Source organism: Planomonospora corallina (assembly GCF_042650625.1).
In the GTDB taxonomy this organism is placed as follows: domain Bacteria; phylum Actinomycetota; class Actinomycetes; order Streptosporangiales; family Streptosporangiaceae; genus Planomonospora_B; species Planomonospora_B corallina.
Genome location: NZ_JBHSBM010000047.1, coordinates 102,643 through 146,387, shown reverse-complemented (window position 1 = coordinate 146,387; position 43,745 = coordinate 102,643). Strand labels below are relative to the sequence as shown.

The following is a 43,745-nucleotide window of genomic DNA, read 5'->3' as shown; positions in this document are numbered from 1 at the left end:
ATCCCGGTCCGACCGGAACCGCTCCGTCTCCGGAGCAACCCTTCAAACTTACTCCAACATCCCGTTCGTGTCCAATCGTGTGGACCCGCCCGATTTGCCGGGAGTTCGCGAGAGGGGTTCGCAGGGGCTCGCCCTGCGAGAGACAACATTAGCAGTCCCGGAGACCGCCCTGACCACGTTCCGAGTAACAACTGGGTCTTCCCGGAACCAGGAACCCCCAAACACGAGGACGCGGGGTCAACCACTCCCCGCGTCCTCACCGTGCCACGGTCAGCGTCAGCCCGCCGGCAGCGCGTCCAGCTGGGCGGTCAGCCGGGCGATGTCCTGCTCGGCCTGGTCGGCACGTGCCCTGACCTTGCGCACCACGTCCTGGGGGGCCTTCGCCATGAACTGCTCGTTCCCGAGCTTGGCCGCGACCTGCGCCGCCTCCTTGCGCGCCACCGCGAGGTCCTTCTCCAGGCGCTTGCGCTCTGCGGCCACGTCGATGGTCCCCGCCGTGTCGATCTCCACGACGATCCCGCCCACATCCAGGCGGGCGGTCGCCGAGAACGACTCCGACGGCGCATCCAGCCGGAGCAGCGCCCGGATCGCGCTCTCGTGCGGAGCCAGGGCCGTGCCCTCCAGCGAGAGACGCGCGGCGACCCGCTGGCCGGGCTTGAGACCCTGGTCCGAGCGGAATCTGCGGACCTCGGTGACCAGTCCCTGGAGCGCGAGGATCTCCTCCTCGGCCGAGGGGTCGCGCAGAGGGTCCTGGACCGTGGGCCACGGTGCGACCACGATGCTCTCCCCACCCGTGACCGCCCGCCACAACTCCTCGGTGACGAACGGGACCAGCGGGTGGAGCAGGCGCAGCAACGAGTCGAAGACGTGCCCGAGGACCAGCCGGGTGTGCTCCTGACCGGCCGCGAGCTGGATCTTGGCGAGCTCCACGTACCAGTCGCAGACCTCGTCCCACGCGAAGTGGTAGAGCAGGTCCGAGACCTTGGCGAACTCGAACTCCTCGAACGCCTCGTCCACCGCCGCCGTGATCGTCTGTAGACGGGAGAGGATCCACCGGTCCGCCGCGGTGAGCTCCTCCACGGGGAGCTCGCCGACCGCGGCTCCGTTCATGAGGGCGAAGCGGGTCGCGTTCCAGATCTTGTTGCAGAAGTTCCGGGAGCCGCCCGCCCACTCGTCGCTGATCGCCACGTCGGACCCCGGGTTGGAGCCGCGCAGCAGCGTGAAGCGGGTGGCGTCGGCGCCGAAGCGCTCCACCCAGTCCATCGGGTCCACGACGTTCCCGAAGGACTTGGACATCTTCTTGCCGAACTGGTCGCGGACCATGCCGTGCAGCGCGACGGTCCGGAACGGCGGCCGGCCGTCCATGGCGTACAGGCCGAACATCATCATCCGGGCGACCCAGAAGAACAGGATGTCGTAGCCCGTCACCAGGACCGAGGTCGGGTAGAACTTCTCCAGCTCGGGCGTGCGCTCCGGCCAGCCCAGGGTCGAGAAGGGCCACAGCCCCGAGGAGAACCACGTGTCGAGGACGTCGGGGTCCTGGACGTAGCCCTCGGGCGCCTCCTCGTCCGGGCCCACGCAGACGACCTCGCCGTCCGGGCCGTACCAGACGGGGATGCGGTGTCCCCACCACAGCTGCCGCGAGATGCACCAGTCGTGCATGTCGTCGACCCAGTCGAAGTAGCGCTTGGCCAGCTCCGGCGGGTGGATCTTCGTCCGGCCGTCCCGGACCGCGTCACCGGCGGCCTTGGCCAGCGGCGAGACGTTCACGAACCACTGGAGCGAGAGGCGGGGCTCGACCACGGTCTTGCAGCGCGAGCAGTGGCCGACCGAGTGGAGGTAGGGGCGCTTCTCCGCGACGATCCGGCCCTGCTCCCGCAGGGCGGCGACCACCGCGGGGCGGGCCTCGAACCGGTCGAGCCCCTCGAACGGGCCGTGCGCGGTGATCACTCCGCGCTCGTCCATGATCGTCATGGAGGGCAGCGAGTGCCGCCGGCCGATCTCGAAGTCGTTCGGGTCGTGGGCGGGGGTGACCTTGACCGCGCCGGTGCCGAAAGCGGGGTCGACGTGCTCGTCCGCCACGACCGGGATGCGCCGGCCGGTCAGCGGGAGCTCCACCTCGCGCCCGACCAGGTGGGCGTAGCGCTCGTCGGACGGGTGCACCGCCACGGCGGTGTCGCCGAGCAGCGTCTCCGCCCGCGTGGTGGCGACCACGATGGAGTCCTCGCCGTCGCCGTACCGGATCGAGACGAGCTCGCCCTCGTCCTCGCTGTGCTCGACCTCGATGTCCGACAGAGCGGTCAGGCAGCGCGGGCACCAGTTGATGATGCGTTCGGCCCGGTAGATGAGCCCGTCGTCGAAGAGCCGCTTGAAGATCGTCTGAACGGCGCGGGAGAGTCCGGGGTCCATGGTGAAGCGCTCGCGCGACCAGTCGACGCCGTCGCCGAGCTTCCTCATCTGGCCGAGGATCCGGCCGCCGGACTCCTCCTTCCACTGCCAGACCCGCTCGACGAACGCCTCGCGTCCCAGGTCGTGGCGGGAGAGCCCGTCCTTGGCGATCTCGCGCTCGACGACGTTCTGGGTGGCGATGCCGGCGTGGTCCATGCCTGGCAGCCAGAGCGTCTCGTGGCCGCGCATGCGGGCGCGGCGGGTCAGCGCGTCCTGGATCGAGTGGTCGAGCGCGTGCCCCATGTGCAGGACACCGGTCACGTTCGGCGGCGGCAGGACGATGGTGTACGGCTCGCGCTCGCTGCTCGGGTCCGCGGCGAAGTATCCCCCCGATACCCAGCGCTCGTAGCTCCGGGTCTCCACATCGGCGGGCGTGTACTGGGTAGGCAGCTCTGGCGTCGTCACGGTGCCCAATTCTAGGGACGTCCGGACGGGCGCCGTCCCATCGCCCGGTCCGTTGCGCGTCGCCGGTCGATCCGCCGGGGTGGCCCGCGCCGGTTCCGGGCGGGTCCCCCGCTGCCGGAAGGGGCCGCCTCTCGCGGGCGCACCGGACACGGCGGCGCCCCCGCGGAGTGTCCGGGGGGGCGCCGGCCGTACGGGGTCGGGCCGGGTCTAGGCCGACTTCTCGCGCGGGGTCCGCTGCTTGTTGAGCTGGTCGCGCGGGACGAGCGTCGGATTGACGTGCTCGAGCACCGACTCGCGGGTGATGACGACGCGGGCCACGTCCTCGCGGGAGGGCACCTCGTACATCACCGAGAGCAGGACCTCCTCGAGGATGGCCCGCAGACCGCGGGCGCCGGTGCCGCGCAGGATCGCCTGGTCGGCGATGGCCTCCAGCGCGTCGGCCGTGAACTCCAGCTCGACGTTGTCGAGCTCGAAGAGGCGGCGGTACTGCTTGACGAGGGCGTTGCGCGGCTCGGTGAGAATCTGGATGAGCGCCGCGCGGTCGAGGTTGTGCACGCTCGTGATGACCGGCAGACGGCCGACGAACTCGGGGATCATGCCGAACTTCAGCAGGTCCTCGGGCATCACGTCGCCGAAGATGTCGGAGGTGTCGATGTCCTCCTTGGACCGGATGATGGCGTTGAAGCCGATGCCCTTCTTGCCGATCCGGGACTCGATGATCTTCTCCAGGCCCGCGAAGGCGCCACCGCAGATGAACAGCACGTTGGTGGTGTCGATCTGGATGAACTCCTGGTGCGGGTGCTTGCGCCCGCCCTGCGGCGGCACGCTCGCCGTGGTGCCCTCCAGTATCTTCAGCAGGGCCTGCTGCACGCCCTCGCCGGAGACGTCCCTGGTGATCGACGGGTTCTCGCTCTTTCGGGCGATCTTGTCGACCTCGTCGATGTAGATGATGCCGGTCTCGGCCTTCTTGACGTCGTAGTCGGCGGCCTGGATCAGCTTGAGCAGGATGTTCTCGACGTCCTCGCCCACGTAGCCCGCCTCCGTCAGCGCGGTGGCGTCGGCGATGGCGAACGGCACGTTCAGCATCTTCGCCAGCGTCTGGGCGAGCAGTGTCTTGCCGGAACCGGTCGGGCCCAGGAGCAGGATGTTCGACTTGGCCAGCTCGAGGCCGTCGTCACGCCCGCGCTCTCCGGACTGCACCCGCTTGTAGTGGTTGTAGACCGCCACGGACAGGGCCTTCTTCGCCTTGTCCTGCCCGATGACGTAGGCGTCGAGGAACTCGTAGATCTCCCTCGGCTTGGGCAGGCTGTCCCACTTGAGCTCGGAGGACTCGCTGAGCTCCTCCTCGATGATCTCGTTGCAGAGATCGATGCACTCATCGCAGATGTATACGCCGGGTCCGGCGATGAGCTTCTTGACTTGCTTCTGGCTCTTCCCGCAGAAAGAGCACTTCAGCAGGTCTCCCCCGTCGCCGATGCGTGCCACCCCTGATACTCCTTTGCGTGGGACCGCTCTGGCTGCCGCGGTCCGTCTTCTTTCGAGACCGGTCCAGCCCGGTACGAAGAGTCATCCCGCTCAGGTTTCGACGTTACCGTCTCCCGAGCCCTCAGTGAGCCCCCTGGCGGCGAGTCGCACCGGAAGGTGCCCAATTGGGCACCGTTCCGATGCAATCTACCTCCCTCAGGAGGCGACGGCCTTGGCGAGCTTCTTACGCGACGGGATGATGTCGTCGATCAGCCCGTACGCCTTGGCTTCCTCGGCGTCCAGGATCTTGTCGCGCTCGATGTCCTTGCGGACCTGCTCGGGGGAGCGCCCCGAGTGCTTGCCCACGATCGACTCCAGGAGAGCGCGCATCCGCAGGATCTCGCGCGCCTGGATCTCGATGTCGCTGCCCTGGCCGCCGCCCTCGGTGGAGGGCTGGTGGATGAGCATGCGGGCGTTCGGCAGGGCGAACCGCTTGCCCGGCGTGCCGCCGGCCAGCAGGACCGCCGCGGCCGAGGCCGCCTGGCCCAGGCAGACCGTCTGGATGTCCGGCCGGACGAACTGCATCGTGTCGTAGATCGCCGTCATGGCGGTGAACGAGCCGCCCGGCGAGTTGATGTAGATGCTGATGTCACGGTCGGGATCGAGCGACTCCAGCGTCAGCAGCTGCGCCATGACGTCGTTGGCGGAGGCGTCGTCGATCTGCACGCCGAGGAAGATGATGCGGTCCTCGAACAGCTTGTTGTACGGGTTCATCTCCTTGACGCCGTACGACGTGCGCTCGACGAAGGAGGGGAGAACGTAGCGGCCGTTGATGTCTCCCGGCCGGATCAACTCACTCACGTTGTGTCCTCCTTAGGAGACGGCGCCCTCGGAGGGCACCTGGCGGGCGCTCCGGACGACGTGGTCGATGAAGCCGTAGTCCTTGGCCTCCTCGGCCGTGAACCAGCGGTCGCGGTCGGAGTCCGCCTCGATCTGCGCCAGCTCCTGGCCGGTGTGGTAGGCGATGCGCTCGGCAAGGGTCTTCTTGACGTAGAGCATCTGCTCGGCCTGGATGGCGATGTCGGCGGCGGTGCCGCCGATGCCGCCGGACGGCTGGTGCATCATGATGCGGGCGTGCGGCAGGGCGTAGCGCTTGCCCCGCGCTCCGGCGCAGAGGAGGAACTGGCCCATGGAGGCGGCCAGACCCATCGCGACCGTGCACACGTCGTTCGGCACGTATTCCATCATGTCGTAAATCGCCATGCCGGCGGTCACCGACCCGCCAGGCGAGTTGATGTAGAGCCAGATGTCCCGGTCGGCGTCGTCCGCCGCCAGCAGGAGCAGCTCGGCACAGATTCGGTTGGCGATCTCGTCGTTGACCTGGGTGCCCAGCACGATGATGCGCTCGCGCAGCAGCCGCTGGTAGAGCTGGTCTTCGAGCCTGAACGAGGCGTTCGGCTGGCTCATGGACTCGGGCCCGGAGCCGGTCGGCTGGTAGAAGGTCGGCGGGCTGGTCACAGCGTCACCTTCCGATGCGTCGTAATCGATTGGCTTTGCTTGTGACCTTAACGCGCGGTGCCCACCGGACATGCCCCCTCCACGTGCTGTTCGCCGACAGCGCATGTCGGGCGGGCCGCTCCGCGGGCCCGCCGGGGGGGCGGTACGGCGGCGCCGTGGAAGGGCGCGCAAGGCCACAGAGGGCTCAGAAGGCCCATGAGGCCGTGGAAGGCCCCGGCCGTCGGGCGGGGCCTTCCACGGGAAAACGCACCGCCCCCCGCTGTGCGGCGCACGGCGGGGGGCGGTACGGGTGACGTCTTCCTGCGGGGCCGCGAGGGCTACTCCGCGGCCTTCTCCTCGGCCGCGGGCTCCTCGGCGGCCTCCTCACCGTTGATCTCGGTGTAGAGGGCCTTGAGGTCCACCTCGTTGCCCGCCTCGTCGACGACCTTCGCGGCGTCGCCGATGACGGTCTTGGCCTTGTCGCGGACGATCTCGACCATGGCCAGGGTGAGCTGGTCGTTGTCGGCCAGGTGCTGGGCCAGCACGTTCGGGGCGACGTTCATCTGCATGGCGCGCCGCACCACGAAGTTGGTCAGCTCCTGCTCGCTGACACCGAGCTCCTCGGCCTTGACGATCTTGTCGAGGACGAAGCCGGTCTTGAGCGCCTTGGCCGAGCTCTTCTCGATCTCGGCCTCGCGCTCCTCCTCGGTGGTCTGGTAGAGGCGGAAGAACGCCTCCTTGCTCAGGCCGCTCTCGGCGATCTGGTGCTCGAGGTTGTGCTTGCGGCTGTCGATCTCGACCTTGAGCGCGCTCTCCGGGAGCGGGATGTCGATCTTGTCCAGCAGGGCGTCGAGGGCGTTCTCGCGGGCCTGCACGACCTGGTCGATGACCTTGTTGCGGCGGATCTGGCCGCGCAGGCTCTCCTTGAGCTCGTCGAGCGTGTCGAACTCGCTCGCCAGCTGCGCGAACTCGTCGTCGAGCTCGGGGAGGACCTTCTCCTTGACGCTCTTGATGGTGATGGTCACCACGGCCTCCTCGCCGGCGTTCTCGCCGCCGACCAGGTTGGTGGTGAACTCCTTGACGTCACCGGCGGACATGCCGGCCAGGGCGTCGTCCAGGCCCTGCAGCACCGAGCCGGCGCCGACCTCGTAGGAGACGTCGTTGGCCTGCTGCTCCTCGATGTTCACGCCGTCGATCGCGGCGGCGAGGTCCATGACGACGAAGTCGCCGCTCGCCGCGGGCCGCTCGACACCGGTCAGCGTCGCGAAACGCTGGCGCAGGGCGTTCAGCTGGGTGTCGATGTCCTCGTCGGTCACCTCGGCGACCGGGACGGTGACCTCGAGGCCCTGGTAGTCGGGCACCTCGAAGTTCGGGCGGATGTCCACCTCGGCGGTGAACTCGACCTGCTCGCCGTCCTCGATCTTGGTGACTTCGATCTCCGGCTGGCTGACCGGGAAGATGTCGCTCTCGTCGACGGCCTGGCCGTACAGCTTCGGCACCGCGTCGTTGAGGGTCTCCTCCAGCACCACCGCGCGGCCGAAGCGCTGCTCGATGATACGGGCCGGAACCTTGCCGGGGCGGAAGCCGGGGACGCGCACCTGCTGCGCGACCTTCTTGTACGCCGCCTGCATGCTCTCGCCGAGCTCCTCGAACGGCACCTCGACAGTGAGCTTGACCCGGGTCGGGCTGAGCTCCTCGACAGCGGTCTTCACGGGGTGGTCTCCTTGATCAAGCTTCGAGTGATCGCGGGCGCGCCAATTCGTACGGCTACCGCGGCAAGCTCGCGCGCCGCGCCCACATGAGCGGCACCGGACCCTGCCGTCAGGGCATGCACTGTCGGGGCATGCGCGAGCGCGGCGGGTGTCCAGCGCCACAGGTCAGTCTAGGGCAGACCCGCACCGCGCAGCGAACGGCGCGGATCAGATCTCCTTGATGACACGCTTGAGGAGGTCGACCGTCTCGTCCGGCGTGGTGCTCACCGCGCAAAGGCGCTCCATGACCGCGCCGTAGCGGTCGACGTCCTCGCGCTTGTCGAGGTAGAGCGCGCTGGCGAGCTGCTCGACGTAGACGACGTCGGGGAGCTCCTCGTCGTGGAAGCGCAGGATGCTGAAGGCGCCGCCCTCCGCGCTGTGCCCGCCGTAGCTGAAGGGCATCACCTGGATCGTGATGTCGGGCCGGTGCATCAGATCCATCAGGTGCTCCAGCTGCGCCCGCATCACCTCGGCCCCGCCGATGGGGCGCCGCAGCGCCGCCTCGTCGATGACCGCCCAGAGGAACGGCCCGTCGGACCGCTCCAGCACGTGCTGGCGCTCCATGCGCAGGTCCACGCGGCGCGCGATCTCCTCGGGAGCGATCCCCGCGCTCCCGGCGGTGATCACGGCCCGGGCGTACTCCCTGGTCTGGAGCAGCCCCGGCACGAACTGCACCTCGTAGGTCCGGATCCGGGAGGCCGCCTCCTCCAGGCCCACGTAGGTCTGGAACCAGCCGGGCAGCAGGTCGTTGAAGCGGTGCCACCATCCGGGCTCGTTCGCTCTGGCAAGCAGGTCCATCACGGCCGCCCTCGCCTCCTCGTCCTCCACGCCGTAGAAGGTGAGCAGGTCGGCGACGTCGCGCTCCCTGAGGCCGACCCGGCCGAGCTCCATCCGGCTGATCTTGGATTCGGAGCCGCGGATCAGGTGACCGGCCTCCTCCCGCGTGAGGCCTCTGGCCTCGCGGAGCCGGCGCAGTTGTGAGCCCAGGAGGATGCGCAGCGCTGTGGGACCCGACCCCTGCTGGATCTGCGTCACTTCGCCTCCCTATTCACTTCGACCGGCGCACACAGTGTCACGACTTCCGGCCGCCGTGACAAGGGCTCGTCTCCGTGTCCTATCGGGCCGTCCCCGACCGTAAACGCCCATGCCGCTGCACGCTGCAACTGCACGTGCATTCAGCTCTTGCAGGGGGCGTCTCCGTGACCCATGATGGCTTGGTGCATATTGGGCTTATAGTGCACAAGCTTTGAAAGTTCGCAACCGCACGGAGAGCTCACGATGACAGCGGGAAGCACGGGCAGGATGGTGGAGGAGCCGAAGTCGGCCGCCGGTTTCCTGCAGGCGACCCGCGGGATCGGTTTCGACGAGCTTCTGGAGGCCGGCCGGTCGGACGCCACGGCCTGCCCGCTCCCCCGCCAGGCGGACTCGGTCAAGACGGCCCGGGACGTGACCCGCTCCACGCTGGACGACTGGGGCCTGTCCGAGTTCAGCGATGACGCCGCGTTAGTGGTTTCGGAACTGGTGACCAACGCGGTGCGCTACTCCCTGTGCCCGCCCAGCCAGGACGAGACCGCGCCGATCACCCTGATGCTGTTGCGGATCGCCCCGCACGTGCTCCTCGCCGTGGCCGACCCGAGCGACACCCCGCCCACTCCCAAGGAGCCCGACTTCACCTCGGAGAACGGCCGGGGGCTCTACATCGTGGAGACCTACAGCCGCTCCTGGGGCTGGGACCACCTGAACCGGGGCGGCAAGGCCGTCTGGGCCCTCTTCGGCGACTCCGACTGACCTCCCGGCGCGGAGCGCGGCTCGGCCCTGTCCATCGCGGTCCATCGCGGTCCGTCGCGGTCCATCGCGGGCGTTCACACGCCGGCACGCTCCGGTACGGCTTCATACGCGTTCATACGCGGGCGCGGCGGAGCCGGTGGGGATCCGGAGAAGCCGGGAGCACGTGCGGGCGGGAGCCGGCCCGACGGCTTCCGGTTCCGCCACGCCGGAGCCGGGCTCCGATCGTGTCGGGGTGACAGGATTTGAACCTGCGGCCCCCTGCTCCCAAAGCAGGTGCGCTACCAAGCTGCGCCACACCCCGTGACGTCGGGTACGCGCACGCTCCGGATCTCCGGTACGATTACGCCCTGACGACCGGATGAAGTCTAGACCAGACAAACACCGGATCGCGCGGACGTAGCTCAATGGTAGAGCCCCAGTCTTCCAAACTGGCTACGCGGGTTCGATTCCCGTCGTCCGCTCGCATGACGAAGGGCCAGGTCACCGGTCATCCGGTGACCTGGCCCTCCGGCTTTCAGGAGCCGGGCCCCGATCGTGCCGGGGCGGCGGGATCCGGACCCGCGGCTCACCGCCCCGGCCGTCCCCAGGTCTGCTCCGCGGCGATCACCCGGGCCGCTTCGGCGGCGGTCGCGTCGCGGACCGTCAGGAAGTCGTCCTCCTCGTCGAGGACGGTCACGACCGCGGAGACCGGTGCCCGCCCCCGGGAGACGTCCCGCCGATCGGCGATGGGATCATCGCTCCCGCCGCACGGGTCCGCCTGCCACTGCCGCACGCGACCGGTCAGCCCGGGAGCCGCCGTCCATGGAGCGGCCAGATCCCGCCTGGGGATCGAGAAGGTGGGCGCTCCGCCGGGATTGAGCTCCCCGGCGATCCGCAGCCGCACCCTGCGCTCAGCGTCCTTCCGGCGTCGGTACGGATCATCGGCCGCACCCGCGGCCGGTCCGCTCCCACCGGGCGACGCGGCGGGCCGGGGGCGCAGCGTCGGCCAGTCCGCGGAGGGGCGGTACGGTGACGGCTCGGGCGGGGGCCGCCTTCCCTCCCACGAATCCGGCCGGGCGTGGAGGACCGGGTCGAAGACGTCCCGGATCGGCCAGAAACGCAGCAGCACGTGCTCGGTGCGCGGGTCCTCCCAGAACTCGTGGTCTCTGTCGCGCGCGGACGGGACCCGGTGGGCGCGCAGGCCGTACAGGAAGTGCGACGGCCCCAGCACGAGCCGGTCGAAGGAGCGGTTCCCCTCTTGGGACAGCTCCACGATCCCCGTCCCGCTGAGGTAGGCGACCTCTCCGGCCTCGACCCACGGGGCGCCGGCGGGCGGTGGTTCGGCGTCCCAGCTCTCCATCCGGACGTCGGCGCCGCCGTAGGAGACGTCGCATCCGACGCGGACCCAGCTCGACTGGGTCTCCAGGCGGCCGTCATGCGTCCACGCACCGTCCAGGGACAGCCACGGATCTCCCAGCTCGAAGCACCCGTGCTCCACCCGGAACGTCTCCTGGAACCTCCGGAGCACCTCGGCCACGCGTCCTCCTCCTTCCGGGATCCACCACGGGACTGCAGACGGTAACCGCTCCGGCCGACAAAACCCGATCTTCCCCCGCGGCGCCCGCCCTCGTGCCCCGTCCCGGCGCGGGGCCGCCCTCCCGTGCGGCTCCGCCGCCGCTCGGCTGGATTAGCCGCTCGCAGGGCCCCTCAGCCACTCCTTGAAGCGGAGGTCCTCGACGAACGCGCTGTCCGGCACCTCCTCCGCAGCGCACATCTCGACCATCTCCTCGGGCGCCACCCGCTCCGGCAGGCGCCGCCAGTCCCTGGCCCCGCGGCCCTCGGGGTCTGCATGCTCCATCACCGTCTCCCCAGGGGACCGTCACCTTCAGGCGACGGGGGAATCGGGAGCGGGAGGGCCGCCAAGGCCCGAGCGTGCAGTGACCCGCTTGGTCTGCGCATCAGAGATCTCCGTTCGTCGAATATCAGATGGGCGACACAGCGATAATGATCGCGTGACTCGTCAGGTACGCGCTTCTCCCGGTGCGGCGTACGACCTCGGGTACTACGGGGCGTGGTGCCCGGAGTATCGCCGCCCGGTCCTCGGCGGCCGGGTGAAGGACCGCCCGGAGGAGTCGATCCGTACCAAGGCCGACGAGCACGGCTGGGAGATCGCGGCGCTTGAGGTGATGCCGGACCACGTGCACCTGCTCGTCAATCCCCACCCGAAGAACCCGCCGTCGTATGTGGCCGACCAGTTCAAGGGCTTCACCTCCCACCACCTGTGCGCAGAGTTCGGCCACCTGCGCTCCCAGTTGCCCACGCTGTGGTCGCGGTCCTCCTTCGTGGCCACGGTCGGCGCGGTGTCGGACGAGACGGTGCAGCGCTCCATCGAGACGCGGTACGAGCGGCCCGAAGGCGGTGGCCGTGCGTAGGTCGTTCACGTTCCTGCTCCGCCCCACGAGCAAGCAGGCGGCGTCGCTCGCGGCGTGCCTGGAGGACCACCGCGCGCTGTACAACGCCGCCCTGGAGCACCGCCGCACCGCCTACGCGAAGGCGGGTGTGAGCGTCCGGTACGGCGACCAGTCGGCCGAGTTGAAGCACATCCGTGCCGATGATCTGGACGGTCAGGGGCGGTGGTCGTTCTCCTCCCAGCAGGCCACCCTGCGCCGGCTGGATGCGGCGTTTCGCGCGTTCTTCGCGCGCGTCAAGGCCGGGCGCACGCCGGGCTTCCCCCGGTTCAAGGGGCGCGGCCGGTTCGACACCGTCACCTGGCCCAAGGACGGCGACGGCTGCCGGTGGGACTCCCAGCCCGGCCACCCCACCGCCGCCTACGTCCGGCTGCAGGGCGTCGGGCACGTGCGCGTGCACCGGCACCGGCCCGTGCGCGGCCGGGTCAAGACGATCGCCGTCAAGCGCGAGGGCTCCCGCTGGTACGTGATCCTGTCGTGCGACGACGTGCCCGCCGAACCCCTGCCCGCCACCGGAGCGGTCGCCGGGATCGACATGGGCGTCGCCTCCCTGATCACCACCTCCGACGGCGAGCACATCGGCAACCCGCGTCACCTGGCCGCCTCCGCCGACCGCCTCGCAAACGCGCAGCGCGACCTCGCCCGCAAGAAGCGAGGGTCCGAGCGCCGCCGCAAGGCCGTGGCCAGGGTCGCGGCCTTGCACGCCAAGGTGCGCAGGCAACGCCTGGACTACGCCCACAAGGCCGCGCTCGCCCTGGTCCGCGGCCACGACGTGATCGTGCACGAGGACCTGCGGATCGCGAACATGACGCGGTCGGCGTCCGGCACCCTCGAAGCACCCGGGCGCAACGTCGCCGCCAAGTCCGGGCTCAACCGTTCGATCCTCGATGCGGGCTGGGGGGTGTTCCTGACGGTCCTCGCGCACAAGGCTGAAAGCGCCGGTCGCGAACTGATCGCGGTGAACCCCGCCGACACCTCCCGCACGTGCGCTGAATGCGGGCACGTCGCAAAGGAGAACCGCCTCACCCGGGCCGTGTTCCGGTGCACGGCGTGCGGGCATGCCGCCCACGCCGACGTCAACGCGGCGATCAACACCTTGAGGGCAGGGCTTGCCCTTCGCGAGGCTGCGCAAGCGGCCTAGCGAGAAGCCGCTTCCTTTAGGGAGCGGAGGAGTCACGTCCTCACCGTACGCCCGGGAGGCGGGAGCCGCCAGGCACACGCCCCGGGCGGCGGAAGGAAGGGCAGGAAGGACGACAGAAGGGATGAAGGGGAAAGCCCATGGACCACGGGCGGTGAGCTGGACGACACTGTGGGCAGTCAACCCTGGAGGCGATCGATGACCGAGGCCACCCGTGTGCTGCTCGACGAGTCCCGCATCCCGCGCGCCTGGTACAACGTCCTGGCCGACCTGCCGGCTCCGCCCCCGCCGCCCCTCCACCCCGGCACCCGGCAGCCGGTCGGCCCCGACGACCTGGCGCCGCTCTTCCCCGACGAGCTGATCGGCCAGGAGGTGAGCACCGAGCGGTTCGTCCCGATCCCGGACAGCGTCCGGGACGTCTACCGGCTCTGGCGGCCGACTCCGCTCATCCGCGCCCGGCGGCTCGAGCGCGCGCTCGGCACCCCGGCCCGCATCTACTACAAGTACGAGGGCGGCTCGCCCGCCGGCTCCCACAAGCCGAACACCGCCGTCCCCCAGGCCTATTACAACGCCCGTCAGGGCGTGCGCAAGCTCACCACCGAGACCGGCGCCGGGCAGTGGGGGTCGTCGCTGGCCTTCGCCTGCGCGCAGTACGGACTGGAGTGCGAGGTGTGGATGGTCCGGGCCTCCTACGACCAGAAACCCCACCGCCGCTCGCTCATGCGGGTGTACGGCGCCACCGTGCACGCCAGCCCGTCCCCGGTGACCGTCTCGGGCAGCAAGGTCCTGGCCGAGGACCCGGACTCGCCGGGCAGCCTGGGCATCGCCATCAGCGAGGCCGTCGAGACCGCCGCGGCCGATCCCGGCACCCGCTACGCGCTCGGTAGCGTGCTCAACCACGTGCTGCTCCACCAGACGGTCATCGGGGAGGAGGCGATCGAGCAGCTGGCGGCCTTCGGCGAGGTGCCCGACCTGGTCGTCGGCTGCACCGGCGGCGGGTCCAACTTCGGCGGGCTCGTCTTCCCCTTCGTCAGGGAGAAGCTCGCCGGGCGGATGAACCCGGTGATCCGGGCGGTGGAGCCCGAGGCCTGCCCGTCGCTCACCCGGGGCGTCTACGCCTACGACTTCGGCGACTCCGCGGGGCTCACCCCCCTGATGAAGATGCACACGCTCGGCCACGGCTTCGTGCCCGGCCCCATCCACGCCGGCGGCCTGCGTTACCACGGCATGTCCCCGCTGATCTCGCACATGTACGAGCTGGGCATGTTCGAGGCGGTGGCCAAGGGCCAGACCGAGTGCTTCGAGGCGGGGCTGCGCTTCGCCCGGACCGAGGGCATCGTCCCGGCCCCCGAGCCGACCCACGCGCTGGCCGAGACCATCGCCGAGGCGCTGCGCTGCCGTGAGACCGGCGAGCCGAAGGTCATCCTGACCGCGCTCTGCGGGCACGGGCACTTCGACCTGAACGCCTACGACCGCTACCTGGCCGGGCAGATGGAGGACTTCGCGCTGCCCCAGGAGCGCATCGACACGGCCCTGGAGGGCCTGCCCCTCCCCTGACACCGGGCACGACACCGACAGAAAAGGACACGGCGCAGGGAGCCCACAAAGATCAGGACATCCGCCGAATTATCCGGTAAAGATGGGACTCCAACGTAGATCGTTCTTTACGCTTGGCGTGCAGCGATCGACCGGACTGGAGGATCACGTGACGGAGTTCGACGGCGTCGTCGTCGGCGGCGGGCACAACGGGCTCACCTGCGCCGCCTATCTCGCCAAGGCCGGCCTGTCCGTCGCGGTCGTCGAACGCAACGAGGTGGCCGGCGGCGGGTGCTCCACCCAGGAGCTCACGCTCCCGGGCTTCCGGCACAACACCCACAGCAACTACCACTTCCTGGCGGAGGGGCCCGTCCCCGCCGACCTGGAACTCCACCGGTACGGCCTGCGCTACGTCTATCCCGAGGTCCAGCACGCCACCGTCTTCCGGGACGGGCGCGCGATCACGGTCTACACCGACGCCGAGCGGACCGCCGAGTCCTTCGCCCGCTTCTCCAAGACCGACGCCGACCGCTGGCGGGAGCTGCACGCCCGCTACGCCGAGGCGGCCCGGGAGCTGATGAACGGCTTCCTCTACTCCCGCCCGCTCCCGCCCCAGGCCCTCGCCGAGCGGCTCAGGGGCGACCTCGGCCGTGACCTGCTCGGCTACGTGCCGCTCTCCCTCTACGAGGCCGTGGACCGCAACTTCGAGAGCGAGCAGGTGCGGGTGCTGTTCAAGTCCTTCCTGCACGCGATCTCCATCGAGAACGTCCCGGGCACCGGCGGGTTCTTCCCCCGACTGCTCTCGCGCATCGCCCGGCTCGGCCTGCCCGTGGGCGGCGCGGCCAACGTGGCGCACGCGCTGCGGAAGGTGGTCGAGGAGCACGGCGGCACGGTGGTCACCGGCGGGCACGTCGAGCGGATCCTGGTGGACGACGGCCGGGTCACCGGCGTCCGGCTGGCCGGCGGCGAGATCCTGACCGCGCGGCGGTTCGTGGCCAGCGCGGTGGACGCCCCGCAGACGGTACGGCTGGCGGGCCCGGAGAACTTCGGCGCGGAGATCGCGGCCAAGGTCGAGCGGTACAAGTGGGCCGGGCACAGCCTGGTCTCCCTCCACCTGGCGCTGGAGGAGGCCCCGCGCTATCGGGCGGCGGAGTTCGAGCCGGACGTCGACCGGGCCTTCCTGTTCGTGATCGGCGCCGACGACAGCGAGCAGCTCGGCCGTGTCTTCGACCGGATCCACGAGGGCCGGCTCCCCGACCGGATGGCGGGCAACGGCGCCTGCCCCACGCTGTTCGACCCGTCCTACGCGCCGGACGGCAAGCACGTGGCGTTCTGGTGGCCGTGGGCCCCCTACGACCTCGGCGGCGACGCGGCCAACTGGGACCGGCTGCAGGAGGAGGTCGGCGAGCGGCTGCTGGCCGAGTGGGCGGAGTACGCGCCCAACCTGCGCGGGCGCGCCGTACTGGGCCGGCGGGTGTTCTCCCCGCTCGACATCGAGCGGCACTGCGTCAACATGGTCCGCGGCAGCCATCACGTCGGCGCGTACGAGCCGTCCCAGCTGGGCGGCAACCGGCCGGTGCCCGAGCTGGGCCAGTACCGCACCCCGGTCACCGGCCTCTACCTCTGCGGCGCCAGCAGCCATCCCGGCGGCTCGGTCTCCGCGGCCCCCGGCTACAACGGCGCGAACGCCATCGCCGCCGACCTCGGCATCACCCCGTGGTGGACGCCCGTCCCCGAGCCCCGGTGGGACGGATGAGCGACGGCACCCCGGTGGAGGCGGCGCGCTCCCGGCTCGTGACCAGGTCCCCCGGGACGGGCGGGGCCCGGGTGGGCAGCCCGGCCTCCATGCACGAGCGGTTCTCGCTGCTCAACGCCGCGAGCAAGCGGATCGGCACCACCCTGGACATGTTCGAGACGGGCCGGGAGCTGATGGAGGTCGTGGTGCCGCGCTTCGCCGACGCGGCCGGCATCCTGGTCCAGGACCGGCTCGTCACCGAGGGCGAGTTCCCGCACCGGAGCACCGACGGCTCGGCGCTGGTGCGCCGCATCGCGGTCGGCGTGGCCGCCGACACGCCGGGCGAGTACGCCCGGGCGTTCCCGGTGGACGAGGTGACCGTCTACGAGGACTGGACGCCGTACGCCCGGGTGATGGAGACCGGCAAGCCGATCCTCTACCCCCGGCTGGGCAGCCGCACCGCGCGGGAGATCGGCCGCTCCTGGCAACGCGACTCGGTGACCAGGGTCCTGGAGAACAGCTCGTTCCTGGTCGTGCCGCTGAAGGCGCGCGGCCGGGTGCTGGGCTTCGTCGTCTTCACCCGGCGGCCGGAGAGCGCCCCCTTCGAGGAGCAGGACATCGCCCTCGGCGAGGAACTCGCCGCCAGGACCGCGATCTGCCTGGACAACGCGCGGCTCTACGGCCACGAGCGCCGTACCGCTCTGACCCTGCAGAGCAGCCTGCTCCCGGCGGAGCTCTACCAGCCGCTGGGGCTGTCGATCGCCTCCCGGTACCTGCCGGCGAGCGACCTGGTCGGCGTCGGCGGTGACTGGTACGACGTGATCCCGCTGCCGGGCTGCCGGGTCGCCCTCGTGGTCGGCGACGTGATGGGGCACGGCACGCGGGCCGCCGCCACGATGGGCCAGCTCCGGGTGGCCGCCCGCACGCTGGCCAGTCTCGACCTGAGTCCCGGCGAGGTGCTGTTCCGGCTCAACCGGATGAGCCAGGACCTGGACCCCAGCCAGATCGCCACGTGCGTCTACGCCGTCTACGACCCGGTGACCCGGCTCTGCACGATCGCCCGTGCCGGGCACGTCCCGCCGATCGTGATCCACCCGGACGGCGGCGCCGAGGTCGTCGAGGTGCCCGCCGGGCTCCCGCTCGGCATCGGCAACGACCCGGTCGAGACGGTCTCGCTCACCCTCCCGCCCGGCGGGCTGCTCGCCCTCTACACCGACGGGCTGGTGGAGAGCCGCGAGCGCGACATCGACGAGGGCATCGGCGCGCTGAGCGGGCTGCTCGCCGAGCGGGGGGCGCGGCCGGACGAGAGCCTCGACGACCTCTGCGACCTGACGATCGGCATGCAGCGCCCCGGGCACGAGCGTGACGACACCGCGCTCCTGCTGGCCCGGGTGCACGAGCTGTCCGAGAACGAGGTCGCCGTGCTGGCGCTGCCCGCGGACACCCGCTCGGCGGCCAGGGCCCGCGCCTTCGTCCGGGACACGCTCTCCGGCTGGGGGCTGGACGGCGCGGTCGACGCCACGGAGCTCATGGTCAGCGAGCTGGTCACCAACGCGGTCCGGCACGGCGAGGGCTCGGTCGGGCTGCGCCTGCTGCGCGGGCCGACGCTGGTCTGCGAGGTGGCCGACCGCTCCTTCGCGCTGCCGGTCGTGCGCGAGGCCTCGGGCACCGACGACAGCGGCCGGGGCCTCGCGCTCATCCGCTGGATGTCCCACCGGTGGGGCACCCGCCTGACGCCGCAGGGCAAGATCGTCTGGGTGGAGCAGAAGCTGCCGGGGAGCTCGGAGGACTGAGTCCTCGGCAGGCCGCCGGCGCCCCCGGCCCTCCGCCGCGTCCCCCCGGGTGTCTCCCCCGGGGAGCCCGGGCGCTCCGTCCTCGGGGTCCTCCCGGGGGTCCTGCTCCGGCGGGCCCGCCGTCCGGTCCCCGTCTCCCGCCCGGAGGCCGGGCCGCGCCGCCGCGGGCCGTCCGGTCATGTCCAACAGGCGCACTGACTACTGGCCGTCGGCGGGTTACGGTCGAATCGATGATTCGGGAGGGCAGCACATGACCATCGACATCCGGGAGGCCTACCGCCGGGCGCTGGAGGACTTCGGCGCTCTCGTCCACCGGATCGCACCCGGCCAGTGGGAGAACCCGACACCCTGCGCGGACTGGGACGTGCGCACCCTGGTCAACCACGTGGTCAACGAGAGCCTGTGCGTTCCCGGGCTGCTCGCCGGGCGCAGCGCCGCCGAGGTCGGCCCCGCCTTCGAGGGCGACCTGCTCGGCGACGATCCGCTGAAGGCGTTCGACGCCTCGGTCTCGGCCGCGACCGCCGCGGCCGGCGACGACGGGGCCCTGACCCGCGTCGTCCGCCTGCCGTTCGGCGACGTGCCCGGCGCCGAGTACATCACCGAGCTGTTCGCCGACGCCCTCATCCACACCTGGGACCTGGCGCGCGCCATCGGCGCGGACGAGCGGCTCGACCCCGAGCTGGTCGAGGCCTGCGCGGCCTGGTTCGCCGGCGCCGAGGACGGCTACCGGCAGGCGGGGGTGATCGGGGATCCGCACCCGGCGCCGGACGGCACGGACCTCCAGGCCCGGCTGCTGGCCGCCTGGGGGCGCGACGGCTGACGGCCCGCAGCTCCGGCCCGCAGCTCTGGCCCGCGCTACCGCGCGGCGGGCCGCTTGCCGTGGTTGGCCTTCCGCTTCTTCCTCGCCCGCGCCTTGCGCGCCCGTCTGGCCATGCCTAGCCCTCCTCCGTCCGTGGAACCGGGTCCGGCCTCCACCGTCCCCCGGGAGCGCGCGCCGTACAAGGCCCAAGTCGCGGCCCTCCGCACGCGGGCGCCTAGAGTCCCCGGCATGAGCTCTCAGCTGATGGACCGCTGGCGGGCCCTGGTGGGCCCCGAGGCCGACCGGCTCGGCCTGGACCTGGTCTCCCGGTACGGCGAGCCGCACCGCAGATACCACACGACCGCCCATCTGGAGGCGGTGCTGGGCCACGTCGACGCGCTGGCCGGGCACGCCGGCGACCCCGATCTGGTACGGCTCGCCGCCTGGTTCCACGACGCCGTCTACGACCCCCACCGCGGCGACAACGAGGAGCGCAGCGCCCGGATGGCCGAACGGGCCCTGCCCGAGCTGGGCCTGCCGCCCGCGGCGGTGGCGACGGTGGCGAGGCTGGTCCGGCTCACCGTCACCCACGACCCCGCCCCCGGCGACGCCGACGGGGCCGTGCTGTGCGACGCCGACCTGGCGATCCTGGCCGCGCCGCCGGAGGTCTACGCCGCCTACGCGGCGGCCGTGCGCGAGGAGTACGGCTTCGTCCCCGACGAGGCGTTCCGGGCCGGGCGGGCACGGGTGCTGCGTTCGCTGCTGGACCTCCCGGTGATCTTCAGGGTCGCCGGCGCCGGCTGGGAGGAGGCCGCCCGGGCGAACCTCGGCGCGGAACTCGACCGACTGTGAGCGACATCCCGCATGAACGAACATCCAGGTCGGGGCATTATGTGATAATTTGGTGGAACATGTTTGATTAAGGAGTGGGGCAATGCTCGCCCAGCAACGGCAGCAGACGATCCTGGAACGGGTGCGCAGCAGCGGCGGCGTCCGGGTGGCCGACCTCGTCCGCGAGTTCGGCGTCTCCGACATGACGATCCGCCGGGACCTGGAGGCCCTGGCCGAGCGCGGCCTGCTGGAGAAGGTCCACGGCGGCGCCACCGCCACCGGCCCCGGCCGGGCCGAGGAGCCCGGGTTCGCCGCCAAGTCGGCGCGCCAGCAAGCGGAGAAGGAGGCCATCGCCCGCCGCGCGGCCGAGCTCGTGCGGCCCGGCACGGCCGTCGCGCTCTCGGCGGGGACCACCACCTGGACGCTGGCCCGCTTCCTCGTCGACGTGCCCGAGCTGACCGTCATCACCAACTCCGTCCGCATCGCCGACGTCTTCCACCGCGCGGACCGGGCGGACCGCACGGTCGTGCTGACCGGCGGCGTGCGCACCCCCTCCGACGCGCTGGTCGGCCCGGTCGCCGTGGCCGCGATCCGCGGGCTCCACGTGGACACCCTCTTCCTCGGCGTGCACGGGATGAGCGCCCGCGCCGGGTTCACCACGCCCAACCTCCTCGAGGCCGAGACCGACCGCGAGCTGGTCGCCTCCGCGCACCGCCTGGTCGTGCCCGCCGACCACACCAAGTGGGGCACGGTGGGCATCAGCACCATCGCCCGCCTGGCGGACGCCCACGTCGTCATCAGCGATCCCGGCCTGCCGCGGGAGGCCAGGGAAGAGATCACAGCGGAGGCGGGCGAGCTGATCATCGCCGAGCCGGAGCAGGAGAGGCAGGCGGCGGACCGATGAAGCGCACACTCACCCATCTGGCGGACGGCCGGGAGCTGTTCTACTACGACAGCCAGGACGGCGCGGACCGCGGCGCCGTCGACGAGCGGGAGCTGCCGCCCCGCCCGACGGCCTCCGAGCTGCGCTACGACCCGCTGACCGAGGAGTGGGTGGCGATCGCCGGACACCGGCAGAGCCGCACCTTCCTGCCGCCCGCCGACGAGTGCCCGCTCTGCCCGTCGGCCCCCGGACGCCGCAGCGAGATCCCCGCCTCCTCCTACGAGGTGGTCGTCTTCGAGAACCGGTTCCCGTCGTTCTCCACCCGGATCGGCGAGCACGCCCCGGCGGGCGGGCTGAGCGAGGTGCGCCCGGGCGCCGGCCGCTGCGAGGTGGTCTGCTTCACCCCCGAGCACGACTCCTCCTTCTCCCGGCTCTCCCCCGGGCAGGTCGAGCTGGTCATGGAGGCCTGGATCGACCGGACGACGGAGCTGTCGGCCGTCCCGGGCGTGGAGCAGGTGTTCTGCTTCGAGAACCGCGGGGCGGAGATCGGCATCACGCTGGCCCACCCGCACGGCCAGATCTACGCCTACCCCTACGTGACCCCCCGCACGAAGCTGACCCTCGCCGCCGCCGGGCGCCACCGGGAGCGGACCGGGCGGAACCTGTTCGCCGACGTCCTGGCCGCCGAGCGGGAGGCCGGGGTGCGGGTGGTCGCGGCCAACGAGCACTGGACGGCGTTCGTCCCGGCCGCCGCCCGCTGGCCGTACGAGGTGCACCTCTACCCCCACCGGCGGGTCCCCGACCTGGCCGGGCTCGAGGCGGCCGAGCGCGCGGCGTTCGGGCCACTCTACACCGAGGTGCTGCGCCGGCTGGACGGGCTGTTCGGCGTGGCGATGCCGTACGTCGCGGCCTGGCACCAGGCGCCGGTCCGCACCGGGCGGGACCTCGCCTACGCCCACCTGGAGCTGTTCTCCATCCGCCGGGCGCCGAACAAGCTCAAGTATCTCGCCGGATCGGAGTCGGCCATGGGGGCGTTCGTCAACGACGTCCTGCCCGAGGAGGCGGCCCGCCGCCTGCGCGCCGTCGTCACGGACTGATCACCGCTTGGTCTCGGCTTGAATTAGCATGACCATCCCATTACCACTACTATCCTCCAGTTAGCCGCTTCAACAGCGGAGATGCCTAATCCCGGGCGCCTCGCCCGGGAGCCGGGGAACCACCGCACCTGGGGTGAACCACCGTGGTGGCGGGCCGCTCCAGCCCGAACCCGTCAGCTAACCCGGCCGGCTGGAGGAGAGGAGAACGCGTGGCGGCCCCGTCCCCCACGGCCCCCACGTTCCGCCGTCGTGTGGCTGCGTCCGTCTGCCTGCTCTCCGCGCTCGGACTCACCCTCACCGCTCCGGGCACGGGCCTCGCGGAACCCAAACCCACCGAGAAGCAGCTCCTCAAGGAGCTGGACGAGCTCAACAAGAAGGTCGACAGGCTCATCGAGACCTACGCCGCCAAACGGGAGTCCGTGCGGAAGGCGGAGAAGGCCGAGAAGGTCGCCGAGGAGAACCTCCGCAAGGCCCAGCGGACCTACGACGAGGCCTGGCGCCAGGTCGACTCGATCGCCCAGATCCGCTACCAGAGCAGCTCGAGCACCCTGCCGTCCCTGCTGTTCGCCGACAGCGGCGGCATGAACGCCGCCGCCGTGATGGAGCACCTCATCGCCCAGCAGAGCGCCTACCTGGAGGGCTTCGCCACCAGCAGGGACCGGCGCAAGCAGGCCGCGGACCGGGCCGAGGAGCTGACCGAGCAGCGGCGCAAGGAGGCCGAGGAGGTCGAGCGGCAGCGCAAGGAGGCCGAGAAGGTCATCCGCGACATCAAGCGGAAACTCGACCAGCTCGTGCCCCTGGGCTCAGGGCGCCGCGCCGGCGGCTGGGCGCCCCAGCTGCCCACCGGGGCCGACAACATCACCGACCGCACCAGGAACATGCGCGACACCATCAGGCGGCGCTTCGACCTGACCCACACGGTCGGCTGCTACCGGAGCCTGAACGACGGCGGCGAACACCCCCTCGGCCGGGCCTGCGACTTCATGATGAGCACCGGCGGCGCCATGCCCACCGCCGCCAACCTCAAGCTCGGCGACGAGATCGCCGCCTGGACGATCAAGCACCGCAACAAGCTCGGCGTCAAGTACGTGATCTGGCGCCAGCGCATCAACCACGGCTCGGGGTGGCGCTTCATGTCCGACCGCGGCGGCAACACCGCCAACCACTACGACCACGTGCACATCTCGATGTACTGAGTCGCGGGACGGGGGAAAACCGTCCAGAAAATCCCCCTTCCCGTCAAGACCGGAATCGGCAACAAGTTGTTCCCGGAAGTCAGCTTGCTGAATCCGCCATTTCTTTCCTCCGGCACGCGCCACGGGCAGAGTTGTCCGTGCGAGAACAGGGACGCGACCGAGGAAGGACCGGGAAATGACGGATGTGAGCACCTCCCCGATCAGGCCGGGCACGGCAGTCGAGGCACTGACCGCGCATACTCACGAAACGGTTTCCTGCGGCATCCGGCCGGGGGGAGGATCCCGTCCGGCGGGCTTGAACCACGCCGGCGGATCCACGCCGTACATCAAACTCGATTCCGATGCCCCGGGGGTGCGCGGGCTGTTCCGCTTCCGCCCTGAGACCGCCCTTCCGCTGAACGCCCTGGTGGAGGTGCTGCTGCGCGGGGAGAGCACGCTGACCGCGGGAGAGCGCGAGCTCATCGCGACGTACGTGTCGGCGCTCAACCAGTGCCGCTTCTGCTTCTCCACCCACGCGGCCCTCGCCGCGGTCCGCCTCCCGGAGGGGATGGAGCTGGTGGAGCAGGTCCGCACCGACCTCGACGGCGCCCCGGTCTCCGGCAAGCTCCGGGCCCTGCTGCGCATCGCGGCCGCCGTCCAGCGCAGCGGACGCGACGTCCTCCCGGAGCACGTCGAGGCGGCCCGCGCGGTGGGCGCCACGGACCTGGAGATCCACGACACCGTGCTGATCGCCGCCGCGTTCTGCATGTTCAACCGCTACGTCGACGGCCTCGGCACGATCGCCTCCGACGATCCCGAGCACTACGCCGCGCGGGCCCGGATGACCGGGGGCTATCTAGCCGTGCTGGCGGCCGAGTCCGGCGGACCGCCCCGCAGGCGGTCCCGGCGGCATGCCCGGGCCCGCCTGCGCGGCCGCTCCCGGCGGCCGGCGCGAGGACGCCCGCGCCGGAAGTGACCTCGGGCGTACGGGCCGGGCAGTCCCGCACGCCCGCTCCGACGGCCGCGCGCTCCCGCCGCCCTGCCGGGGCGTCAGGCGAAGAACTCGTCGACGCCCCGGGGGTCCTGCGGATAGCTCAGGCGCTCGGTGATCTTTCCGTCCTCGACGCGGAAGACGTGGAGCCCCCGCTCGTCCAGGCGCCGCCCGCCGCGCTCTCCCTGCACGCGCAGCAGGACCGCGACATGCCGCTCGCCGGTGAGGAACTCCTCGGGCTCGAACCGCGTCAGGCTCTCGGCCGGCCCGGCGAACCGCTCGAGGTAGCCGATCACCTGCTCCTTGCCGCGGTAGTCCCCGGAGAGGGAGCCTCCGCCGGGGACGTGGAAGACCGCGTCGTCGGCGAGCAGGTGGTCGCGGATGCGGCCCAGGTCGTTCTTGGCGAGCGCCTCGTAGAAATCACGCACGGGAACGACATCTGAATGCACGGACATGAACGGCCTCCCACCGATGACATCACTGATTCGTGTGACGGGAGTGACGCTAACCCGCCCCGCACGGAATGAACAAGAGGGAAATAGGACACTGGCCTTGCGGCCATAATCACATCACGTATGTACCGAATCAGGGGTCCACCCGTACCCGGAGGACCGAATCCACGATTGACAGCGGCGGAGAGCCCGGCGATCATGAGCACTCGTCGGACGCGTCCGCTTCCGGAGAGCGTGCCGAGAGAAATTCTTTCCTCCCCAAGGGACTTTTCATGCCCCACATCTCCCTCGACTCCGACGAGCCGGGAATCCTCGGCCTGTTCCGTTTCCGCCCGGAGACGGCCGCCCCGATGAACGCTTTGGCCGAGGTGCTGCTGCGCGGGGAGAGCACGCTGTCCCGCGGAGAGCGCGAGCTCATCGCGGCACATGTGTCGGCGCTCAACCAGTGCCGCTTCTGCTTCTCCTCGCACGCCGCCTTCGCCGCCGCGCAACTTCCGGAGGGGATGGAGCTGGTGGAGCAGGTCCGCACCGACCTCGACGGCGCCCCGGTCTCCGGCAAGCTCCGGGCCCTGCTGCGCATCGCGGCCGCCGTCCAGCGCAGCGGACGCGACGTCCTCCCGGAGCACGTCGAGGCGGCCCGCGCGGCGGGCGCCACGGACCTGGAGATCCACGACACCGTGCTGATCGCCGCCGCGTTCTGCATGTTCAACCGCTACGTCGACGGCCTCGGCACGGTCGCCCCGGACGACCCCGCCGCCTACACGGCGATGGCCGAGCGGATCGTCGCGTCCGGGTACCCGAGCGCGTCGGCCGGTGCGGAGGCGCGGGACCGATGACCGCGACAGGATCCGGCGAGCGCGTCCACCGCTATCTGATCGTCGGGGCCGGGCCCGGCGGACTGCAGCTCAGCTACTTCCTCCAGCGGGCCGGCGCCGACTACCTGACCCTGGAGCGCGAGGCGTCCCCCGGCGCCTTCTTCGGCCGCTATCCCCGGCACCGCAGGCTGATCTCGCTGAACAAGGTCCACACCGGCGCGAAGGATCCGGAGATCGCCCTGCGCTGGGACTGGAACTCCCTGCTCAACGACGAGGGCCTGCTGTTCCCCCGTTACTCCCAGGAGTACTTCCCGCACGCCGACGACCTGGTGCGCTACCTGGCCGACTTCCGGCGGGAGCACGACCTGCGCGTGCGGTTCTCCACGCCCGTCGACCGGGTCGAGAGAACGGACGGCCACTTCGTCGTGCACTCCGGCGACCAGGTGTTCCGGGCCGAATGCCTGATCATGGCGACCGGCTGGGGCGGCCCGCACGTCCCCGAGATCCCGGGCATCGAGCACGCCGTGGGCTACGAGGACATGCCGGTCGACGGCGCGGAGTTCGCCGACCAGCGCGTGCTGATCATCGGTAAGGGCAACTCGGCGTTCGAGACGGCCCAGGCCATGCTCGGCCACGCCGCCGTCATCCATCTGGCCAGTCCCAGCCCGGTCCGGCTCGCCTGGACGAGCAAGCACCCCGGCCACGTGCGCGGCCAGTACGGTGCGCTGCTGGACAGCTACTGGTTCAAGACCCTGCACGGCGTGCTGGAGTGCCAGGTCGACCGGATCTGGCGGGAGGGCGACGAGTTCAGAGCGGCCATCACCTACACACTCGCCGACGGGGAGCAGGCGGTACTGGAGTACGACACGGTACTGCGCTGCACCGGGTTCACCATGGACACCTCCGTCTTCGACGAGTCCTGCCGTCCCCGGCTCGCCCCGAACGGGCGGATGCCCGCGATCCGCCCCGACTTCCAGTCGGCGAACGTCGACGGCCTGTACTTCGCCGGCACCCTGATGCAGGCGCGCGACTTCAAACGCGCGTCCTCCGCCTTCATCGACGGTTTCCGCTACAACCTGCGCACCCTGGCGACCCTGCTCGCCGAGCGCTACGACGGGGTCCCGCTCGAGGTCCGGACCCTGCCGGCCGACTCCGACCGGCTGACCGGGGCCATGCTGGAGCGGGTCAACCACAGTTCCGCGCTGTGGACCCAGTTCGAGTACCTGTGCGACGTCTACGTAGTGGACGCCGCGGCGGGACACGTGCGGCACTACACGGATCTGCCCGAGGACTACGCCGTCGAGCGGTTCTCCGGCGAGGCGCTGTACTTCACCGTCACCCTGCGGTGGGGGCGTGAGAAGTACGACGACGTGTTCGCCATCCAGCGGCACCCGACGCCCGAGCGTGCCCACGAGAGCGCTTTCCTCCACCCTGTCGTCCGCGCCTGGCGGCACAGCGAGCAGGTCGCGGAGCAGCACCTGCTGGAGGATCTCCTCGCCCAGTGGCGCGACCCCGTCCGGCACGTGCGGCCGCTGCGCGCCTTCCTCGCCGCCCTCCTCCCCGGTGCGGAGCCGGGCCGCTCAGCCGGTCTCTGAACCCTCCCCGGCCGTCAGATCACCGATCAGGTGGTCGACCACGTCGGCGGGCCTCCCGGCGGCGCCGTACACGGCCCGCTGGCGGGCGGCCCCGCTCCCTCCGGCCAGCAGTCGCCGTACCCGCCGGGTCGCCATGTCCAGGTCGCCGGTGCCCTCCAGGGCCGGGCGGACGTGCCGCAGCAGCGCGGTGACGAGTTCGGCCGCGGGGCGCCGCTCCCCGGTGAGCGCGTCGATGCCGTACCCTTCCAGGCCGTCGCGGGCCGCCTGCCAGTACGCCGCCCGCAGCAGCCCGTCCACCGGCCGAGGGCCCGGGTCGCCGCGTTCCACGCGCTCCAGCGAGACCACCACCAGGGCACGCACCACGGCCGCCAGCAGCGCGGACTCCCCGGCGGTGGCGGGCACGTCGGTCACGCGGACCTCCAGCGTCGGCAGCCGTGCCGACGGCCGGACGTCCCAGAAGATCGTTCCCGGATCCACGAGGACCCCGGCGGCGGTCAGCGTTCCCGTCAGCCGCTCGTACTCGGCCAGGGAGGCGAAGTACGGCGGCGGTCCCGCCACCGGCCACCTGCCCCAGCAGAGCGTGCGCCAGCTGGCGTACCCGGTGTCACGCCCCTCCCACAGCGGCGAGTTGGCCGTCATCGCCACCAGCACCGGCAGCCACGGCCGCAGGTGGTTGCCCACCAGCACCGCCTTCTCCCGGTCGGGCAGGTGCACGTGGACATGGCCCGCGCAGATGCTCTGCTCGTCGTGGAGCGCCCGGTAGGTTTCGATCCCCACCCCGTAGCGCGGGTCGTCGGTGATCGGGGGCGGGACCACCTCTCCGAGCACGGGCGTGCCCGAGGCGACCAGCGCCAGCCCCGCGCTCCGGGCAGCGGCCGCCACCGCCGCCCGCATCCGCCTCAGTTCCGCCTCCAGGTCCCGGACGCGGGAGCACGGCGGGGTCTTCGCCTCCACCTGGAACCGGGTGATCTCGGTGCTCACCTGCCCGCCGAGCTCGGCGGCGGCGCGTTCCACCACCCCGGCCGCCCGAGGCGCCACCGCCCGCGTGACCGGATCGACGACGAGGTACTCCTCCTCCACCCCCACCAGCGGGCAGAGCGCGTCGAAGTGCGGAGCCGTCCGCGGCATGTCGTCGGTCGCCGTCATCTCCACTCCATCGGGCGGGCCACCGGAGGCCGGTGACGTGATCATTGACGGCGTCACGTTATCCGCTCCGATCTCGCCTGTCCGCGCGAACGGCAATGTTCCCCTCGAAACAGCACGGACGGATAAGACCTCCGGCCGGCGGAAAACCACGTGACACCCGATCCGGCGTTCCGGGAGGATCGGGCGCCATGACCGACAAACGGATCGATCCGCCCTTCATCGCCGACGAGACGTCCATGCTGCACGCCTGGCTGGACTGGCACCGCGAGACGCTCGCCGTCAAGTGCGCGGGCCTGTCCGAGGAGCAGCTGCGCCTGCGCTCCGCCGAGCCGTCCGCGCTCTCCCTGCTGGGCCTGGTCCGGCACCTGGCCGAGGTGGAGCGCCACTGGTTCCGCAACATCCTGTGCGGCGAGGGCGCGCCCCCGCTCTTCTACAGCGAGGAGAACCCCGACGGCGACTTCGACGACGTCGCCACCGCCCCGGCGCAGGAGGCCTTCGCCCGCTGGCAGGAGGAGGTCGAGCACGCCCGCCGGGTCTCCGCCGGCCTGTCACCGGACGCCCTGGGCAAGTCCCTGCGCAGGGGGCAGCAGGTCTCGCTCCGCTGGATCCTCATCCACATGATCGAGGAATACGCCCGGCACAACGGCCACGCCGACCTCATCCGCGAACGGATCGACGGCGTCACGGGCGAGTAGGCCGGCTCCCCGGACGGTCTCCCCTGGTGGTCTCCGCGGCGCCGGAAACGGGCGGGCCACGCGGGCCGGCTAACGGGAGGGCAGGCTCCGCGCGGCCTCCCCCGGCCCGCCGCCCGCCATACCGCCGCCTCCCCCGTCCCGGGTCTCCTCCGGAGCGCCGGCGCCGCCGGAGACCTCCGCCAGCGCCTCGGCGATCGACCGGTCGAGGGCCGCGTAGTCCGCCGGCCGGGCCGCGGCGGCCTCCGCGAAGCGGGTGAGCAGCCGGGCGAAGGCCTCCCGGTCCGCCCGGTCCCAGTCGGCCATCAGCGCGTCGAGGTAGGACCGCCGGTAGCGGACCACCACCTCCAGGACCCGGCGTCCGGCCGCGCTCAGCGTCAGCCGGGCCCGCCGTGCGTCGATCTCGGACTCCTCCCGGACCACGAGCCCCGCGCCGATCGCGTCGTTGACCAGCCGGCTCGCCGTCGAGGGATCCACGTCGAGCTGTTCGGCGACGGCCCCCACGGTCACCTCGGGGAGCTCCAGGTCCAGCTTGTGCACGGCGTGCACGACCATCACGTTGGACATCTGGACCGGTCGATGCGGGTCGGCGGCCCTGCGCGCGCGCAGCGGCCGCGCCCAGATCCGGCGCAGCCGGAACAGCGCCACGTCGATCGTCGAGCCGATCGTCCCGTTCTCCATCCGGCCCACTTTATCGGCGATCCCGGCGCGCGCGCCGGGCCGGCGAAGGGTCAGCCGGCCAGCCGGATGGGGTTGACCAGGTCGGCGTACATCAGCAGCGCGGCCATGATGATCATCGTGAAGGCCAGCGCGTAGGTCAGCGGGAGCACCTTGGCGATGTCCACGTGGGCGGGCTCCGGCCTGCGGGCGAGGCGGGCGAAGCCGCGCTTGATCCCCTCCCAGAGGCCGCCGGCGATGTGGCCGCCGTCCAGCGGGAGGAGCGGGATCAGGTTGAACATGCCGATCGCCAGGTTGAAGCTCGCCAGCAGGCTGACGAAGATGGCGATCTTGTTCTCGAGGGGGGCGTCGGAGGCCGCGATCTCACCGCCGATGCGGCTGACGCCGACGACGCCGATGGGGCCGTCCTTGTCGCGCTCCTCACCGGAGAAGGCGGCGTTCCAGACGCCGACCATCTTCTCCGGGAAGCGGAGCAGCGCGGCGGCGGTCCGGGCGGTGAAGTCGCCCATGTGCGTCACCACGGCGCCGATGCTCTGCTGCTCGACGACCTGCTTGGAGGTGACGCCCAGGTAGCCGACCCGCTCGATCTTCCCGGGCTCGTCGAGCGACTCCCGGTCCTGGGCGATGAGCGTGGCCGTGAGCGTCATCGGCCGGCCGTCCCTGGTGATGCCGATCTCCACGGGCCCGGCGCCGCTGCCCCGGATGGCGCGGGTCGCCTCCTCCCAGGTCCCGGTGGCCCTGCCGCCCACCGAGACGATGACGTCACCGGGGCGCAGCCCGGCCGCCGCGGCGGGGCTGGCCTCGTCGGCGGCGGTGCACTCGGGGTTCGTGGCGTACTCGGCGGCGGTCTTCACGCAGTCCGGGACGGAGTCGACCTGCGTCGTGGAGACCGTGACGCCGAAGCCCATGAGCACGACGGCGAACAGGACGAAGGCCAGCACGAAGTTCATCGCCGGCCCGCCGGCCATCACGATGACCTTCTGCCACCAGGGCTTGCGGTAGAAGACGCGGTCCTCATCGCCTGGCCGGACCTCCTCCAGCGCGACCTCGCGGGCGCTCTCGATCAGCCCCTGCCAGGGGCCGCTGGAGATCGAGCGGACCTTGCCGGGCTCGTCGCCCGGGCGGGGCGGCAGCATGCCGATCATCCGGATGTAGCCGCCGAACGGGATCCACTTGACGCCGTACTCGGTCTCGCCGCGCCGGCGCGACCAGAGCGTGGGACCGAACCCGACCATGTACTGCGTGACCTTGACGCCGAACAGCTTCGCCGGCACGAGGTGGCCGATCTCGTGCAGCGCGATCGAGGCCATCAGTCCCAGGAGGAAGAGGATGATCCCGATCACGAAAAGCCAGTCCACAGGTTTCCCCCTGGTCGCGGATTCATCGGCAATGCCCCATAAGAGACTAGCCGAACCGCCCCTGTGCGGGGCCGCTCCCGGCGCGGGACCCGCGGGGGCTCCCGGCGCCCGGCCCGGGCGCGGCGGCGCGGCCGGTCAGGGCCGCCAGACGAGGACCAGCGCGCAGTCGTCGTTGTGCCCGGCCGACATGGAGGTGACCAGGGTGCGCGCCCCCGCCGCGAAGCCCGAGGGCAGCAGCCGTTCCGCCTCGCCCAGCAGCCGGTCGAGGCCGGCGTCGATGTCCCTGCCGGGCTGCTCGATCAGTCCGTCGGTGTAGAGCATGAGCGCGTCGCCCTTGCGGAGCACCCCCCGGTCGGGCTCGCAGTGCAGGTCCGGCACGATCCCCAGGACCACGCCCTTGGCCGAGGAGACGCGCCAGGTGCCCGTGCCCGCCTCGAAGGTGACCACCGGCGGGTGGCCGGCCGAGGTGATCTCGTACTCGCCCGTGGCCAGGTCGATCCGGACGTGGACGGCGGTGACGAAGCCCTCGTCCTCCCGCTGGCGGTGCAGGTAGGCGTTGCAGGCGGGCAGGAAGTCGCTCACCGAGCCGAGCAGGCCGCCGAAGGCGCCCGAGAGCATCAGCGCGCGGGTGCCCGCGTCGACGCCCTTGCCGGAGACGTCGACCAGGGCGAGCTGCAGCGTGTCGCCGTCGCGGGAGGAGATCAGGAAGTCGCCGCCGAAGGACGAGCCCCCGGCCTGCTTGAGCACCACCTTCGAGCCCCAGTCCTTGGGCAGCTGCGGCAGCTCGCTCTGCTTCTTGAGCCGGTCGCGCAGCTCCAGCAGCATCGCGTCGCCGCGCAGCCCCTGCACGCCGAGCTTGCCCCGGGTGCGGGCCATGAGCGCGGCCAGCGCGGCGGTGAAGCCGACCGCGGCCAGCGTCCCCGGGCCGATGTGCTCCACGCCGGCGGCGAACCCGACGTAGGCCAGAGAGACCGCGACCGCGCACAGCAGCTTGGCGAGGCTGCGCAGCCGGAGCTGGAGGCCGCCGACGAGGATGACGGGGATCAGCAGCGCGGGCGAGAACCACTCGACGGAGACCCGGGCGCCCAGGCCGCCCAGCACCAGCGCCAGCACGATCAGCGTGACGAGCAGGTTGCGGTCGCGGGCCAGCGGACCCCGGCGGAGGAACCGCACCACGCGCACCAGCAGGGGGATCCGCACCAGGAACGCGCGGAGTCCCGCGGGGATCAGCGGCGCCGGGCGGGAAGTCATGATGCGCTCGACTGTAGCGGCCCACCCCTCTTTTGGGCAGCCCACTTGCCCACTTGACCGGCGCCTTGATCGTCCGGCGGGGACGCGCGGGGATATCGGGTGGCGGCCTCTCGCCCGTCCTGCCTACCGTGGGAGGAATGAACCTCACCCTGCGCCCGCTGACCGAGGCCGACTGGACGGACTGGATCACCGTCGACGAGGAGGCGTTCGGCAACGCCATCCCGCCGCACCGGGTGGAGCTGTTCCGGAACACCACCGAGTTCGACCGCTCGCTGGGCGCCTTCGAGGGCGACCTGCTCGTGGGCGTCACTTCGGTGTGCAGCTTCACCATGACGGTGCCCGGCGGCCCGATCCCGGTCGGCGGCGTCACCGCGGTCGGCGTGCTCCCCTCGCACCGCCGCCGGGGTGTGTTGACCGCACTGATGACCCGCCAGCTCGCCGACCTGCGCGAGCGGGGCGAGGCGGTCGCCGCGCTCTACGCCTCCGAGGCCGCGATCTACGGCCGCTTCGGGTACGGCAGGGCCGCCGACACCCTGTCCTTCGACATCCCGACCCGCGGCACCACCCTGGCCGCGCACGCCCCGGCCGACCCGGCCCTGCGGCTGCGGGTCGTCCGGCCCGCCGAGGCCCGGGGGGTCTTCGAGAAGGTCTTCGAGGCGGCGCTCGGCGAGCGCCCCGGCCGCTACGCCCGCACCCCGGCGTTCTGGGACATGGTCCTGTCCGACCGCGAGGCCGACCAGGGCGGCGCGGGCCCGCTGAAGGCGGTCGTCGCCGAGGACGACGGCGGCCCGCGCGGGTACGCGCTCTTCCGGATCAAGCCTGGCTTCACCGGGCACGACGAGCCGGACGGCGAGCTGCGGCTGAAGGAGGTCTTCGGGCTGGACCCGGCCGCCTACGCGCTGCTCTGGCGGCACCTGCTCGAGCGCGACCTGGTCTCCCGGGTCACGGCCCTGTACCGTCCGGTCGACGACCCGCTGATCCACCTGCTGTCCGAGCCGCGCCGGCTGCGCGCGAGCTGGTTCGACGACCTGTGGGTCCGGCTGGTGGACGTCGGGCGGGCCCTCGCGGCGCGCCGCTACGCGGCCCCGGTGGACGTGGTGGTCGAGGTCGCGGACGCCGTCTGCCCGTGGAACGCCCGGCGCTGGCGGCTGACGGCCGACGCCTCCGGGGCCCGGTGCGAGCCCGTGGAGGAGGCCGCCGACCTGGCGCTGCCGGTGAGCGCGCTGGGCGCGGCCTATCTGGGCGGCCGGCCGCTGACCCCGCTGCAGGCGGCCGGGGTGGTGCGCGAGCTGCGGGCGGGAGCCGTACGGGAGCTGTCCACCGCGCTGTCGTGGGAGCCCGCGCCATGCGCGGGCCTGGTCTTCTGACGGCCCTGCCGCGCCCGGCCCGCGCCGTCTAGGGTGGCGGCATGGCACTGCAGAGCTTGCAGATCACCGCGATCACCGCGATGCGGGCCCGGGACGTGTCCCGGCCCTCGAAGGAGCAGCAGGAGGCCGCCGACCGCAGGCCCCTGCGCGACGAGACGCCCCGCAGGGAGCCGTCGCGCAGGGGCGGCCGGGACAGGCCCGCCTACGGCAGCGGCGGGAGCTCGCCGGTCGTCTCGTAGGCGCCGAGCTGCGCGATGCGGCGGCTGTGCCGCTCCGCGCCCGAGTAGGGGGTGGACAGGAAGAGCTCGACGAACCTGGTCGACTCCTCCGTGCTGTGCATCCGCCCGCCGATGCTGATCACGTTCGCGTCGTTGTGCTCGCGGGCCAGCTTGGCGGTGTCCTCGCTCCAGGCCAGGGCCGCGCGCACGCCGCGCACCTTGTTGGCCGCGATCTGCTCGCCGTTGCCGGAGCCGCCGATGACGACCCCCAGGCTGCCGGGGTCTCCGGCGACGCCCTCCGCCGCGCGCAGGACGAACGGCGGGTAGTCGTCCTCGGCGTCGTAGACGAACGGACCGCAGTCCGTGACCTCGTGGCCGTGCTCCTTCAGCCAGGAGACGAGGTGGTTCTTGAGTTCATAGCCGGCATGGTCGGCACCGATGTAGACACGCACCAGCCCAGTCTGGCAGGTGCCGGTGGCCGCCCGGACGCCCGCCCCCGGCTAGAGTAATAGCCGGTCCGCTCATAGAGCCCTTACATCTGGGAGTCCTCACATGCGTGACATCCGAGTGATCGGGGATCCTGTCCTGCGCACGCCCACCGAGCCGATCGTGGACTTCGACCGCGACCTGCGCAGGCTGGTCGACGAGATGTTCGCCGCGATGTACGCCGCGCAGGGCGTCGGACTGGCCGGACCGCAGATCGGCGTGTCGAAGCGGATCTTCGTCTACGACTGCAGCAACCGCAAGGGCCACGTGATCAACCCCGAGCTGACGGTCGACGACGACGGCGAGGTGCTCGACGAGGAGGGCTGCCTGTCGGTGCCCAGCCGCGAGACGGGCAGGCCGCTGTACGCGAGGACCCCGCGGGCCGCGGGGGTCACCGTCACCGGGGTCGACCGCCTCGGGCGGCCGGTGCGGGTCAGGGCGCGGGGCATGCTCGCCCGCTGCTTCCAGCACGAGACCGACCACCTGAACGGCATGCTCTACGTCGACCGGCTGGCCAAGGACGCCGCCCGGAAGGTCCTGCTCCAGACCCCCTGACGGCGCCCCCTCCGCGGCGGGCGGGTCACAGCTGGAGCGACTTGGTCTCCAGATACTCCTCCAGCCCGAACTCGCCCAGCTCGCGCCCGATCCCCGACTGCTTGTACCCCCCGAAGGGGGCGAGCGGGTTGAATCTCCCGCCGTTGATCGCCACCTGGCCGGTGCGCAGGCGCCGCGCCAGGGCGACCGCCCGGCTCTCGTCGCCCGCCCAGACCGCGCCCGCCAGCCCGTACGGCGTGCCGTCGGCGATGGCGACGGCCTCGTCCTCGCCCCGGCTGTAGGGGATGATCGACAGGACGGGCCCGAAGATCTCCTCCTGCTCGATGACCATGCCCGGCGCCACCCCCGCGAAGACGGTGGGCTCCACGTAGAAACCCCGGTCCAGGGGGCGGTCGGTGCCTCCGGCGACCAGCCTGGCGCCCTCCTCCTGGCCCCGGTTGATGTAGCGGACCACGCGGTCGCGCTGCGCCGCGGAGACGAGCGGGCCGAGCCGGGTGCCCTCGGCGAAGGGGTCGCCGACGGTGTGCTCGGCGGCGGCGGCCACCGCGAGCCCGACGGCCTCGTCGTACTGGTCGCGGTGGACGATCATGCGGGTCCAGGCGGAGCAGGTCTGGCCGGAGTTGAGGAAGGCGCTGGCCACCGTCGTCCTGACCGCCGCGGGCAGGTCGGCGTCGGGCAGGACCACGCTCGCCGACTTGCCGCCGAGCTCCAGCGCCACCCGCTTGACCGTCTCGGCGGCCAGCGCGGCGACCCGGCGGCCCGCCCGGGTGGAGCCGGTGAAGGAGACCATGTCCACGCCGGGATGGGCGGCGATGGCCTCGCCGATCACCGGGCCCCGACCGCTGACCATGTTGAACACCCCGGCGGGCAGTCCGACCTCGTCGAAGATCCCGGCCAGCGCGAAGGCCGCCAGCGGCGCCACCTCGCTGGGCTTGAGCACGACCGTGCAGCCGGCGGCGAGCGCCGGGCCCGCCTTGCACACGATCTGGTGGAGCGGGTAGTTCCACGGCGTGATGGCGCCGACCACGCCGACCGGCTCCCGCAGGATCCGGGAGGCGCCGATCCGCCGGGTGTCGAAGTCGTAGGTCTCGGCCAGGCGCGCGTAGGAGTCCAGCACCCCGGCGGGCATCAGGGTGTGCACCTTCATCGCCAGGCCGTACGGGGCGCCCATGTCGGTGGCGATGATCCTGGCTATCTGGTCGGAGCGCTCCCGGATCAGCGAGGCCGCGGCGGCGAGCACCTTCCCCCGCTCGGCGGGGGCCGTTCCGGACCAGACCGGCAGTGCCGCGCGGGCGGCGGCCACGGCCGCCTCGACGTCGTCGGGCGAGCCCGCCGGGACACGGTCGATCAGCTCCTCGGTGGCGGGGTTGACCACGTCGATGCTCTCGCCCGATGCCGACGGCTGCCAGGCTCCGTTCAGATAAAGGTGACGCATTCCCTCATCCTCGCGCGCGGACCGGTGGAAGGGGAGAGTCTCTGTCGTCACACAGCGTGACAGTGATGTCACTCACAGTCGATGCCGTGGCCGCGTGCGTCCCTCCGCCTCGTCCGCCAAGAATACGGGCGAGCCTCCCGCTCAGCAGTGAATAGCGAAGATATTGCGAACTTGTCATATATGACGGTCATAACGGTACGGCGGGCGTGCCCGCCCGCCGTACCGCGGCCGGGCTCAGTCGAAGAGCGGCGGCCGGGTCCGGGAGCGCTTGAGCTCGAAGAAGCCGTCGAAGCCGGCGAGCGCCAGGACGCCGTCCCAGAGCCTGCCCGCCTCCTCGCCCTTGGGCGCGGGAGAGATGACCGGGCCGAAGAACGCGACGTCGCCGATCGCGATCACCGGGGTGCCGACCTCCTGGCCGACCCGGTCGATGCCGTCGGCGTGCGAGGCGCGCAGCGCCGCGTCGTACTCCTCGGAGTCCATCGCGTCGGCGAAGGCGCGGTCCAGCCCCGCCGCCTCCAGCGCCTCCTCCACGGTCCGGCGGAGCGTGTCGGGCTGCTTGACCCTGCCCTCGTTGTGGAAGCGGGTCCCCAGCTCGGTGTAGAGGCGGCCGACGGTCTCGGAGTCGTGCTTCTCCTGCACCGCGGTGACCACGCGGACCGGCCCGAGAGCATTGGCGATCATCTCGCGGTACTCCTGGGGGATGTCCTTGTCCTCGTTGAGGACGTACAGGCTCATGATGTGCCAGCGCGGCTCGATCGGCCGCACCTTCTCCACCTCCAGCAACCAGCGGGAGGTGATCCACGCGAACGGGCAGAAGGGGTCGAACCAGAGATCGACCGGAGTGCGCTCGGTCATGGGTCAGCTCTTTTCGATGATCGGCGGATGTTCCTTGGGGCCACAACCCGGGATGCGCCGCCTTCATTCCGGGAACGCATCGCTCTGGCGGGCGCCGCCCCCGCCGGGGTCCGGGCCGCCGGACGGCCTCGGTGATCCTCCAGGCGACGACCCCCTGCCCCGCATGGCAGGATTCAGGCAGTCCTCCAGCAAGGGAGCGGAGGAAGTTGTGACGAGGGAGCGGTAGTGGCAGGCAATCTGACCCGTGACGAGGCCCGCGAGCGCGCACGGTTGCTCAGCGTGCAGTCGTATGCGGTGGAACTCGACCTGACCGAGGGCGAGGAGCGCTTCGAGAGCATCACCACGGTCCGCTTCACCAGCGCGCGGGCCGGGGCGGAGACGTTCATCGACCTGGCCGGCGCCAAGGTGCGCAGGGCCGTGCTGAACGGCGCCGAGCTGGACGTGAGCACCTACGACCCGCAGACCGGGCGGCTCCCGCTGCCGGGCCTCGCCGAGAGCAACGAGCTGCGGATCGACGCCGACTGCTCCTACATGCGCACCGGTGAGGGCCTGCACCGCTTCGTCGACCCGGTCGACAAGAACGTCTACCTGCACAGCCAGTTCGAGACGGCCGACGCCCACCGGATGTACGCCTGCTTCGACCAGCCCGACCTGAAGGCGACCTTCGAGCTGACCGTGCTCGCGCCCTCCTACTGGGAGGTGATCTCCAACGCGGCGCCCGACGAGGTCGAGGAACTGGCCGAGCACCGGGGCAGGCACGGGGCGCTGCAGGCCGCCAAGCGCTGGCACTTCCCGCCCACCCCGGTGATGAGCACCTACATCACCGCGCTGTGCGCCGGGCCGTACCACAAGGTGACCTCCGAGCACGACGGCATCCCGCTGGGCGTCTACTGCCGGGCCTCGCTCGCCGAGCACCTCGACGCGGAGAACATCTTCGAGGTCACCCGGCAGGGCTTCGACTTCTTCCACAAGGTCTTCGGCATCCGCTACCCCTTCGGCAAGTACGACCAGCTGTTCGTGCCGGAGTTCAACGCCGGCGCGATGGAGAACGCCGGCTGCGTGACCTTCCTGGAGGACTACGTCTTCCGCTCCCGCGTCACCGACGCCGTCATCGAGCGCCGCGCCGAGACGATCCTGCACGAGATGGCGCACATGTGGTTCGGCGACCTGGTCACCATGCGCTGGTGGGACGACCTGTGGCTGAACGAGTCGTTCGCGACCTACGCCTCGGTGCTCTGCCAGGCCGAGGCCACCCGCTGGGGGCAGGGCGCCTGGACGACCTTCGCCAACGTGGAGAAGGCCTGGGCCTACCGCCAGGACCAGCTGCCCTCCACCCACCCGATCGCCGCCGACATCGTCGACATGCACGCGGTCGAGGTGAACTTCGACGGCATCACCTACGCCAAGGGCGCCTCGGTGCTCAAGCAGCTCGTCGCCTACGTCGGCCTGGACAACTTCCTCCAGGGCGTGCGCGACTACTTCAACGAGCACGCCTGGGGCAACACCGAGCTGTCCGACCTGCTGCGCGCGCTGGAGCGCACCAGCGGCCGCGACCTGTCGGAGTGGTCCAAGCAGTGGCTGGAGACCTCCTGGGTCAACACCCTCCGCCCGTCCTTCGAGGTCGACGCCGACGGCCGCTTCACGGGCTTCGAGGTGCTGCAGGAGGCGCCGGCCGAGTACCCGACGCTCCGCTCGCACCGCGTCGCCATCGGCCTGTACTCCTACTCCGGTGACGCCCTCGTCCGTGTCAAGCGGGTCGAGCTCGACGTGGTCGGCGCCCGTACGGCCGTGCCCGAGCTGGTCGGCGAGGCCCAGCCGGACCTGGTGCTGATCAACGACGACGACCTGACCTACGCCAAGGTCCGGCTCGACGAGCGCTCGCTGCGCACCCTGGTCTCCGGCGGCATCGCCAGGTTCGACGGCGCCTCGGGCTCCCTGCCGCGCGCGCTGTGCTGGTCGGCCGCCTGGGACATGACCCGTGACGCCGAGATGGCCACCCGTGACTACGTGGCGCTGGTCGCCTCGGGCATCGCGTCGGTCAAGGACATCACCGTCGCCCAGACCGTGCTCCGCCAGGCCCGCCTGGCCGTGCAGCAGTACGCCGACCCGGCCTGGCGCGCCGAAGGGCTGGCGCAGCTGGCCGCCGCGCTGCGCTCCCTCGTCGCGGAGGCCGAGCCCGGCTCGGACCACCAGCTCGCCTACGTCAACGCGCTGGCCGCCACCGCCGTCTCCGCCGACGACCTGGCGTTCCTTTCGGGCCTGCTCGACGGCACGACCGTGCTGGAGGGCCTGACCGTCGACACCGACCTGCGCTGGACCCTCATCCAGGCCCTGGTCTCCGGCGGCGTGCTCGGCGACGCCGACATCGCCGAGGAGCTGCTGCGCGACCCGACCGCGACCGGCGAGCGCGCCGCCGCCCTGGCCCGGGCCGCGCTGCCCACGGCCGAGGCCAAGGCCGACGCCTGGTCGGCGATCACCGGTGGCAAGCTGAGCGGCGCCCTGCTCCGCTCGACGATCGGCGGCTTCATGGACCCGCGCCACCCCGAGCTGCTGGAGCCGTACGCCGACCGGTACTTCGCCGAGATCGGCCGGATCTGGGAGTCCTGGACCTCCGACAGCGCGCAGAGCTTCGCCAACGGCTGCTACCCGGCCCTGGCCATCTCCCCCGAGACCGTCGCCGAGACGGAGCGGCTGATCGAGGAGAGCGACCCGCCGCACGCGCTCAGGCGCCTGCTCATGGAGGGCGCCGACGGCATCCGCCGCGCCCTGCGGGCCCAGGCCCGGGACGCCGCGGCCTGACCGGCCGTGCCCGGCGCCCCCGCGGGCCGCGGGGGCGCCGGGTGCGCCGCTCCCCCTTAGGCACGGCGCCGCCGGCTCCCCGCGGGCCGGCGGCGCCGGGAAACGTGAGACCTCCCCCTGATGGACTCGGTACAGGACCTGCTCGTCGCGCTCGCCAGGCGGCACGCCTTCGCCGATCTCGAAGCCCTCACCGACGACCCCGAGGTCGCCGCGGTGTGCGAGTTCGGCCAGCGGCTGCTCTCCCTCGACGCCGAGGACTTCGCGGTCGAGGCGCCGCAGGTGCCCCCGGCGCTGCGGCGGCGGGCGCGGGCGTGCACCATGCCGCAGACCCCCCGGCACCAGCCGCGCGGCGCGCTGGACTCGCTGCGCCCGGCCTACGGGCTGCTGCTGGAGGTGATCGCGATCCGCTGGCACCGGCGCGAGCTCAGCCCCATGGTCGCCGCCCTGCACATCGCCAGCGAGTACCTGCCGCTGCTCGCCTTCGAGCCCGCGCTCGGCCACGCGGGCGACCCCGCCCGCTGGCCCGCCGGGCTGAGCGCGCCGGGCAGCCGGTTCGGCGTGATCGGCGACCGCGAGTGCGACCACACCAAGGCCGAGCAGTCGGCCGCCAACCGGACCCTGCGCGTGGCCGTCGAGCCCGCCGAGGGCTGGCGGACCTACTTCGACCGGCAGCACAGCCAGGTGGCGGGCGCGCTGGCCACCTGCGTGGCCGACTGCCGCAACCCCTGCACGGCGATGGAGTGGGTCCAGGAGGGCTCACGCGAGGACCTGGCGCTCCGGTCACAGGTGGCGCTCGCCTTCGCCGACACCCCGCTGGTGCGGCTGCGCCACGCGGCCCCGGTGGGCCACGGCTTCGGGGTCCCCTCCCCCGAGGAGGTGCTGGAGGCCTGGGAGCGCAGCCGGACCGTGCTGGCCAAGAACGAGGTGGGCAGCGCGGCGGCCCGGGACGACGGGTTCCCGCTGCCGGGCCTGCCGAGTCTCTTCTCCGCCGTGGCCGCCGTCCCGGTGGCCCCCTCGACGCTGCTGGAGGACGTCACCGTCCACCTGGTGAAACTGCTGCGGGCGGCGGAGGGCTGAACCGGGCGGGAGGACCGGAAGTTCTCTGGAGAGATTGGAATGGATACCCGTTACCCTGCAGTTCCATGCGGGTGACCGTGGTCACAAAAGTGTGAGTTGGGGACTACTAGGCACCCTCTTTAAACTTCGGCTACCGTGAGTCACGTGGACACCGGTCATGTGCCCGAAGACGGTAACAGCACGTCACCGCTCTGGGTCGGTGATCGCCCGGCCGAGGAGAGGCCGGCGGCCCGCCCCTCCGCGCCCGCGTCGACGTACGCGCCGCGTGACGAGCGCCTTCCGCTGCGCGCCCTGCTCGACCACCCCCGGTACCGCCCGCTCCGCCGCCGTCTCCTGGTCGGCCTGGTCGCCGGAGTGCTGGGCGGCATCCTGCTCGCCGGCTGGCGCTGGGGGGTGACCACGGCCGTGCTGGCGATGATCGCCGACACGGTGCTGCGCGCCCGCTCGCACTCGAGCGTGCCCGCCTGGCGCCGGGCCTCGGTCGCCGAGCGCCGCACGGAGGCCCAGCTGAAGCGGCTGGAGCGCAGTGGCTACCGCACTCTGCACGCCCGCGCCATCCCCGACAGCGAGGCCCAGATCGACCACCTGGTCATCGGCCCCACCGGTGTCTACGCCGTCGACTCCGAGAAGTGGGACAAGCGGCTCCCGGTCCGCGTGCAGTCGCACCGCAAGCTGTTCCACGGCCCGTTCGACCAGAAGGCCCGCCTCGACGAGGCCCGCTGGGAGGCCGAGGAGGCCTCCAAGCTGATCGGCGCGGCGCTCGGCCGCGAGATCGTCGTCGTCCCGGCTCTGGCGATCTACGGCCCGCCCGTCCCGTGGAAGGTCCTCAACGTCCGTCAGGTCGACGTCTTCGACGGCTCGCGGGTCCGCAAGTGGATCACCAAGCGGGAGCGGTCGCTCACCGACACCGAGATCACGAAGATCCACGAGATCGCCGAGCGGGCCCTGCCCCCGCGCTATCCCGAGAGCTGATCCGCCCCGATCCCGGCGCCCGGCGGCCCGTCCGCCGGGCGTTCTCCGCACGCCCACCGCGTCACCGCACACCTCCCGCGTCACCCGCACGCCCTTCGCGTCACCCGCACGCCGGCCCGCGCCCCTTCCTCGCGCCGTCCCCTCCGCCCTTCCCCGCGACCGGCCGGCCCCGTCTCTCTCCGTCTCTCTCCGTCTCTCTCCGGCCTCTCTCTCCGGCCGCCCGGAATGCCTCGCACGTCACCCCGCTTCCGGTTCCGCAACCGTCCGGCAACTGGACCGCGTGTCTCACCAAGCGGGCGAGGGCCGTATCATTTGAAGACTCGATGTCGATGATGGGAGAAGCGTCATGCCCGCCCTCAGGTCTCGTACGGTCACTCACGGCAGGAACATGGCCGGAGCCCGGGCCCTGCTCCGGGCGACGGGCGTAGCCGGCGGCGACTTCGGCAAGCCCATCATCGCGGTGGCCAACAGCTTCACCCAGTTCGTCCCCGGCCACGTCCACCTGCGCGAGGTCGGCGACGTCGTCGCCGGGGCGATCCGCGAGGCGGGGGCGATCCCGCGCGAGTTCAACACGATCGCGGTCGACGACGGCATCGCCATGGGCCACGGCGGCATGCTCTACTCGCTGCCCAGCCGCGAGCTCATCGCCGACGCGGTCGAGTACATGGTCAACGCGCACTGCGCGGACGCGCTGATCTGCGTCTCCAACTGCGACAAGATCACACCGGGCATGCTGCTGGCCGCCTTCCGGCTCAACATCCCCACGATCTTCGTCTCCGGCGGGCCGATGGAGGCCGGCAAGATGCCCGGCAAGAAGCTCGACCTGATCGACCCCATGATCGCCTCCGCGGACGAGAGCGTCTCCGACGCCGAGCTGCTGGCCATGGAGGAGAGCGCCTGCCCGACCTGCGGCTCGTGCAGTGGCATGTTCACCGCCAACTCGATGAACTGCCTGGCCGAGGCCATCGGCCTGGCGCTGCCCGGCAACGGCACGATCCTGGCCACGCACAAGGCCCGCAGGAAGCTCTTCGAGGACGCCGGGCGGCAGCTGGTCGAGATCACCAAGCGCTACTACGAGCAGGACGACGAGAGCGTGCTGCCGCGCAACATCGCCACCAGGGAGGCGTTCGAGAACGCCATGACGCTGGACGTGGCGATGGGCGGCTCGACCAACACGATCCTGCACATCCTCGCCGCGGCCCGGGAGGCGCAGGTCGACTTCGGCCTCAAGGAGATCAACGAGATCTCGCTCCGGGTGCCCTGCCTGTGCAAGGTCGCCCCGGCCACGGACAAGTACCACATCGAGGACGTGCACCGGGCCGGCGGCATCCCGGCCATCCTCGGCGAGCTGGACCGGGGCGGGCTGCTCCACCGCGACGTGCACACCGTCGGCGGCGGCACGCTGGGCGACTACCTCGACTCCTGGGACGTGCGCTCGGACAAGGCGCTGCCCGAGGCGCTGGAGCTCTGGCACGCGGCCCCCGGCAACGTGCGGACCGTCAAGCCGTACTCGCAGGACAACCGGTGGGACTCCCTCGACCTCGACCGCGAGGGCGGCTGCGTGCGCGACATCGAGCACGCCTACACCCGCGACGGCGGCCTGGCCGTGCTCTACGGCAACATCGCCGTCGACGGCTGCATCGTCAAGACCGCCGGCGTGGACGAGTCGATCTGGCGGTTCTCCGGGCCCGCGGTGGTCTTCGAGTCCCAGGAGGACGCGGTCGAGGGCATCCTGAACAACCGGGTGAAGGAGGGCGACGTCGTCGTCATCCGCTACGAGGGCCCCAAGGGAGGGCCCGGCATGCAGGAGATGCTCTACCCGACCTCGTTCCTGAAGGGCAAGGGCCTGGGCAAGGCGTGCGCGCTGATCACCGACGGCCGGTTCTCCGGCGGGACCAGCGGCCTGTCCATCGGCCACGCCTCCCCCGAGGCGGCCGAGGGCGGGACCATCGCCCTGGTCGAGGACGGCGACGTCATCGCGATCGACATCCCGGGCCGCTCGATCGAGCTGCGGGTGCCGGAGGCCGAGCTGGCCGCCCGGCGTGAGCGGCTCCTGGCCGAACTGGGCGGCTACCGGCCGCGCGACCGGCACCGCCCGGTGACCGCCGCGCTCCAGGCCTACGCCGCGCTGACCACCTCGGCCTCCACCGGGGCCTCGCGCGACCTGTCGCAGCTCTCCCGGTAACCGGTCTTCCGGACCGGGCCGCCCGCGGTGT

Annotated in this window: 39 protein-coding genes, 2 tRNA genes and 1 riboswitch; of the genes, 23 read left to right on the top strand and 18 right to left on the bottom strand. The window is 71.6% G+C overall.

Annotated elements, in window-relative coordinates; genetic code table 11:
• Positions 1 to 276: 276 nt before the first annotated feature.
• The 6 genes from ACFOWE_RS30130 to ACFOWE_RS30105 form a co-directional block, all read right to left on the bottom strand.
• On the bottom strand, positions 277 to 2,862 hold the full coding sequence (locus tag ACFOWE_RS30130; RefSeq protein ID WP_377293811.1) for a valine--tRNA ligase: 2,586 nt from the start codon (positions 2,860 to 2,862) through the stop codon (positions 277 to 279).
• Positions 2,863 to 3,060: 198 nt separating this feature from the next.
• Positions 3,061 to 4,338: an ATP-dependent Clp protease ATP-binding subunit ClpX gene (clpX, locus tag ACFOWE_RS30125; protein WP_377293809.1), complete on the bottom strand. Its 1,278-nt coding sequence runs from the start codon at positions 4,336 to 4,338 to the stop codon at positions 3,061 to 3,063.
• Positions 4,339 to 4,533: 195 nt separating this feature from the next.
• Positions 4,534 to 5,178 (bottom strand): ATP-dependent Clp protease proteolytic subunit, encoded by a 645-nt coding sequence (locus ACFOWE_RS30120; protein WP_377293807.1) that lies wholly within the window; start codon positions 5,176 to 5,178, stop codon positions 4,534 to 4,536.
• A 12-nt stretch (positions 5,179 to 5,190) separates the two neighbouring features.
• Complete coding sequence (locus tag ACFOWE_RS30115) at positions 5,191 to 5,835, bottom strand: ClpP family protease (protein WP_377293805.1); 645 nt, start codon at positions 5,833 to 5,835, stop codon at positions 5,191 to 5,193.
• A 317-nt stretch (positions 5,836 to 6,152) separates the two neighbouring features.
• Entirely contained in the window at positions 6,153 to 7,526 is a 1,374-nt protein-coding gene (gene tig, locus ACFOWE_RS30110) for a trigger factor (protein ID WP_377293803.1), read from the bottom strand.
• A gap of 207 nt (positions 7,527 to 7,733) precedes the next feature.
• Complete coding sequence (locus ACFOWE_RS30105; protein WP_377293801.1) at positions 7,734 to 8,600, bottom strand: helix-turn-helix domain-containing protein; 867 nt, start codon at positions 8,598 to 8,600, stop codon at positions 7,734 to 7,736.
• Between the two features lie 243 nt (positions 8,601 to 8,843).
• On the opposite strand from ACFOWE_RS30105, the gene ACFOWE_RS30100 reads away from it, so the two are divergent.
• Positions 8,844 to 9,353 carry an ATP-binding protein gene (locus ACFOWE_RS30100; protein WP_377293799.1) on the top strand — a complete coding sequence of 170 codons (510 nt, stop codon included), beginning with the start codon at positions 8,844 to 8,846 and terminating at the stop codon, positions 9,351 to 9,353.
• A gap of 227 nt (positions 9,354 to 9,580) precedes the next feature.
• On the opposite strand, the gene ACFOWE_RS30095 is transcribed toward ACFOWE_RS30100, so the two are convergent.
• A tRNA-Pro gene (locus ACFOWE_RS30095) sits at positions 9,581 to 9,654 on the bottom strand.
• A gap of 89 nt (positions 9,655 to 9,743) precedes the next feature.
• Between ACFOWE_RS30095 and ACFOWE_RS30090 the strand changes: the two genes are divergently transcribed.
• Positions 9,744 to 9,814: transfer RNA gene (locus ACFOWE_RS30090), tRNA-Gly, on the top strand.
• 104 nt (positions 9,815 to 9,918) lie between these two features.
• Here the strand turns inward: ACFOWE_RS30090 and ACFOWE_RS30085 are convergent.
• Positions 9,919 to 10,869, bottom strand: a complete 951-nt coding sequence (locus tag ACFOWE_RS30085) for a hypothetical protein (RefSeq protein ID WP_377293797.1) — start codon at positions 10,867 to 10,869, stop codon at positions 9,919 to 9,921.
• A gap of 150 nt (positions 10,870 to 11,019) precedes the next feature.
• The gene (locus ACFOWE_RS30080) at positions 11,020 to 11,190 is read right to left on the bottom strand and encodes a hypothetical protein (protein ID WP_377293795.1); all 171 of its coding nucleotides are present in this window, start codon (positions 11,188 to 11,190) and stop codon (positions 11,020 to 11,022) included.
• A 154-nt stretch (positions 11,191 to 11,344) separates the two neighbouring features.
• Here ACFOWE_RS30080 and tnpA point away from each other — a divergent pair, with 154 nt between their 5' ends.
• From tnpA to ACFOWE_RS30050, 6 genes are all read left to right on the top strand, one after another.
• Entirely contained in the window at positions 11,345 to 11,764 is a 420-nt protein-coding gene (gene tnpA, locus ACFOWE_RS30075; protein ID WP_377293793.1) for an IS200/IS605 family transposase, read from the top strand.
• Complete coding sequence (locus ACFOWE_RS30070; RefSeq protein WP_377293791.1) at positions 11,757 to 12,941, top strand: RNA-guided endonuclease InsQ/TnpB family protein; 1,185 nt, start codon at positions 11,757 to 11,759, stop codon at positions 12,939 to 12,941. The genes tnpA and ACFOWE_RS30070 overlap by 8 nt, the downstream gene beginning before the upstream one ends.
• A 195-nt stretch (positions 12,942 to 13,136) precedes the next feature.
• Positions 13,137 to 14,495 carry a TrpB-like pyridoxal phosphate-dependent enzyme gene (locus tag ACFOWE_RS30065; protein WP_377293789.1) on the top strand — a complete coding sequence of 453 codons (1,359 nt, stop codon included), beginning with the start codon at positions 13,137 to 13,139 and terminating at the stop codon, positions 14,493 to 14,495.
• Positions 14,496 to 14,643: 148 nt separating this feature from the next.
• The gene (locus ACFOWE_RS30060; protein WP_377293787.1) at positions 14,644 to 16,230 is read left to right on the top strand and encodes a phytoene desaturase family protein; all 1,587 of its coding nucleotides are present in this window, start codon (positions 14,644 to 14,646) and stop codon (positions 16,228 to 16,230) included.
• The gene (locus tag ACFOWE_RS30055; RefSeq protein WP_377293785.1) at positions 16,227 to 18,002 is read left to right on the top strand and encodes an ATP-binding SpoIIE family protein phosphatase; all 1,776 of its coding nucleotides are present in this window, start codon (positions 16,227 to 16,229) and stop codon (positions 18,000 to 18,002) included. The genes ACFOWE_RS30060 and ACFOWE_RS30055 overlap by 4 nt, the downstream gene beginning before the upstream one ends.
• 250 nt (positions 18,003 to 18,252) lie before the next feature.
• Entirely contained in the window at positions 18,253 to 18,822 is a 570-nt protein-coding gene (locus ACFOWE_RS30050) for a TIGR03086 family metal-binding protein (RefSeq protein WP_377293783.1), read from the top strand.
• A 35-nt stretch (positions 18,823 to 18,857) separates the two neighbouring features.
• Here the strand turns inward: ACFOWE_RS30050 and ACFOWE_RS30045 are convergent, their stop codons facing one another.
• Positions 18,858 to 18,935, bottom strand: a complete 78-nt coding sequence (locus ACFOWE_RS30045) for a 50S ribosomal protein bL37 (RefSeq protein WP_373293985.1) — start codon at positions 18,933 to 18,935, stop codon at positions 18,858 to 18,860.
• Between the two features lie 115 nt (positions 18,936 to 19,050).
• Between ACFOWE_RS30045 and ACFOWE_RS30040 the strand changes: the two genes are divergently transcribed.
• From ACFOWE_RS30040 to ACFOWE_RS30020, 5 genes are all read left to right on the top strand, one after another.
• Entirely contained in the window at positions 19,051 to 19,653 is a 603-nt protein-coding gene (locus tag ACFOWE_RS30040; protein ID WP_377293781.1) for an HD domain-containing protein, read from the top strand.
• An 82-nt stretch (positions 19,654 to 19,735) separates the two neighbouring features.
• Positions 19,736 to 20,536: a DeoR/GlpR family DNA-binding transcription regulator gene (locus ACFOWE_RS30035; protein WP_377293779.1), complete on the top strand. Its 801-nt coding sequence runs from the start codon at positions 19,736 to 19,738 to the stop codon at positions 20,534 to 20,536.
• Positions 20,533 to 21,612: a galactose-1-phosphate uridylyltransferase gene (gene galT / locus ACFOWE_RS30030; RefSeq protein ID WP_377293777.1), complete on the top strand. Its 1,080-nt coding sequence runs from the start codon at positions 20,533 to 20,535 to the stop codon at positions 21,610 to 21,612. The genes ACFOWE_RS30035 and galT overlap by 4 nt, the downstream gene beginning before the upstream one ends.
• Before the next feature lie 72 nt (positions 21,613 to 21,684).
• Positions 21,685 to 21,818, top strand: a riboswitch (cyclic di-AMP (ydaO/yuaA leader).
• Positions 21,819 to 21,863: 45 nt separating this feature from the next.
• Positions 21,864 to 22,808, top strand: coding sequence for a coiled-coil domain-containing protein (locus ACFOWE_RS30025; RefSeq protein ID WP_377293775.1), 945 nt, complete (start codon positions 21,864 to 21,866; stop codon positions 22,806 to 22,808).
• A gap of 352 nt (positions 22,809 to 23,160) precedes the next feature.
• Complete coding sequence (locus ACFOWE_RS30020) at positions 23,161 to 23,763, top strand: carboxymuconolactone decarboxylase family protein (protein WP_377293773.1); 603 nt, start codon at positions 23,161 to 23,163, stop codon at positions 23,761 to 23,763.
• Positions 23,764 to 23,837: 74 nt separating this feature from the next.
• Here ACFOWE_RS30020 and ACFOWE_RS30015 read toward each other — a convergent pair whose 3' ends face one another.
• Entirely contained in the window at positions 23,838 to 24,206 is a 369-nt protein-coding gene (locus ACFOWE_RS30015; RefSeq protein WP_377293771.1) for a nuclear transport factor 2 family protein, read from the bottom strand.
• 296 nt (positions 24,207 to 24,502) lie between these two features.
• On the opposite strand from ACFOWE_RS30015, the gene ACFOWE_RS30010 reads away from it, so the two are divergent.
• Positions 24,503 to 25,066: a carboxymuconolactone decarboxylase family protein gene (locus ACFOWE_RS30010; protein WP_377293769.1), complete on the top strand. Its 564-nt coding sequence runs from the start codon at positions 24,503 to 24,505 to the stop codon at positions 25,064 to 25,066.
• Entirely contained in the window at positions 25,063 to 26,640 is a 1,578-nt protein-coding gene (locus tag ACFOWE_RS30005; protein WP_377293767.1) for an NAD(P)-binding domain-containing protein, read from the top strand. Before ACFOWE_RS30010 ends, ACFOWE_RS30005 begins: the two co-directional genes overlap by 4 nt.
• Here ACFOWE_RS30005 and ACFOWE_RS30000 read toward each other — a convergent pair.
• Entirely contained in the window at positions 26,626 to 27,786 is a 1,161-nt protein-coding gene (locus tag ACFOWE_RS30000; RefSeq protein WP_377293765.1) for a carboxylate-amine ligase, read from the bottom strand. The two genes, ACFOWE_RS30005 and ACFOWE_RS30000, sit on opposite strands and share 15 nt — an antisense overlap.
• Positions 27,787 to 27,974: 188 nt before the next feature.
• Between ACFOWE_RS30000 and ACFOWE_RS29995 the strand changes: the two genes are divergently transcribed.
• Positions 27,975 to 28,481 (top strand): DinB family protein, encoded by a 507-nt coding sequence (locus tag ACFOWE_RS29995; protein WP_377293763.1) that lies wholly within the window; start codon positions 27,975 to 27,977, stop codon positions 28,479 to 28,481.
• 69 nt (positions 28,482 to 28,550) lie between these two features.
• Here the strand turns inward: ACFOWE_RS29995 and ACFOWE_RS29990 are convergent, their stop codons facing one another.
• The 3 genes from ACFOWE_RS29990 to ACFOWE_RS29980 form a co-directional block, all read right to left on the bottom strand.
• Positions 28,551 to 29,159 (bottom strand): MarR family winged helix-turn-helix transcriptional regulator, encoded by a 609-nt coding sequence (locus ACFOWE_RS29990; protein WP_377293761.1) that lies wholly within the window; start codon positions 29,157 to 29,159, stop codon positions 28,551 to 28,553.
• Positions 29,160 to 29,209: 50 nt separating this feature from the next.
• Positions 29,210 to 30,514 (bottom strand): M50 family metallopeptidase, encoded by a 1,305-nt coding sequence (locus ACFOWE_RS29985; RefSeq protein ID WP_377293759.1) that lies wholly within the window; start codon positions 30,512 to 30,514, stop codon positions 29,210 to 29,212.
• 135 nt (positions 30,515 to 30,649) lie between these two features.
• Positions 30,650 to 31,765 (bottom strand): PP2C family protein-serine/threonine phosphatase, encoded by a 1,116-nt coding sequence (locus ACFOWE_RS29980; RefSeq protein ID WP_377293757.1) that lies wholly within the window; start codon positions 31,763 to 31,765, stop codon positions 30,650 to 30,652.
• Between the two features lie 137 nt (positions 31,766 to 31,902).
• Between ACFOWE_RS29980 and ACFOWE_RS29975 the strand changes: the two genes are divergently transcribed.
• On the top strand, positions 31,903 to 33,132 hold the full coding sequence (locus ACFOWE_RS29975; protein ID WP_377293755.1) for a GNAT family N-acetyltransferase: 1,230 nt from the start codon (positions 31,903 to 31,905) through the stop codon (positions 33,130 to 33,132).
• 41 nt (positions 33,133 to 33,173) lie between these two features.
• On the top strand, positions 33,174 to 33,371 hold the full coding sequence (locus ACFOWE_RS29970) for a hypothetical protein (protein WP_377293753.1): 198 nt from the start codon (positions 33,174 to 33,176) through the stop codon (positions 33,369 to 33,371).
• Here the strand turns inward: ACFOWE_RS29970 and ACFOWE_RS29965 are convergent.
• A complete protein-coding gene (locus ACFOWE_RS29965; protein WP_377293751.1) occupies positions 33,335 to 33,802 on the bottom strand; it encodes a ribose-5-phosphate isomerase in 468 nt (155 codons plus the stop codon). The genes ACFOWE_RS29970 and ACFOWE_RS29965 overlap by 37 nt on opposite strands.
• 100 nt (positions 33,803 to 33,902) lie before the next feature.
• Between ACFOWE_RS29965 and def the strand changes: the two genes are divergently transcribed.
• Positions 33,903 to 34,391: a peptide deformylase gene (gene def / locus ACFOWE_RS29960; RefSeq protein ID WP_377293749.1), complete on the top strand. Its 489-nt coding sequence runs from the start codon at positions 33,903 to 33,905 to the stop codon at positions 34,389 to 34,391.
• 25 nt (positions 34,392 to 34,416) lie between these two features.
• On the opposite strand, the gene ACFOWE_RS29955 is transcribed toward def, so the two are convergent.
• Positions 34,417 to 35,826 carry an aldehyde dehydrogenase family protein gene (locus ACFOWE_RS29955; protein ID WP_377293747.1) on the bottom strand — a complete coding sequence of 470 codons (1,410 nt, stop codon included), beginning with the start codon at positions 35,824 to 35,826 and terminating at the stop codon, positions 34,417 to 34,419.
• A 234-nt stretch (positions 35,827 to 36,060) separates the two neighbouring features.
• Entirely contained in the window at positions 36,061 to 36,681 is a 621-nt protein-coding gene (locus ACFOWE_RS29950) for a mycothiol-dependent nitroreductase Rv2466c family protein (protein ID WP_377293745.1), read from the bottom strand.
• A gap of 225 nt (positions 36,682 to 36,906) precedes the next feature.
• On the opposite strand from ACFOWE_RS29950, the gene pepN reads away from it, so the two are divergent.
• The 4 genes from pepN (at position 36,907) to ilvD (ending at position 43,714) form a co-directional block, all read left to right on the top strand.
• A complete protein-coding gene (pepN, locus tag ACFOWE_RS29945; protein WP_377293743.1) occupies positions 36,907 to 39,480 on the top strand; it encodes an aminopeptidase N in 2,574 nt (857 codons plus the stop codon).
• Between the two features lie 120 nt (positions 39,481 to 39,600).
• The gene (locus tag ACFOWE_RS29940) at positions 39,601 to 40,557 is read left to right on the top strand and encodes a hypothetical protein (RefSeq protein WP_377293741.1); all 957 of its coding nucleotides are present in this window, start codon (positions 39,601 to 39,603) and stop codon (positions 40,555 to 40,557) included.
• Between the two features lie 144 nt (positions 40,558 to 40,701).
• Positions 40,702 to 41,529, top strand: a complete 828-nt coding sequence (locus ACFOWE_RS29935) for a nuclease-related domain-containing protein (protein ID WP_377293739.1) — start codon at positions 40,702 to 40,704, stop codon at positions 41,527 to 41,529.
• Positions 41,530 to 41,875: 346 nt separating this feature from the next.
• Complete coding sequence (gene ilvD / locus ACFOWE_RS29930; RefSeq protein ID WP_377293737.1) at positions 41,876 to 43,714, top strand: dihydroxy-acid dehydratase; 1,839 nt, start codon at positions 41,876 to 41,878, stop codon at positions 43,712 to 43,714.
• Positions 43,715 to 43,745 lie beyond the last annotated feature (31 nt).

Coding starts and splice junctions, on each gene's coding strand:
- ACFOWE_RS29940 (WP_377293741.1), top strand. CDS start 39,601: ATGGACTCGGTACAGGACCTGCTCGTCGCGCTCGCCAGGCGGCACGCC.
- ACFOWE_RS30000 (WP_377293765.1), bottom strand. CDS start 27,786: ATGACGGCGACCGACGACATGCCGCGGACGGCTCCGCACTTCGACGCG.
- ACFOWE_RS29980 (WP_377293757.1), bottom strand. CDS start 31,765: ATGACTTCCCGCCCGGCGCCGCTGATCCCCGCGGGACTCCGCGCGTTC.
- def (WP_377293749.1), top strand. CDS start 33,903: ATGCGTGACATCCGAGTGATCGGGGATCCTGTCCTGCGCACGCCCACC.
- ACFOWE_RS30080 (WP_377293795.1), bottom strand. CDS start 11,190: ATGGAGCATGCAGACCCCGAGGGCCGCGGGGCCAGGGACTGGCGGCGC.
- ACFOWE_RS30040 (WP_377293781.1), top strand. CDS start 19,051: ATGAGCTCTCAGCTGATGGACCGCTGGCGGGCCCTGGTGGGCCCCGAG.
- ACFOWE_RS29950 (WP_377293745.1), bottom strand. CDS start 36,681: ATGACCGAGCGCACTCCGGTCGATCTCTGGTTCGACCCCTTCTGCCCG.
- ilvD (WP_377293737.1), top strand. CDS start 41,876: ATGCCCGCCCTCAGGTCTCGTACGGTCACTCACGGCAGGAACATGGCC.
- ACFOWE_RS30100 (WP_377293799.1), top strand. CDS start 8,844: ATGACAGCGGGAAGCACGGGCAGGATGGTGGAGGAGCCGAAGTCGGCC.
- ACFOWE_RS29990 (WP_377293761.1), bottom strand. CDS start 29,159: ATGGAGAACGGGACGATCGGCTCGACGATCGACGTGGCGCTGTTCCGG.
- ACFOWE_RS30010 (WP_377293769.1), top strand. CDS start 24,503: ATGCCCCACATCTCCCTCGACTCCGACGAGCCGGGAATCCTCGGCCTG.
- ACFOWE_RS30035 (WP_377293779.1), top strand. CDS start 19,736: ATGCTCGCCCAGCAACGGCAGCAGACGATCCTGGAACGGGTGCGCAGC.
- ACFOWE_RS30050 (WP_377293783.1), top strand. CDS start 18,253: ATGACCATCGACATCCGGGAGGCCTACCGCCGGGCGCTGGAGGACTTC.
- ACFOWE_RS30005 (WP_377293767.1), top strand. CDS start 25,063: ATGACCGCGACAGGATCCGGCGAGCGCGTCCACCGCTATCTGATCGTC.
- ACFOWE_RS30065 (WP_377293789.1), top strand. CDS start 13,137: ATGACCGAGGCCACCCGTGTGCTGCTCGACGAGTCCCGCATCCCGCGC.
- ACFOWE_RS30045 (WP_373293985.1), bottom strand. CDS start 18,935: ATGGCCAGACGGGCGCGCAAGGCGCGGGCGAGGAAGAAGCGGAAGGCC.
- ACFOWE_RS29995 (WP_377293763.1), top strand. CDS start 27,975: ATGACCGACAAACGGATCGATCCGCCCTTCATCGCCGACGAGACGTCC.
- ACFOWE_RS30055 (WP_377293785.1), top strand. CDS start 16,227: ATGAGCGACGGCACCCCGGTGGAGGCGGCGCGCTCCCGGCTCGTGACC.
- ACFOWE_RS29955 (WP_377293747.1), bottom strand. CDS start 35,826: ATGCGTCACCTTTATCTGAACGGAGCCTGGCAGCCGTCGGCATCGGGC.
- ACFOWE_RS29975 (WP_377293755.1), top strand. CDS start 31,903: ATGAACCTCACCCTGCGCCCGCTGACCGAGGCCGACTGGACGGACTGG.
- galT (WP_377293777.1), top strand. CDS start 20,533: ATGAAGCGCACACTCACCCATCTGGCGGACGGCCGGGAGCTGTTCTAC.
- ACFOWE_RS29970 (WP_377293753.1), top strand. CDS start 33,174: ATGGCACTGCAGAGCTTGCAGATCACCGCGATCACCGCGATGCGGGCC.